Annotated in this window: 30 protein-coding genes; 14 read left to right on the top strand and 16 right to left on the bottom strand. The window is 42.3% G+C overall.

Annotated features, from left to right (window positions below; all coding sequences use genetic code 11):
• A partial coding sequence (locus tag J3U64_RS09345) for an autotransporter outer membrane beta-barrel domain-containing protein (protein ID WP_267409042.1) occupies positions 1-3,869 on the top strand: 3,869 nt, incomplete at its 5' end.
• Between the two features lie 168 nt (positions 3,870-4,037).
• Entirely contained in the window at positions 4,038-5,585 is a 1,548-nt protein-coding gene (gene cueO / locus J3U64_RS09340; protein ID WP_267409041.1) for a multicopper oxidase CueO, read from the top strand.
• Between the two features lie 258 nt (positions 5,586-5,843).
• Here cueO and ahpF read toward each other — a convergent pair whose 3' ends face one another.
• Positions 5,844-7,412, bottom strand: a complete 1,569-nt coding sequence (gene ahpF, locus J3U64_RS09335) for an alkyl hydroperoxide reductase subunit F (RefSeq protein ID WP_267409040.1) — start codon at positions 7,410-7,412, stop codon at positions 5,844-5,846.
• A gap of 150 nt (positions 7,413-7,562) precedes the next feature.
• Positions 7,563-8,129, bottom strand: coding sequence for an alkyl hydroperoxide reductase subunit C (gene ahpC / locus J3U64_RS09330; RefSeq protein WP_267409039.1), 567 nt, complete (start codon positions 8,127-8,129; stop codon positions 7,563-7,565).
• A 390-nt stretch (positions 8,130-8,519) separates the two neighbouring features.
• On the opposite strand from ahpC, the gene J3U64_RS09325 reads away from it, so the two are divergent.
• Positions 8,520-9,152 carry a DUF2238 domain-containing protein gene (locus tag J3U64_RS09325; protein ID WP_267409038.1) on the top strand — a complete coding sequence of 211 codons (633 nt, stop codon included), beginning with the start codon at positions 8,520-8,522 and terminating at the stop codon, positions 9,150-9,152.
• 81 nt (positions 9,153-9,233) lie between these two features.
• Here the strand turns inward: J3U64_RS09325 and J3U64_RS09320 are convergent, their stop codons facing one another.
• The 8 genes from J3U64_RS09320 to guaB form a co-directional block, all read right to left on the bottom strand.
• Entirely contained in the window at positions 9,234-9,521 is a 288-nt protein-coding gene (locus J3U64_RS09320) for a hypothetical protein (RefSeq protein WP_267409037.1), read from the bottom strand.
• A gap of 421 nt (positions 9,522-9,942) precedes the next feature.
• Positions 9,943-10,383 carry a ClpXP protease specificity-enhancing factor gene (locus tag J3U64_RS09315; RefSeq protein WP_100151947.1) on the bottom strand — a complete coding sequence of 147 codons (441 nt, stop codon included), beginning with the start codon at positions 10,381-10,383 and terminating at the stop codon, positions 9,943-9,945.
• A gap of 25 nt (positions 10,384-10,408) precedes the next feature.
• Positions 10,409-11,014, bottom strand: a complete 606-nt coding sequence (locus tag J3U64_RS09310) for a glutathione S-transferase N-terminal domain-containing protein (protein WP_100141216.1) — start codon at positions 11,012-11,014, stop codon at positions 10,409-10,411.
• 160 nt (positions 11,015-11,174) lie between these two features.
• Positions 11,175-11,927, bottom strand: coding sequence for a Nif3-like dinuclear metal center hexameric protein (locus tag J3U64_RS09305; RefSeq protein WP_267409036.1), 753 nt, complete (start codon positions 11,925-11,927; stop codon positions 11,175-11,177).
• A gap of 863 nt (positions 11,928-12,790) precedes the next feature.
• The gene (gene carB / locus J3U64_RS09300) at positions 12,791-15,997 is read right to left on the bottom strand and encodes a carbamoyl-phosphate synthase large subunit (RefSeq protein WP_267409034.1); all 3,207 of its coding nucleotides are present in this window, start codon (positions 15,995-15,997) and stop codon (positions 12,791-12,793) included.
• A gap of 70 nt (positions 15,998-16,067) precedes the next feature.
• Positions 16,068-16,745 carry a leucine efflux protein LeuE gene (gene leuE / locus J3U64_RS09295; protein WP_267409032.1) on the bottom strand — a complete coding sequence of 226 codons (678 nt, stop codon included), beginning with the start codon at positions 16,743-16,745 and terminating at the stop codon, positions 16,068-16,070.
• Between the two features lie 54 nt (positions 16,746-16,799).
• Positions 16,800-17,936 (bottom strand): glutamine-hydrolyzing carbamoyl-phosphate synthase small subunit, encoded by a 1,137-nt coding sequence (gene carA, locus J3U64_RS09290; protein WP_267409031.1) that lies wholly within the window; start codon positions 17,934-17,936, stop codon positions 16,800-16,802.
• A gap of 309 nt (positions 17,937-18,245) precedes the next feature.
• Positions 18,246-19,706 carry an IMP dehydrogenase gene (gene guaB, locus J3U64_RS09285; RefSeq protein WP_100141211.1) on the bottom strand — a complete coding sequence of 487 codons (1,461 nt, stop codon included), beginning with the start codon at positions 19,704-19,706 and terminating at the stop codon, positions 18,246-18,248.
• A 193-nt stretch (positions 19,707-19,899) separates the two neighbouring features.
• On the opposite strand from guaB, the gene J3U64_RS09280 reads away from it, so the two are divergent.
• Together J3U64_RS09280 and uvrC are read left to right on the top strand one after the other, a co-directional pair.
• Positions 19,900-20,346: a DUF4124 domain-containing protein gene (locus J3U64_RS09280; RefSeq protein WP_267409030.1), complete on the top strand. Its 447-nt coding sequence runs from the start codon at positions 19,900-19,902 to the stop codon at positions 20,344-20,346.
• Positions 20,347-20,448: 102 nt separating this feature from the next.
• Positions 20,449-22,311: an excinuclease ABC subunit UvrC gene (uvrC, locus tag J3U64_RS09275; protein WP_267409029.1), complete on the top strand. Its 1,863-nt coding sequence runs from the start codon at positions 20,449-20,451 to the stop codon at positions 22,309-22,311.
• Between the two features lie 437 nt (positions 22,312-22,748).
• On the opposite strand, the gene J3U64_RS09270 is transcribed toward uvrC, so the two are convergent.
• Positions 22,749-23,147, bottom strand: coding sequence for a carboxymuconolactone decarboxylase family protein (locus tag J3U64_RS09270; protein WP_100141208.1), 399 nt, complete (start codon positions 23,145-23,147; stop codon positions 22,749-22,751).
• Positions 23,148-23,287: 140 nt separating this feature from the next.
• On the opposite strand from J3U64_RS09270, the gene J3U64_RS09265 reads away from it, so the two are divergent.
• Together J3U64_RS09265 and J3U64_RS09260 are read left to right on the top strand one after the other, a co-directional pair.
• Positions 23,288-23,644, top strand: a complete 357-nt coding sequence (locus J3U64_RS09265) for a MerR family transcriptional regulator (protein WP_267409028.1) — start codon at positions 23,288-23,290, stop codon at positions 23,642-23,644.
• A 1,489-nt stretch (positions 23,645-25,133) separates the two neighbouring features.
• Complete coding sequence (locus J3U64_RS09260; RefSeq protein WP_267409027.1) at positions 25,134-25,910, top strand: N-acetylmuramoyl-L-alanine amidase; 777 nt, start codon at positions 25,134-25,136, stop codon at positions 25,908-25,910.
• A 115-nt stretch (positions 25,911-26,025) separates the two neighbouring features.
• On the opposite strand, the gene J3U64_RS09255 is transcribed toward J3U64_RS09260, so the two are convergent.
• Entirely contained in the window at positions 26,026-28,236 is a 2,211-nt protein-coding gene (locus J3U64_RS09255) for a RelA/SpoT family protein (RefSeq protein WP_267409026.1), read from the bottom strand.
• A 195-nt stretch (positions 28,237-28,431) separates the two neighbouring features.
• On the opposite strand from J3U64_RS09255, the gene J3U64_RS09250 reads away from it, so the two are divergent.
• Positions 28,432-28,998 carry an adenine phosphoribosyltransferase gene (locus tag J3U64_RS09250; protein ID WP_100141203.1) on the top strand — a complete coding sequence of 189 codons (567 nt, stop codon included), beginning with the start codon at positions 28,432-28,434 and terminating at the stop codon, positions 28,996-28,998.
• A gap of 75 nt (positions 28,999-29,073) precedes the next feature.
• Here J3U64_RS09250 and kdsA read toward each other — a convergent pair whose 3' ends face one another.
• On the bottom strand, positions 29,074-29,913 hold the full coding sequence (gene kdsA / locus J3U64_RS09245; RefSeq protein ID WP_267409043.1) for a 3-deoxy-8-phosphooctulonate synthase: 840 nt from the start codon (positions 29,911-29,913) through the stop codon (positions 29,074-29,076).
• Positions 29,914-30,294: 381 nt separating this feature from the next.
• On the opposite strand from kdsA, the gene J3U64_RS09240 reads away from it, so the two are divergent.
• The 3 genes from J3U64_RS09240 (at position 30,295) to J3U64_RS09230 (ending at position 36,548) form a co-directional block, all read left to right on the top strand.
• Complete coding sequence (locus tag J3U64_RS09240) at positions 30,295-32,109, top strand: autotransporter assembly complex protein TamA (protein WP_370389961.1); 1,815 nt, start codon at positions 30,295-30,297, stop codon at positions 32,107-32,109.
• Positions 32,109-36,002: a translocation/assembly module TamB domain-containing protein gene (locus J3U64_RS09235; protein ID WP_267409024.1), complete on the top strand. Its 3,894-nt coding sequence runs from the start codon at positions 32,109-32,111 to the stop codon at positions 36,000-36,002. The genes J3U64_RS09240 and J3U64_RS09235 overlap by 1 nt, the downstream gene beginning before the upstream one ends.
• A 111-nt stretch (positions 36,003-36,113) precedes the next feature.
• Positions 36,114-36,548, top strand: a complete 435-nt coding sequence (locus J3U64_RS09230) for a hypothetical protein (protein ID WP_267391952.1) — start codon at positions 36,114-36,116, stop codon at positions 36,546-36,548.
• Positions 36,549-36,852: 304 nt separating this feature from the next.
• Here J3U64_RS09230 and J3U64_RS09225 read toward each other — a convergent pair whose 3' ends face one another.
• The gene (locus J3U64_RS09225; protein WP_267409023.1) at positions 36,853-37,284 is read right to left on the bottom strand and encodes a DoxX family protein; all 432 of its coding nucleotides are present in this window, start codon (positions 37,282-37,284) and stop codon (positions 36,853-36,855) included.
• A gap of 107 nt (positions 37,285-37,391) precedes the next feature.
• Between J3U64_RS09225 and J3U64_RS09220 the strand changes: the two genes are divergently transcribed.
• The 3 genes from J3U64_RS09220 (at position 37,392) to J3U64_RS09210 (ending at position 40,075) form a co-directional block, all read left to right on the top strand.
• The gene (locus tag J3U64_RS09220; RefSeq protein WP_100141200.1) at positions 37,392-38,249 is read left to right on the top strand and encodes a LysR family transcriptional regulator; all 858 of its coding nucleotides are present in this window, start codon (positions 37,392-37,394) and stop codon (positions 38,247-38,249) included.
• Positions 38,250-38,274: 25 nt separating this feature from the next.
• Positions 38,275-39,537, top strand: a complete 1,263-nt coding sequence (locus tag J3U64_RS09215; protein WP_267409022.1) for a glycerate kinase type-2 family protein — start codon at positions 38,275-38,277, stop codon at positions 39,535-39,537.
• Positions 39,538-39,706: 169 nt separating this feature from the next.
• Positions 39,707-40,075, top strand: coding sequence for a nuclear transport factor 2 family protein (locus tag J3U64_RS09210; protein WP_267409020.1), 369 nt, complete (start codon positions 39,707-39,709; stop codon positions 40,073-40,075).
• Positions 40,076-40,332: 257 nt separating this feature from the next.
• Here J3U64_RS09210 and mgtA read toward each other — a convergent pair whose 3' ends face one another.
• Positions 40,333-43,041: a magnesium-translocating P-type ATPase gene (gene mgtA, locus J3U64_RS09205; protein ID WP_267409019.1), complete on the bottom strand. Its 2,709-nt coding sequence runs from the start codon at positions 43,039-43,041 to the stop codon at positions 40,333-40,335.
• Between the two features lie 411 nt (positions 43,042-43,452).
• A complete protein-coding gene (gene mutY / locus J3U64_RS09200; protein WP_267409018.1) occupies positions 43,453-44,523 on the bottom strand; it encodes an A/G-specific adenine glycosylase in 1,071 nt (356 codons plus the stop codon).
• Positions 44,524-44,786 lie beyond the last annotated feature (263 nt).

Genomic DNA, 44,786 nt, shown 5'->3' with positions numbered 1-44,786 from the left:
ATAAAGACACTGGTGTAATTGATAGTGCGATTAGTAACTCTTCCACCGGTGCTATTAAGATTGTTAATGATAATGTTCTGGGCGGTTCCATTACGAACACTGGTGATGCGAGCACTTCTGCTGCTAATAATATTGATATTACCAATAACAAAAATCTTACTGGTACGGTTATTAATAATGGCAAAGGTAGTATCCATGTTCAGAATACTAAAGGTACTGGCTCAATCACCGGTAATATCAATAATGGTGGTTCCGGTAGCATTACTTTAGATAATGAAGGTAATTCCAGCAGTAATCAGATTAACAATAACGGTACCGGTTCGATTACTATCAATAATAAAGACACTGGTGTAATTGATAGTAATATCAGCAACTCTGCCTCTGGTGCTATTAAGATTGTTAATGATAATGTTCTGGGCGGTACCATTACTAATACTGGTGATGCGAGCACTTCTGCTGCTAATAATATTGATATTACCAATAATAAAAATCTTACTGGTACGGTTACTAATAATGGCAAAGGTAGTATCCATGTTCAGAATACTAAAGGTACTGGCTCAATCACCGGTAATATCAATAATGGTGGTTCCGGTAGCATTACTTTAGATAATGAAGGTAATTCCAGCAGTAATAAGATTAACAATACCGATACCGGTTTGATTACTATCAATAATAAAGACACTGGTGTAATTGATAGTGCGATTAGTAACTCTTCCACCGGTGCTATTAAGATTGTTAATGATAATGTTCTGGGCGGTACCATTACGAACACTGGTGATGCGAGCACTTCTGCTGCTAATAATATTGATATTACCAATAATAAAAATCTTACTGGTACGGTTACTAATAATGGCAAAGGTAGTATCCATGTTCAGAATACTAAAGGTACTGGCTCAATCACCGGTAATATCAATAATGGTGGTTCCGGTAGCATTACTTTAGATAATGAAGGTAATTCCAGCAGTAATCAGATTAACAATAACGGTACCGGTTCGATTACTATCAATAATAAAGACACTGGTGTAATTGATAGTAATATCAGCAACTCTGCCTCTGGTGCTATTAAGATTGTTAATAATAATGTTCTGGGCGGTACCATTACTAATACTGGTGATGCGAGCACTTCTGCTGCTAATAATATTGATATTACCAATAATAAAAATCTTACTGGTACGGTTACTAATAATGGCAAAGGTAGTATCCATGTTCAGAATACTAAAGGTACTGGCTCAATCACCGGTAATATCAATAATGGTAATTCCGGTAGCATTACTTTAGATAATGAAGGTAATTCCAGCAGTAATCAGATTAACAATAACGGTACCGGTTCGATTACTATCAATAATAAAGACACTGGTGTAATTGATAGTGCGATTAGTAACTCTTCCACCGGTGCTATTAAGATTGTTAATAACAATATCTTAAGCGGATCCATTACGAATACTGGGGCTAAAGGGCTTTCTGATACTAATAATATTAATATTATTAATAACAGAAAAATTACCGGTAATATCACTAACCAAGGAACGGGTAGTATTGAGGTTACCAATAGTACTGATGGTGAGCTAGATGGTGATATCTCTAATGAAAGTTCCGGAATGATTTCTCTGATAAACAACGGAAATATTGATAACAATGCTACAGGAGTCAGCAGCAGTACCGGAAAAATTAACAATTTGAATAACGGCACTTTAAAGATTACCAATAACAATACTATGAGCAGAGCATTTGATAATAATGGTACCGGTACGCTTATAGTAGAAAATAATGGTCAAATGAATGGAAATAAGATTACTAACAATGATGAAGGTACTATAGAAATTCATAATAATCTGAAGGGTCATCTTGATAGCGAAATTACGAATAACAAAAAAGGTAATATCCAAATTACAAACGATGATGTTTTGGGTGGTTTAATAGCTAATTTGGGTGAACGCAAAGGATCAGATGAAAATAATATTGAGATTATCAATAGAAAGACACTAACAAGTACTGTCCGTAACGATGCTTCAGGGGCAATCAAAATCACCAATGAAAGCTCAGGTAATCTCAGCAGTAATATTATTAATAACCGCTCTGGTAAGATCAGTTTTATCAACCAGGGGGTAAGCTCTCCTGCACAGATTACCAATTCTGGAACTGGTGAAGTTTCGGTCATCAATAATCATATACTTCGAACAGATGTAACTAATGATGAAACTAGTTCCGGTTTGATATCATTTAGTAATACAGCTGATTTTGATGGTAATCTTGTCAATGCCAATACTGGTTCAATTATAGGCGTAAACACTGGAAACTTTACCGGTACCACCAGTAATTCAGGTTTCACCAAGAACGGAAAAATTGATCTTGATAACCAGGGTATTTGGACAAATACCGGCAATTCTGTGCTAACCAATCTGACAAACAGCAAAGGAACGATTAAATTTCCAGAGATTCCTTCAGTAGATGCTGCTGATAAAGATAAATACCATAGCATAACAGTAAAAGGTGACTATACGGGTGGTGGTCAGATGTACGTTAATACGTTCTGGAATAAGGATGGCACCACTTACAGTGACCGTGTAGACATTGCTGGAAATGTAATCGGGAATAAACCGACAACAGTACATACAGCCAATAAAAATGGAATCTATGGTGATGTAACGCAGAAAGAAATACCTATCCATTCTGCTGTCGTTGTACACGTAGACGGACAAACAACAGGAAGTGACTTTACAGGTAAAGCTCCAACTACAAATGCCGGTGAAGCACAGCTTGAAAAAATCAACACCACCCGTGCGGATGGCTCAGCAGGAACAGATTATGCATGGACTTTAAAAGCTAAGGGCAAAACTGGTCCAGACAAACCCAATCCACCTGAAGTACCCATTTATGCAGAACCGGTATCAGGCTATGTACAAATGCCTACAGCAGATATGGAACTAGGCTTTACAACGATCGGTACATTGCATGAACGTCGTAGTGAAAATCAAACTTACAATATCAACGGTACCAATAATACGGCTCTAGGTGAAGACCAACAGCAAACTTGGGCCAGAGTAGTTGTAAAACATCTGGATAAAGATGGTAAGAAACGTTTGGATACAGCCGGAAATCAGTCTGTTCTTCAAATTGGTCACGATTTTATATTGGATGAAAACGATAAAAATGGTACACGCCGACATGTAGGTGGCTATGTAGCTTATGGTCATAATGAAAATGACTTCCGAGATCAATATCGCGCAGAAAACGGTAGAGTTGTAGATGACCACTACAATGGTAAAGGCCGTACGGATGCAGTAAGTGTTGGTGGCTATGGTACATTCTACGGTATTAATGGTGGCTATGTAGATCTTGTAGGCCAGGTAACTTATCTACGTAATAAATATAGTGCACGCTCTAATGAGTCCGAGCATCAAAATGGCTGGGGTGCAGCATTATCCGCTGAAACTGGAAAATCCTTTATTGTTTATGGTAACAACTGGTTTATCGAACCACAGGCTCAGTTGGTTTATCAGTATTTGTCTCTGGATGATTTTAATGACCGTATTCGCCATGTTGATCAGCACGACCCATCTGCATTGCGCGGTCGTGTAGGTATGCGCTTTGGCTATAACGGTGATGTAACGGATAATTTACCACCTTCATCATTCTATGGCGTTGCGAATATCTGGCATGATTTTGTTAATCCAAAATCTGTTGATATTGGCCGCGATAGCTTGAAAGAAGAATATGCTAAAACCTGGGGAGAGCTCGGTTTGGGTATTCAACTGCCAATTACCAAACAGAGTGATTTTTACGGAGATGTACGTTACGAGAAAAACTTTGGTAGCGACAAACGTAAAGGTTTCAAGGGCACAATGGGTTATAAATATACTTGGTTATAAACCTGTAATTGCAAAATTGACAGTATGATGCAATAAGAGGTTCGCAACAGGACAAAACTGCAAAAGGTTTTGTCCTGTTTTTTTAATTTCAGAAAAAATTTTGGCAGAATAGCTTGACCTTACCTACACGTAAAGGTTTAAGCTATTTATTTTTATAGAGGAATTATCATGAACAGACGTGATTTTCTCAGATATTCCACATTATTAGGAGCAGCAGCCGGCCTGCCATGGCCGGCTTTTGCCAAGGGAAATGCAGCCTTACCGAAGCTGATAATCCCGCCTTTGCTGGACACTGCCAAACAAACTAAAATTCAACTTACGGTACAGCAAGGCCAAAGCCAGTTTGGCAAAAATCTGATTACCACATGGGGCTACAATGGTGCTTTACTCGGCCCTGTAATTCGCTTGTACCGAAACAAACCTGTGCAGATTACAGTACATAACCGTCTTAACGAAGCCACTACAGTACACTGGCATGGAATGGAAATATCAGGTATCGCTGATGGTGGGCCACAAGCAAGCATTGAAGCCGGACAAACACGGCAAATCAACCTTACTTCAATACAACAGGCTGCAACCTGCTGGTATCATCCGCATCCGCATATGCATTCTGGAAAACAAGTAGCCATGGGGCTGGCCGGTATGCTTTTGCTAGAAGATGCCAACAGCACCAGCTTGCCATTACCTAAAAACTGGGGAATAGATGATATTCCGCTGATAATTCAGGATAAAAAATTTGATGAGAATGGGCAGATTGATTATCAGCTTAATGTACTAAGTGCTGCTGTGGGCTGGTTTGGCGATACTCTGCTGTGTAATGGGCAGCTGTATCCTCAACATTATGCGCCACGTGGCTGGCTACGACTGCGTCTGCTCAACGGCTGTAACGCCAGAAGCCTGAATCTGGCATGCAGTGATAACCGGTCGATGTATGTTATTGCCAGTGATGGAGGCTTTCTGCCTGAACCGGTAGCAGTGCAGAATCTGTACATGTTGCCGGCTGAACGTTTTGAAGTACTGATTGATACAAGCAACGCACAGGCATTTGACCTACTGACATTGCCAGTAAAGCAAATGGGTATGAATCTTGCTCCCTTTGATCAACCCTACCCAATTATCCAAGTGGCCACCGTATCTACTCGAAACAACGCCAGTTTGCCGGAACAGCTTAACAATAAACTACCTGCCATCCCTTCTGTAGCTCTTCTAACTAATAGACAATTTAAATTGTCTATGGATTCACAGCTGGACACTCTGGGCATGCAGGCTTTACAGCAACTTTCCGGCGACTCATCCATGCATCACATGCCTGCAAATCACGGACATATGGCTGTGATGCATCATAATATGCAGGCAAACATGGCTGATTTAGATTTGATGCATGCAAATCGGATTAACGGACAGACTTTTGATATCCACAAACCAGCCTTTAAAGCTAATAAAGGACAGTATGAATGCTGGGAAATATCCGGTGTAGGCGATATGATGCTACACCCCTTCCATATACACGGTACTCAATTCAGGATCTTAAGTGAAAACGGTAAAATTCCGCCAGCTCATCGTGCAGGGTGGAAAGATATAGTCAGTGTAGAAGGTGCTGTAAGCAAAGTATTGGTCAAATTCAACCACCCTGCTCCATCTAGTTTTCCCTACATGGCACATTGTCATATACTCGAACATGAGGATACTGGCATGATGCTAAGTTTTAGAGTATGAATCAAATAATAAGTTCAAAAAATGGAACAATTTGTACTAAATTAGAAACGAAAGAACACAGCTGATAAATATTATTATCATATCTTCGCTACTCAGTTGCACATACGAGAATAGATTTATTACTGCTGCGATTTTTTTCAAACAAGGTTTGTTGAATACTCCCGGAAAGCTGCAGGCAATCCTAAACAATCTTTATTTGGCTAGAATAGAAATATCCCTCAAAACAGCAAATTTTGAGGGATAAATAATAAAAAACAGTTATTGTGGTGCACTGGTGCGAATTAGATAATCAAAAGCACTTAAAGCTGCTTTTGCCCCCTCACCGGCAGCAATAATAATTTGTTTATAAGGTACATTAGTGCAATCACCGGCAGCAAAGACACCGGGTACGCTCGTTTTACCATAGCGGTCAATTGCAATTTCATGCATTGGTTCAGTTAACTCAACGGTACCCTGCAAAAAGCTGGTATTGGGCAGCAGACCAATCTGAACAAAAATACCCTCTAAAGCAAGATGATGAGCTGTATTGGTAGTTCTGTCCTGATAATTCAAACCATTAACCTTACCTTCAGCACCGGTAACTTCAGTTGTCTGGGCATTTAAGATAACTTTTACATTGGGCAAACTGTTTAGTTTATGCTGCAAAACTTCATCTGCACGCATTTTATCGGAAAATTCGAGCAAGGTGACGCTCTTCACCACACCAGCCAGATCAATGGCAGCTTCTACTCCGGAATTACCACCGCCTATTACAGCTACATCTTTACCCTTAAATAACGGGCCATCGCAATGCGGACAATAGGTAACACCTTTAGTCCGGTACTCCTGTTCACCCGGTACATTCATCGAACGCCAGTGAGCACCTGTAGAAAGAATTACTGTACGAGATTTCAGTACAGCACCATTTTCGGTATGTACTTCAATCAGGCCACCTTCAGTTTTAGCCGGTACCAGTGCACTGACTTTTTGCAGATTCATAATATCGACATCATAACTGCGGACATGGCTTTCCAGATCACGAGCAAACCGCGGACCATCTGTTGTCAATACCGAAATATAATTTTCAATCTCAAGCGTATCCAGTACCTGCCCACCAAAACGTTCTGCCACTATTCCTGTACGGATACCCTTACGTGCAGCATATACTCCAGCTGCTGCACCCGCTGGTCCTCCACCAACAATCAACACATCAAAGGGTGCCTTGGCATTCAATTCATCTACAACATCACTGGCGGCATTGCTATCCAGTTTAGCTACTATTTCAGCAAGCTCCATCCGCCCCTGACCAAACGACTCGCCATTCAGAAAAACAGCCGGCACACCCATAATCTGTTTGGCTTCAATTTCATCCTGAAACAGAGCTCCGTCAATTGCTGTATGCGTGATATTCGGATTAAGAATAGTCATCAGATTCAGCGCCTGAATTACATCCGGACAATTATGACATGTAATTGAATAATAAGTTTCAAAGTGATAGTTGCCTTGCAGATTTTTAATCTGCTGCTGCAAAGATTCTGCTTCTTTAGAAGGATGTCCGCCTACCTGTAATAAGGCCAGCACCAGTGAACTAAACTCATGCCCCATCGGGTTACCGGCAAATATCAGTCCGGTATGTGTACCCAGATTGGTAATTTCAAAACTGGGCTTACGTTCAGACTCACCATCAGTGCGTAAGGTAACTTTATCACTAAGTGCTTCAACATCTTGTAACAGTGCCAGCATGTCGCGAGCACCTGCACTTTCATCCAGAGTTGCTATGATTTCAACCGGTCTGGTTACATATTCTAAATAAGCTTTTAATTGGCTTTTCAGGGTGTCGTCTAACATATTACTGCTCCATTACATTAAAAATAACAATCGATATTCTATTTTTGATAGCCTGTATATTTATTTTACTAAAAAGCCCAGATACCGCAGCCGGTATCCGGACTGAATGGCTGCTAATTAACAGCAGATAAGATGTGTGTGTTTAAGTGCTTAAATTTTACCAACCAGTTCCAAAGAAGGAGCCAGTGTTTTATCGCCTTCTTTCCATTTAGCCGGACATACTTCACCCGGATGAGATGCTACATATTGAGCAGCTTTAACTTTACGTACCAAATCAGATGCTTCACGTCCGATACCTTCAGCAGTTACTTCCACACTCTGAATGATACCTTGAGGGTCTACCAAGAAAGTAGCACGGTCAGCAGAACCTTGACCTTCGCGCATTACACCAAAATTGGTAGCCAGCGTACCATTACGGTCGCCCAGCATAAAATATTTGATTTTAGCAATAGTATCAGAAGTATCATGCCAAGCTTTATGAGTGAAATGTGTATCAGTAGATACAGAGTAAACTTCCACACCCATTTTCTGCAATTCATCATAATGATCGGCTAGATCACCTAATTCAGTAGGGCAAACAAAAGTAAAGTCAGCTGGGTAGAAAAAGAAAACAGACCATTTACCTTTCACATCAGCTTCACTGATATCAACAAATTTACCATTATGAAAAGCAGTGGTATTAAAAGGTTTAATTTCAGTATTTACATTAGCAACCATAAGTATCTCCTTAAAAAAGGTTGAATTAATTTATGAACGTATAGTACACAAAATTCTTCAATAAATATAATCAAATGATTTTATGTAAGTGATAGTTTTTTTTATTTATAAAAATCATATATTTGATTTTTTAACCCCTGACAATTATCAAAAAGCATTGAGAAAATGATTATTTAATCCATTCTACTGAGCAGATAATGGAAACTGAAACTAAGACGACTTTTGAACTCATTGTTTTTCTGAGTATTTCATTCACAATTAAAACCAGACTATAATAATTAATCAAGCCTATATATTTGATTACATATTGAAATATAGGTATTGGTTTAGATCAGTACGAGACAGACTTGACTGTACATCCTATCCAGTCATATGCCGGGGCTGAAACCTATGAAAAGTCATATTCTGCAATTAGCCTTATTCCTAGTAGTTTTAGTGTGGTCTGGCTATCAGCCACATGACTATCCCACTTGGGGGCTAGAAGTATTTCCGGCTTTGATAGGTGTTACAATACTTATATGTACCTATTCCCGTTTCCGCTTCAGTGAATTGATGTACTGGGTCGTACTGATTCATGCATTAATTTTATTGATCGGAGGTCATTACACCTATGCACAGGAACCAGTATTTAATTACCTGCGCAGCTTGCTTGGCTGGTCACGAAATAATTACGATAAATTAGGCCATTTTTTTCAGGGTTTCTCGCCAGCCATTATCGCCAGCGAATTACTCTGGGGCTTACACATCGTACGCCAACGTAGTTGGGTAGTCTTTCTAAGTGGCTGTGTATGTATGGCTATCAGTGCCATTTATGAGCTATTCGAATGGATGGTAGCAGAAATCAGTAATCAGGAAGCTGTCGCTTTTCTGGGTACACAAGGCGATGTATGGGATACTCAGAAAGATATGCTATGGTGTCTAATCGGCGCCAGCAGCATGCTGATTTATCTCTACTTCAGTAAACGTCATTTACAGCCAGAGAACGAAGAAAAAACCTTTCACTCCATGCATCAAAGTAAATAATGTTTATTTATCCTAAAATAGTTTATGCCCTATTTTGTTCAAATAAGAGTACAGAAGCAATATCCACTAATCAAAAAAGAGTCAAATATTAACTGATGCACTTTTTTCCAGCTTGATTTTGATTTCTTTGATATCTTCTTCAAAAATCATAATCACACCCAGATAAGCCATACCAAACATCATTGCTGTGATAAATGAACTGGCTATAGCCATAACATTCATCCACACCAAACCCAAAGCAAAAACGATAAAGCATAAAGTAAAAATAGCATTGAAATAAAATTTTACCCGTTTAAATTTTTGTTCTTTATGCGTCAGCTGTTCACTTAAATCCTTACCAACTGCAGCAGATTCAGTAGTTTGGTTCATAAGTTCAAACTCCAGTACATGTAAAGCAGAGGAAATTAATTGTAAAGTTTAATTACTTAATGGTATTTATTCTAACCTATATTACTTTTACAATGAAGTATCATTCATTTAAATATGATTTTAAAAACAGGAAATAATATAAATTTTAATTCCTCATACTGATAATTAAAATTTGTAGTGAAAACAACCTATAAAAAAACTAGTTGCTTGAAATCAAAATGTTTAGTATTAATTGATTTGATTGTGATTGTAAAAAATTTATTAAAAATAAATTTATTTCCGATTACTTAAATATTTTTGAGTAATTAGAGTGTAACACTTGCTGAAAAAAACATTTGAATATAAAAATCAAAAAAGGCTGAAATTAATCCATTTCAGCCTTTTGCATCTGATAGTCTCAAAAATTAGTAAATAAATTCATTTATTTGACAATTTTTAGCCCTTTTTTCCCGCCAGACTGATTACTTTCAGCAGCCGGATTTTTTTCGGAGCTATTTTCCGTATCAAAAGTCTCTTCGGATGTAGAAATCGATGCTTTTTCATCAGTAAGCGGCTCTAATTCGAAACCCATTCCCTCACCAGTTTCCCGAGCAAACAGACTAATAACATGTCCAACTGGAATCCAGATATCATGTGATATACCGTTGAAACGAGCTGCAAAGCTTACCCACTCATTATCAATATTCAGATTATGCGCTGCCACAGCACCAATATTGAGCACAATCTCATTATCTCGAACATACTGAAGAGGGACTTGGGTTTTATCATTTACCCATGCAACAATGTGCGGTGTATAACCACTGTCCAGCGCCCACTCATACAGAGCGCGTAGAATGTAAGGTTTAGTACTCAGTTTGCTCATTGTGTTCTCCCTTTATCAAGAATGCTTAACGACGCATGGCCTTTTCTGCCGGTGTTAATGCATCAATGAAGGCTTCACGTTGGAAAATACGTTCTGCATATTTCAGCAAAGGTGCTGCCGATTTTGGCAACTTAATGTCATAGTGATCCAAGCGCCATAACAACGGCGCCAGTGCCACATCAATCATGGAAAAATCATCACCAATAATGTATTTATTCTTGCTAAATGCCGGTGCCAGCATAGTTAGCCCCTGTGTAATGGCTTCGCGGGCTTTATTCATTTCTTTATTACTGGATTCTGGATTTTCCAATACCAGTACATGGCTGAACAGTTCCTTTTCTAGCCGATACAAAACCAGACGGCCGCGGCCACGCATAACCGGATCTGCCGGCATCAGCTGCGGATGAGGAAAGCGTTCATCAATGTATTCATTAATAATATTGGATTCATACAGAATCAGGTCACGCTCCACTAGCACGGGTACCTGATTATATGGGTTCATCACAGCCAAATCTTCAGGCTTATTGTAAACGTCTACATCTTTTATTTCAAAATCCATGCCCTTTTCATACAGGACAAAGCTGCAACGCTGACTAAACGGGCAGGTAATACCCGCATATAATGTCATCATGATTAATTTCCCAGAATTACCGTATAATATCAATACAGTGTGGTGTCAAAAAAATTATCTAATTATAGACAAATGACTCTATTTTTACCAGAAAAATAGCTTAAGTTTATGTTTATTAAAATTTTTTCTAAAAAAACTTACTTCTGTACAACCATAGCAACTATGCAGGATTGGGTTCATCAAAAAACTGTTGGTGGATGTTAAACTGTGCTGCCACAGCCTGCGCCAGAGCCTGAATACCATAGCGTTCAGTTGCATGATGCCCGGCAGCGATAAACACAACACCGCACTCCTGTGCCAGATGGTATTGGGGTTCGGATACTTCACCGGTGATAAAAGCATCTACTCCTGTATCAATGGCCTGCTGAAAAAAACTTTGACCCCCACCAGTGCACCAGCCCAGTTTACGAATCTGCTGTTGTGGCCTGGTACTTAACAGCAACGGTTTTCGACCAAGATTTTGTGCCAGCTGCTCAGCAAGCTCTACCGGAGTTTGTGGATGAGTCAGAGTGCCGAATTGCAGCAGGTTCTGTTCCCCACCACATCCGTCAAGCTGCCAACCCAAACGTAACCCCAACTGCACATTATTACCCCATCGTTGGTGTGCATCCAGTGGCAAATGATAGCCAGCAAGATTAATATCATGGCATAACAGCGTCTGAATGCGACGTTTTTTCCAGCCGGTAATAACCGCATTTTCGTTTTTCCAAAACATACCATGATGTACCAGTAGCATATCTGCTTGCTGAGCGACAGCAAAATCAATCGCAGCCTGACTGGCAGTGACTGCACAGACGATCCTATTCACCTCATTCTTGCCCTCTATCTGCAGTCCATTGGGGCAAAAATCACGAAACTGGTTTATATCAAGCTGCGTAGCACACCATTCTAAAATCTCATTTCGATTGGCCATGAATTACCTTATATCAATATGAATACGACTTTTTCTTAATTATATATACTAGATTAAACAATTGATTGAATTAAAACCTAATAGCGCTGGCTATATTGTTCATTTTATAAATTGTACAAACAAATTTCATGTATTAATTTTAAAATCATGTTTCGAATAACTATTAAATAAATTTCAATACATTGATCTACAAATACAATTTAAAAAATTATTGTTTAAAAGGAAATGTAATGGGGTGCATAAATTTTATTTACTTAATAAGCTAAATAATAGCAGTAGCACAGTGCGAAAAAAAATCCTACTGAATAAACTTACTATGACAGATACCACAACAATTACTATCTACACCTTTTAAAAAGTTACAAAAAACTTGCTCTTATTTTGCCTCAATGTTTTTAAGGAAAAACTATTGATTTTAATTTTTGAGTTTTTTATAAAACAAACATATTAGGAAAGTTCGGATTAAACTAGTATGTAAATACATCTAAAAGCGTATTTATAATTAAAAGAAAACACACTGAACACTGTAATCATTTCCTGCTGCAAATCTGGTAAAACAGTTGACCTGACAATAGTGTATAAGTCTACCGGTAATTTCGAAAATTCAAACTTGCATGTACAAGCCAATCTTATACATCATGCAGCATTGACAAAAGTATACATAAAAGCTTATTTCAATTAATACATACAAAGCTTTTTCTAGCATTTAAATGCTTTATATATTATGAAAGCTAATTTATTAATTGAACACAAAATAAATCAATATAAATTGGATATGTATAACTTATATTTAAAAAGCCATTAACTGTTATAAATACAGCTAATGGCCTTATTCTGTATAAAAAATTATCTGAAATTATGATTTATTTAACACGTTGATGCAGATTCTGAATACTGTACACTTGGGTATGAGACAACTGGCTGACACCTTCGCTCATGGCCAGTGCGCCTGCAATAGTAGTATACAGAGGCACGCGCATATTGAGTGCACTGCGGCGGATCGAGTGGCTGTCTTGGATGGATTGCATATCACTGCTAACAGTGTTTACTACCAGTGCAATTTCGCCATTTTTGATGGCATCGACTATATGCGGTCTGCCTTCAGTAACTTTATTAACTACCTGTACATTAATCCCATGTTGTGCCAGAAAAGCTGCAGTACCGCGCGTGGCACAAAGGCCATAGCCGAGTGACTGAAAATTAGTGGCTACCTGCACCACAGAGGGCTTGTCTTCATCCCGTACAGCTAAGAAAACTTTGCCGATGGCCGGCATACGTTCACCAGCACCAAGCTGTGCTTTTAGATAAGCTTCGGCAAAAGTTTCACCTACGCCCATCACTTCACCAGTTGAACGCATTTCTGGCCCCAGAATGGTATCGACACCGGGGAATTTAATGAATGGGAACACAGCTTCTTTAACTGCATAGAATTCTGGAATAATTTCCTGCGTGAAGCCCTGCTCTGCAAGTGATATGCCTGCCATAACCCGTGCACCGATTTTAGCCAGTGGTACGCTGGTGGCTTTGGATACAAAGGGTACGGTACGTGAAGCACGCGGGTTGACTTCTAGAACGTAGACAACATCATCCTGTACCGCAAATTGCACGTTCATCAGCCCAACAACTTTTAATTCTTTAGCCATAGCTGCTGTTTGGCGACGAATTTCATCCTGAATGGCAGGCGACAAAGAATATGGCGGAATGGAGCAGGCAGAATCACCACTATGTACGCCAGCCTGTTCTACGTGCTGCATAATGCCGCCAATTACCACCTGCTTCCCATCGCAGACACAATCTACGTCTACTTCGATGGCATGACTGAGGAAATAATCGAGTAATACCGGACTGTCGTTGGATACCTGCACAGCTTCGCGCATATAGGTTTGTAGTTCGTTAGCTGAATGTACCACCTGCATGGCACGGCCACCAAGTACGTAAGAAGGACGTACCACCAACGGATAACCAACTTCTTCTGCTAGCTGCAATGCTTCGCCTTCAGTACGTGCGGTACGGTTTTCCGGCTGACGCAATTTCAAAGTATACAAAATCTTCTGGAAACGTTCTCTGTCTTCTGCTGCATCAATGGCATCTGCCGAAGTTCCGATAATGTTTACACCATTGGCTACTAGTTCATTCGCCAGTTTAAGGGGCGTTTGACCACCATAATGTACAATCAGGCCGTCTGGTTGCTCAGTATGGCAAATTTCGAGCACATCTTCGAGTGTGAGTGGTTCGAAATACAGACGATCGGAAGTATCGTAATCTGTAGACACAGTTTCAGGATTACAGTTAACCATGATGGTTTCAAAACCAGATTCACGCAAAGCCAAAGCGGCATGCACACAGCAATAATCAAATTCGATACCCTGCCCAATACGGTTTGGTCCACCACCCAGAATCATGATTTTTTTTCGCTGACTCGGCTCAGCCTCACACTCTTCTTCATAAGTGGAATACAGATAGGCAGTGTCGGTAGCAAATTCAGCTGCACAGGTATCAACACGTTTGTATACTGGATGGAGCTTCAGCTGATGCCGATGCTGTCGCACACTAGTTTCATCAGAACCCAACAACTGAGCCAGACGTTTATCTGAAAAACCTTTGCGCTTCAGCCTACGCAAGCCGGCGTAATCAATGTTATCAAGCTTCTGTCCAGATAGTTGCTGCTCTTCTGTAATTAAATCAGCAATTTGAGCCAGAAACCATGGATCAATAGCGCATATCTGCTGGATTTCGGTAAGAGAAAAACCGGCTCGGAAGGCGTCGGCGACATACAGAATACGTTCTGGCCCAGGATTAGCCAATTCACGCTGAATCACTGCCCTATCACTACTGCGGCTGGTAAAACCGCTCAAACCTACTTCTAGACCGCGTAAAGCTTTATGAATAGATTCCTGAAAAGTACGGCCGATGGCCATAACTTCACCTACTGATTTCATCTGAGTAGTCAGACGATCATCTGCTGTTGGAAATTTTTCAAAAGCAAAACGCGGCACTTTGGTCACAACATAATCAATTGCTGGCTCAAAGGAAGCAGGAGTTCGGCCGCCGGTGATGTCGTTCTGTAATTCATGCAGGGTATAGCCAACAGCTAATTTGGCAGCAATTTTGGCAATTGGGAAACCCGTGGCTTTAGAAGCGAGCGCTGATGAACGGCTAACACGCGGATTCATTTCAATCACTATCATCTCGCCATTATTCGGATTAATGGCAAACTGGACGTTAGAACCCCCTGTATCGACCCCTATTTCGCGTAATACAGCCAACGATGCATCACGCATAAGCTGATATTCTTTGTCGGTAAGAGTCTGTGCCGGCGCCACAGTAATAGAATCTCCGGTATGGACTCCGCATGGATCAAAGTTTTCAATCGAGCAAATGATGATGCAATTGTCGGCACGGTCGCGCACGACTTCCATCTCATACTCTTTCCACCCCAGTACGGACTGTTCGACCAACAGTTCATGTGTAGGTGAAGCATCGAAACCGCGTTCACAGATGCTGATAAATTCATCTTTGTTATAAGCGATACCGCCGCCGCTGCCACCCATAGTGAAAGATGGCCGAATGAGTGCTGGAAATCCCACTTGTGTTTGCGCGTCCAGTGCCTGCTCCATACTGTGGCAGATAAAGGATTTCGGTGTATTCAAACCGATTTTATTCATAGCCTCTTTGAAACGGCCACGGTCTTCTGCTTTATCGATCGCATCCTCTGAAGCACCAATCAACTCTACCTGATATTGTTTCAGGATTCCTTGGTGCGCTAAGTCTAGCGCACAGTTGAGTGCTGTTTGCCCACCCATGGTTGGCAAGATGGCATCCGGACGTTCTTTTTCGATAATTTTTGCGACCGTTTGCCACATAATGGGCTCTATATAAGTAACATCGGCCATGTCCGGATCGGTCATGATAGTGGCTGGATTGGAGTTCACAAGGATGACTTTATAGCCTTCTTCGCGTAATGCTTTGCATGCTTGTGCACCGGAATAGTCAAACTCACATGCCTGACCGATTACAATGGGGCCGGCACCAATAATAAGAATAGATTTTAGGTCTGTGCGCTTGGGCATATTGATACCTTTATCAATGATTATCTGTTTAATTTAGCAGTACGGCAGCATTTTTTACTGATAGAGTGCTTCAGTCTATGCTGGCCATCCATAATTTCAGTGCAAACGCCATAAATAACAGTCCGATGCTGGCTACTGCACCCGCAGCCAGTCGCTGATAATGACGAAACCATTTAACCAACGACAATCCGCTGAAAATAAGCATGCTCAGATAAGTCATACTGCATAGCTGCAGAATGATTGCCAGCAGCAGAAAGCTGATTGCAGGATAAGCGTAATGCGGGTCAACAAACTGGACAAAGAAAGCCAAAAAAAACAGTATGGCTTTCGGATTTAACAAGCTCAATAAAAGTGCATGCTGAAATACATAGCGTGCTGATGGCGAGGGTTCCGTACTGGTTGATTCATACAATGATTCTCTGAAAGCCGTGGCAGCCTGCCGACGGTAGTGCCATTGTCTGAGTGCCGAACGTAAAAGCTGACACCCCAAATAAAACAAATACACACCACCAACCAGCTTCAGCAACATAAACAAGACAGGAATGGTTTTAATGATGGACGCTGCACCGGTAGCTGAAAGCAGCATAAGCACGCTGTCGCCTAAAAATATACCGGCGACGGCACAATATGCTGTTCTCACGCCATATTTTCCAGCCATGGCCAAACAATACATTGAATTAGGACCAGGAAGCAAAATGATGGCAACAGCACCAACTATGTACGTTCCCAGCTCAGTAATACCAAACACGGGTGTTCCTGTCTATTTATACTAATTATCAATTTTGTAGCGAATAAAATTAAATTATTTGCTCTGTCTGGCTGTCTGCATGTGTTCGATAAAACGGTCAAATAAGTAGGAAACATCATGCGGTCCGGGGCTTGCTTCAGGATGCCCCTGAAAAGAAAACGCCGGCTGGTTAATCAGGCTGATGCCCTGTAGGGAACCATCAAACAATGATTTATGGGTGATGCGAACATTGTCCGGTAAGGTAGCAGCATCTACTTCGAAGCCATGGTTCTGGCTAGTAATCACTACACGCCCTGTATCCATATCCTGTACAGGATGGTTGGCACCATGATGACCAAAAGGCATTTTACGCGTCTGAGCACCCAGTGCCAGGCCAAGAAGCTGATGTCCCAAACAAATACCAAATAGCGGCAGTTTATGAACCAATATCTCTTGCACGGCATTGATAGCATAATCACAGGGCTCTGGGTCGCCGGGGCCATTAGAGAGAAATACACCATCCGGATTCAACGCCAGCACCTCTGCTGCCGGTGTGGTTGCAGGTACAACAGTTAATCGGCATCCACGTTCACTCAACATGCGCAGGATATTAGTTTTAACCCCAAAATCATAAGCAACTACATGAAACTTAGCTGCCGGCGGCTGTGTAAAACCCTGTCCAAGCTGCCATTCTCCCTGTGTAAATTCATACTGAGTAGTGCAGCTTACTTGTTGCGCTAAATCTTTACCTGCCATGCTGCCGAAAGTTCGTGCTAGCTCCAGTGCTTGGTCAATGCTGGTATCATTACCAGTTATAATACAGCCGGCTTGAGTACCTTGATCACGCAGCATACGAGTAAGACGACGTGTATCAATATCGGCAATTGCCACAGTGTTATGAAGTTTTAAATAATCAGCCAAACTTTCTTCAGCACGGAAATTACTGTGCAGAAGAGGTAAATCACGAACAATCAAACCAGCAGCATAAATTTGTTTGCTTTCTGTATCTTCACTGTTCACACCGGTATTACCAATATGCGGATAAGTAAGCGTTACCATCTGCTGAGTATAAGACGGGTCAGTGAGAATTTCCTGATAGCCAGTCATGCTGGTGTTGAAGACAACTTCACCAACTGCCTGCCCTGCTGCACCAATGCTGACACCATGAAATACGGAACCATCAGCCAACACCAAAATTGCGTTTGTAGTCATGGATGAGTCCTTTGGTTTAATCAGACTGTTGCCATAGCGACAGTCAGTTTTTATGGGTAATGAATTGTGCTTTCCTTTACCATTTGCAGGCAAAAAAAAACACGCCACTTCACGCAAAAATACGTGAGCTACGTGCTTGAATATGACAGCAGAATCTGCTTCTTACACTGCCATGAAAGCAATGCATTTTAGCTAATCCTTCCTGCTTTGGCAATGCAGGTATCAATAATAAAAGAGAAAATATTTATTAAGTTACCGGACAGCCCGAAAGCTGTCCTTTACACGAGTATCAAATCTTACAACAATTTGTCAGCGAACATGGTAATTCGGAGCTTCTTTGGTAATCTGTACATCATGTACATGCGATTCGCTCATACCAGCGGCGGTAATTTCCACAAATTCCGCTTTCTCATGCATATCATGAATAGTTTTACATCCTAGATAACCCATGCTTGAACGTAATCCACCTACCAATTGATGGATAATCTGGCTGATAGGCCCTTTATAAGGAACTCGCCCTTCTATACCTTCCGGCACATATTTGTCTGCACTGGATACATTATCTTGAAAATAGCGGTCAGAAGAACCCTGACTCATAGCACCCATTGAACCCATACCGCGGTAAGATTTATAAGAGCGTCCTTGATACAGCTCTATCTCACCAGGGGCTTCTTCAGTACCGGCAAACATACCACCAAGCATCACAGACGATGCTCCAGCAGCTAGAGCTTTGGCCAAATCACCAGAAAAACGGATACCACCATCAGCAATTAGCGGCACGCCCGTTCCGGCCAGCGCAGTGGCCACATTATGAATAGCAGTCAATTGCGGCACACCCACACCGGCTACAATGCGTGTGGTACAGATAGAACCGGGGCCGATACCTACTTTTACTGCATCCGCTCCTGCTGCCACGAGATCGCGTGCAGCGGCAGCGGTGGCAATATTACCACCGATAACATCTACTTCTGGATAATGCTCTTTTACCCAGCGTACACGCTCAATCACACCTTGGCTGTGTCCATGGGCAGTATCTACAACCAGTACATCAACACCAGCCTGTACCAGAGCTGCTACGCGCTCTTCTGTATCATGACCTACGCCTACAGCCGCACCGACACGCAAACGGCCTTCACTGTCTTTATTGGCATTAGGAAAAGCAGTATTTTTCAGAATATCTTTAACAGTAATCAGACCTTTTAATTCCCAGTCAGCATTAACCACCAGTACACGTTCGATTTTATGCGTATGCATTAGTTCACGTGCATCATTGATGCTGGTGGTTTCACTGACTGTAACCAGACGCTCACGCGGTGTCATGATGCTGGCTACTTTTTGTTGTAGATTGCGTTCAAAGCGCAAATCACGGTTGGTGACCAGTCCGACTACTTTACCGTTTTCCAATACCGGTAAACTAGATACTTTATATTTGCGACCAGGACCGATTAAATCTCCTATCAACGTGTCTGGACTGATAGTAACAGGGTCTTTAACCACGCCACTTTCATAACGTTTTACATTAGCAACAGCACGTGCCTGCCGTTCCGGGCTCATGTTTTTATGAATAATGCCAATTCCGCCTTCCTGTGCCATAGAAATAGCCAGTTTAGCTTCTGTTACCGTATCCATTGCCGCAGAAACAAGTGGCAGATTCAGGCTAATATGACGGGTAAGAGGGGTTTTAAGTATAACGTCGCGCGGCAGTACTTCAGAATGAGCAGGTACGAGTAGCACGTCGTCAAAAGTGTAAGCTTTTTCGACTATACGCATTTTAGGGCTTCTTTATTTGAAGAAAGAGGAAGATTCAGATGGAAGAACTGGCGTGCAATTCTAACAAATCCGCGACATACTGGCAAAATATACTTTTACACATTCTGTACAATCCGGTGTATTGGTAATCAAAAAGTTTTTTTATCGTATAATAGTCAAAACATATATTTTCAAACGCGAAGGAAAAGTAAACATGCGTCACAAAATACTGAAAATGTCACTGGCAGTAGCACTGATGGGCAGCACGATTATGGCAGGAGCGGTAGAAGTTTACACCTGGCGTGATAAGAAAGGCGTAAATGAATATTCAGACGCACCAGTACAACTGACTCCGTCCAAAACCCAGCGTTTTAATGTACGCACACAAGTTGCCACCCCGCTGGCTGCACCGCAGCCCAGCGCTCAGGCTGGTTCGGACACCCTAACTGAGCAACAAGCACAACTGAACCGCAAAATTGAAGAACAAAATAAAAAGACCGATGAACAGAATAAGAGAATTGAAGCACAAAATAAGAAAAACCGTGAATCTGCATGTAAAACAGCACAGATGAATCGCAAAATGGCCGACAGCCTACGTACCAATAACCGCGATGCGCTGATTCAGCGATATGATGAAGATGTGCGGCTGAATTGTAATTAATTTTTTACTCTTGACTATTTCACTCATCATCCATAAGTTGTGTATGCAGCTTATGGACTTTTTTTATGGCTGCACAGTTGCTAACCTGAATGAATCACCACCATGACCGATATTGCTGACACTTCATCCAGCTCTGAAGATAAAAATAAATTTGATATAGCCCTGTTTCTAAAAAACCTGCCATTGGTGCCGGGGGTATATCGCATGTTGGATATTCATGACAAAGTATTATATGTTGGTAAAGCAGTAAATTTGAAACGCCGCGTGAGCAGTTATTTTCAAAAAACCGACCTGTCACCGCGAATTCAGCTAATGGTAAAACAGGTAGCACGAATAGAGGTCACGGCTACTCATTCGGAAACCGAAGCATTGATACTGGAAAATAATTTTATCAAGGCTTTGTCTCCCAAATATAATATTTTATTCCGCGATGATAAAAGCTACCCCTACCTGATGCTTACCGGTCACCGTTTTCCGCAGATGGCTTATTATCGCGGTAATCTGAAAAAACCAAACCAATACTTTGGTCCCTATCCGAATGGCTACGCGGTCAGAAACAGTATCCAAACTTTGCAAAAGGTTTTCCGGCTGCGCACCTGCGAAGATAGCGTATTTGAACATCGTGACCGTGCTTGTCTTCTGTATCAAATCAAACGATGCTCCGGCCCCTGTGTCGGCCATATCAGTGCAGAAGACTACCAGAGTAGCGTTAAAGCTGCTGTTAGTTTTTTACAAGGCAAGACCCGAGAATTAACAGCCACACTACATGAAAAAATGCAGCAGGCTGCTCAGCAACTGGATTTTGAAACAGCGGCGCAAGTACGAGATCAAATTCAAGCATTAGGGCTGATGCAATCCCAGCAATTTATTGACAGCAAGCAAGCTAATCAGAATGATATTGATATACTTGCCCTATCTGAAGAAAACGATATTGTTTGTATCCATTGGGTAAGTATCCGCGGTGGCCGTCATGTTGGGGATAAAAATTTTTTCCCAGATACACGCTTCCGTGTCACTGAAAAGCTCAATCATTACGGTGAAGCTTTTGTGGCTCAACATTATTTAGGTAAAAACAAACCAGATATTATAATCAGTAACTTTCAATTACCTAAAAGTTTATGTGATGCACTGAATGCAGAAAACAGCCGGCAAATTCAGTTTATACATAATACTGTCGGAGAAAGACGTGTTTGGTTACAGATGGCAGAACGTAATGCACAAATGGCCATTGAACAATATCGGTTGCAACAACATAGCCAACAACACCGTATTGAAGCACTGGCACAATTACTGGATATGGATGCAGAAAGTCTGAATCGCATTGAATGTTTTGATATCAGCCATACACAGGGGGAAGCTACAATTGCATCTTGTGTAGTATATGAGGATGAGGCTATGCAGCCAGCTAAGTACCGCCGCTATAATATTACTACAGCAAAAGCCGGTGATGATTATGCAGCTATGCGAGAAGTATTAACCCGTCGCTATGGACGGCTGGCTGATAATGATGACAGCATTGGCGCTTGGCCAGATTTAGTATTGATTGATGGCGGTAAAGGTCAGGTACATATGGCTCTAGATGTGTGGCAGGAACTGGGTATTCATATTCCGATTGTTGGTATCGCCAAAGGTCCGGAACGCAAAGCCGGTCTGGAAGAACTTATCATTCCACATCAACAGCGCAATATCCGTGTGGAACCACATAATCCAGCACTTCATTTATTGCAGACAGTACGTGACGAGTCACATCGGTTTGCCATCACAGGCCATCGCCAGAAACGAGCCAAAGCCAGAGTTACTTCTTCACTAAACAATATTCCTGGTATCGGCAGCAAACGCAGACAAGCCCTTTTAACAAGGTTTGGTGGGTTGCGTGGCGTAGTAGCTGCAAGTGTGCATGACTTAAGCCAAACAGAAGGAATCAGTCAGGCACTGGCTGAAAAAATATATGCTGCCCTACATTAATATAAACATATAATTAGTATAGATTTAAATTACATAAATAATTAAGTACTTTTTAATTAACAGCCTAATATAAAATATTGCCAAACACAGAAATCATTACAGGTCAGCAATTTAAATTTATTATTTCATCCGTTATCCATATTGCTTGGTTAGATATGAATAAATTAGTTTCTGTGTCTTTCTGCACCATGTGATTAATTGCTTATTTATCTTTAATTATTGCTGATATACAGTCGAGAATATTTGCAAATTAGCCAATTTTCAAAAATTATAATAATGCATATAAATCCTGAATCAATACCAGCATTTATCCTAAAATATTATAAAATAAATGCTTATAATCAATTAAAGTGATTGCTAGCTCAAACAAAAAATCACTTCGTTGTATGGAAGTGATTTGTGTGAACTAAATGTATAGATTCAAAAGAAAAGACATTTTAAATACCTACTTTGCCTTCTTCATCTCTTTTCTTAAATACTTCTTTAGCTACATTAACTGCATTCAGTACTCTTGGAAAACCCACATATGGTAAAGCCTGAATGAAAGTTTCAATGATTTCTTCTCGAGTCAGGCCCACATTCAAAGAACTATTGATGTGAAAGTGTAATTGCGGTACTGTATCGCCTTGCGTAAGCAAGCTAGTGATAGTAATCATTTCTCTTTGTTTTAAATCCAGAACCCCACGTTCATAGATGTCACCAAAAGCAAATTCAATGATATATTTACCTACATCTTCATACAGACCTGCTAATGAATCAATTACAGCCTGACCACCCACTTCGTCCACTTTTGCCAGATTTTTTAAACCTGTTTCAAAACGATTTAATTCAGCCATTTTGTTTCCCTTTTAAGTTTTGATTACAGATTTAGGATAAATGCTGGAGTTCACTCCACGTCAACACCATTTTTTAGTAATTTGAAAATTTCAAAATATAATAGCAATTACATAAAGTAATTAAAATATAGATAGCTAATATGCAATATTCAATTGGTCAATTTTCAAAAATGTGTGGTCTATCCATTGATACACTTCGCTTTTACGAAAAACAAGGATTAATATTTTCAACTAGAGATCAAAATAATCGCCGTGTATATACGGAAAAAGATATTGATTGGGTGAAGTTTATCCTCAGACTGAAAAAAACTGATATGAGTATAAAAAAAATGCAGGAATATGCCAGGTTGCGCTATCAGGGAAATAAAACTATACCACAAAGAATAGTTCTACTTTTTGAGCAATTGGATTCTTTACATCAGGAACAGGATAAGCTTAATGAAAACATTAAATTTATCGAACATAAAATTAAAAGTTATCTCGAGGTAACCAAATAAATAAAACTAAGACTGTAAATTCATAATTTTAAAACATTGATTATTCAGTAAATAAAACAGCTATTACAAATGGAAGTTAAACAAATGCGTTAACTTCCCAACTAAGTAGGATACTTTATTAAAAATGATACTGTATATCCAGAATAACAGATAATTATATGCACATATCGTAAAATACTGAGCCATTATTTTGGTTGCCTGACTGGAAATGTTAAAAGCTTATACAAATAGTCGGAAGCGGATTGATGGCCGTAATGGTCAGGTACTTAATGCCACTGGATGAGGGGCAGAAACTCAGTATTTGAATACTAATTGTCAGCATTTTTATAAAGTACCCAAAAGTAAAACCATTTTGCCACGATATTCACGCATCAACAGTACAATATCCACGATGAATCGCTCTATACGACTCTACAAGTATATTACAGATAATGCATAAAAATTTTATCGAATATTCGCCATCGCCTAAACGAGCTAAACTCAAGTCGCTTTTCCAAAACAATATTCCCATTTTGGCAACAAGACTAGCAAGTAAAGTTGCTATATTTCGGCGGTTTATTTAGAGTATGTATCCAGTGTACAAGATTGAAGCTAAACAGAGATGGCAACAGGCATTAGCTGATCATTTTATATATCTTTACATTAAAATATATTTGTAAATATAATTATTTTTTCTAGTTATATTTTTAATAGATAATTATGCCCAAAAATATATTGGCCTTTTTTAACAAAGGAAAACTAGCTAAACAATTACTGATTTTAGTTGCTAGTTATACTGTTTTTATTATTGGTATATTGGGATGGTATTTTTTCAATACTTGTGATCAGGCCGGCTCTTGTGCATTTATTGCTATATGCGCACTAATATGTTTTTTTGTCTACCTCATTATTATTAATGTCAGTACTTTCAAAGCTATTTTTTTTCATTCAGAAATGAATCCATCGCCCTCTTTAAAAACATTATCGGTGGGTCTGATTCTGTCTGTCATCCTGCTTTTCTCGTCTTGGTATGGTGGAAAATATCTAATAATCTGGTCAGGCTTTGAAATCAGCCCAGATTCAATAGCAATATTTGTTTTTACAGCTATCCTTTTCTTTTTCTTATGCACTAGTATCTGTTTTTTTATGCTATTTCTGGCTAAACTTGCTAATAATATTTATCTGCACATTACACATAAATGTCTGCCTCACTAAACTAAAACATACAGCCTTCCTAATTTTATTTGTTACCAACAACCCTATTGTTAATCAACAATAAACACACTATATAAATCCTATAATAGATTGTATTAAGACAATATACTGAATATAAACCTTTAATGCATAATATTAAAAATTTAATGCTAAATAATTTGAAATTATAATATTTTATATTAGATATTGCTTAATATAATTTTAGTTATATAATGTATTACCTTTTCTTAAAAACATAACTTCAGACTTGTTTGAATTCAGAGAAGGGAAAACAAATTACAAAGGAGAAAATAGAATGTATTCTATTGATTACAATAGTTACCGCTCTGTTGGCGGTTTTAACCAGCGCGTACGCTTTCTAGTATTACACTATACGGCAGAAAATTTTGCAGATTCTGTGAAATCTTTGAGTGGCTCAGCTACCAGTATTCATTATCTCATACCTGATGATACTGAACTCAGCTATCAAGCAGCAGGTTTTAATGAAATGCGGATTTTTAATCTAGTCTCAGAAACAGACCGTGCATGGCATGCTGGAGTTAGTAGCTGGCAAGGACGTAATAATCTTAACGATACATCAATTGGGATCGAAATAGTTAATTTAGCTACTGATAATAACGGCATTTTTACTTTTCCACCTTATAAGCTCAATCAGTTTAAAGCGATTAAAGAGCTTTGTTTGAACATTCTGCAGCGTTATCCGGATATCAGTCCAACGAATGTTGTTGGTCACTCCGATATTGCACCTCAGCGTAAAAGCGACCCCGGGGCAGCTTTCCCATGGAAAGAACTGTACGAAGCCGGTATAGGCGCATGGTACGAGACAAAAACAAAATTACATTTCGAAACTCGGTTCAGAAAACAAGGTATTCCAGACAATTCAGAAGTATTAAAACAGTTAAGCCGCTATGGCTATGATATTACCGGAGCAGATACCAATGCAGAACAGTTCATTAAGTTAATCCGAGCTTTCCAGCTTCACTTTCGCCCCAAAAAATATGACGGAAAACTAGATTGTGAAACAGCAGCTATTTTATATGCACTGGTGAATAAGTATTTACCTGCACAATAAATCATTGCCATATAGAAAAAGACGTTAAAAACAATTATTTTTCTTCCACGAACCACTTGGTATGGTTCGTGGTTTTTCAATAATCCTGCAACTTTTCTAAATTCTAATCTTTACTTTACAAGCGTGTTACCGATAATACGCCTTTGACATCACTTAAACTGCTCAACACGCGCGGTAAATCATTTACCTGATGTACTTCAACAGTAAAACGCAACTGAGCTTCAAGATCACGTGAAAGGGTTTGTACAGCGGTAACATTAAGACGGTTCCGTGCCAGTGTTTCTGAAATATCACGCAGTAGCCCACTGCGATCACGTGCACGAATTTCAATATCGATAGCAAAGACCTGATTAGCTGAATCATTGGCCCAAGAAGCAGGTAATACCTTATCAGGTGAAATTTGCGCCAGATACTGAAATGAAGAGCAGTTACTGCGATGAATGGAGATACCTCGTTCACGAGTCACGAAACCAATAATGTCATCTCCAAAGGCTGGTTTGCAGCATTTGGCGAGCGTGGTATAGAGACCAGCCTCACCATCCACCAGCACACCACCGAAATTGTTTTTAATTTTACTGCGTTTGACCAGATGGTTTTCTGTAACCGGTGTTTCCGGTTTTTCCATCATGGTATCAACCGCTTTCTGAATCATGCGGCCGGATACCTCTCCATGCCCCATAGCCAGATATAAATCATCTACACTGCTAAATCCAAGCGCTTCCGCCAATTTATGCGTGTTAGGCTGTACCTGTAGTTTAACCAGCTGCTTTTCCAGTGCTGTACGACCGGATTCTCGTATCGATTCTCCATTCTGCTGACGGATAAACGCCCTGATTTTGCTAATAGCTTTATTGCTCTTCACCCATCCGTCATGCAACCAGTTTACAGAGGGCTTACCTTCACGTGCAGTGATGATTTCCACGCGTTGGCCATTTTCAAGCGGTGTGGATAAAGGCACAATCTGTCCGTCCACTTTTGCGCCTCGGCAGCGGTTACCGATGTCGGTATGCAAAGCATAGGCAAAATCAATCGGGGTAGCACCGGCTGGTAAAGAAAATACTTTGCCATGCGGCGACAGCACATAAATGGTATCGTTAAAGAGTTCTGTCTGAAATGCACGAGACAAGTCTTCACGATCGTTGCCGTTTTCGGCTAAATTTTCACGCCAATCAAGTAGCTGACGCAGCCAGGCAATTTTGTGCTCGTAAGCCTCATTGCCTTTACCACCCTCTTTATACCGCCAGTGTGCAGCCACGCCGAATTCGGCATAGCGGTGCATATCAAAAGTACGTATCTGGATTTCCACCCCTTTGTCTTCCGGCCCCACCACAACAGTATGCAGGCTCTGATAATCATTGGGTTTGGGATGGGCAATATAATCGTCAAACTCGCCCGGAATAGGCTGCCACAGGCTGTGTACGATACCCAGCGTTGCATAACAGTCGGCTACAGTATCGACTAAAATACGCACAGCACGAATATCATACAATCCGTCAAAACTTAGTTTCTTCTTTACCATTTTGCGGTAAATAGAATAGATATGTTTCGGCCGACCCGCTACTTCAAAATGCATATTCAGGCGACTAAGCTGTTGTTTAAGGGTATCTACAAAGTGCTCAATATAATCCAGCCGCTCAGTGCGCTTTTCATCTAGCAAACGTGCAATTTTTTTGTATTCGTCTGGATTCTGATAACGGAAACTTAAATCCTCAAGCTGCCATTTCAGTTGCCATACACCAAGCCGATTGGCCAGTGGAGCAAATACGGTCATGGTCTCCTTGGCCACAGCCTTTTTCAACGCTTCATCGGTTACCTTGCTCAGATAATTCATGGTCTGCGCACGCATTGCCAGCTTAATCAGCACCACGCGAATATCAGATACCATTGCAAGCAGCATCTGGCGCATGGCTTCTGCCTGCTGCTGGCGCTCTTCCGTTGTAGCCAGCGGGCTGATACTGACAAAATAGGTTAGCTTCTGCACCTGATACAAACCAGCCACCAGTTGCATTACACTCTCACCACACTGCTCTTTTACGATGGTTTTCCAGTCAGTCACGTAGTTGGGCAGGCAACTCAGTAAAGTAGCGACCACTGCATCGGCCATTAAATCCATATCCGCTACGCTTTTGGCGGCTATCATCAGATTGCTGCACAAGTTTTCGCCACAAAAGGTAACTGCATTCTGCGGATACCCACTATCCATCAAAGCCTGAGCATGCCGTAGCATTGTCGCCATAGCTGGAGGCAAAGTGGCAATATATTCATCCAACCAAACACATGGCGCATGGGCGGGTGTGGCGAGAAGAGTATCAGGCGTGCTAACCATGTTATCAACCTGTTGATTTGTGTAAATTATGCTGGCAATTGTACCAAAAGCCACAAGTTTCTGCTTCAGTATGGGCTGTAGAAAAACTCGAATAGTGATATTATGCGCACCTTTCGCATACACTATATGCAGATAACCTCGCTCGTCCTGCGTTTATAGCTTTCGCATATAGTCTTTATTTTTAAAGGATTTATAATGCAGACTCACCCTGAAGTCATAGGTGTTGAAGCGCTGGCTGCAAAAATTCGCAAAATTCCAAACTGGCCGCAGGAAGGAATTTTATTTCATGACATTACACCGGTATTGCAAAGTCCGCAGTATTTCCGCCTACTGGTTGATTTAATGGTCTATCGTTATATGGATCAGAAAATTGATGTAGTAGCCGGTCTGGATGCACGAGGATTTATTATCGGTGCAGCATTAGCTTACCAGCTTAATGTTGGGTTTGTTCCCATCAGAAAAAAAGGCAAATTACCTTTCACAACGATTGCTGAAAGTTATGAGCTGGAATACGGTCATGCTACTATCGAAATGCATACAGATGCTGTAAAACCCGGTACTCGAGTACTGCTGGTTGATGATCTGGTAGCTACCGGCGGCACCATGACTGCAGGTGCCAAACTCATTCGCAAACTAGGTGCAGAAGTTGTTGAGGCTGCAGCCATAATCGAATTCACTGATTTACCTGGTGGAAAGAGAATCCGCAATGAGGGTGTTCCTCTATTTACCCTGTATCAGAATTCAGGTTCTGTGGAGCAATAAATTTTTAAGCCAGTTTTACTGAGATGCAAAAAAGCAGAGATAAATATCTCTGCTTTTTTATTGATATATGATCAATCAGTTAATCTCAAGTACAGGCATAGTTTTTACTAATTCATCCACCGCTTTAACCTGAGCCAAAAATGGTTCCAGCATGTCTAGCGGCAAGGCACTCGGACCATCACAACGTGCTTTATCTGGATCAGGATGAGCTTCAAGAAATAATCCAGCCAGCCGTGTGGCCATACCGGCCAGAGCCAAATCCAGCACTTGACTGCGACGACCACCAGAAGCAGCTGCATCTGCCTGCCGTTGCTGCAACGCATGGGTAACATCAAATATAATCGGCAAATCGGCACAGATTTTTTTCATCACCCCAAAGCCAAGCATATCTACCACCAGATTGTCATAACCGAAGTTGCTGCCTCGTTCACACAGGATCAGCTGCTGATTGCCCGCTTCGTAGAATTTATCAACAATATTCTTCATCTGGTGCGGACTCAAAAACTGCGGCTTTTTGATATTCACCACTTTACCCGTCTGCGCCAGTGCCACCACCAAATCAGTCTGGCGAGCAAGAAATGCCGGCAACTGCAAAACATCTGCCACTTCTGCTACCGGTGCAGCCTGATACGGTTCATGTACATCCGTAATTACTGGTACACCAAATTCTTGTTTTACCGCGGTAAAAATTTTCATACCTTCATCCAAACCCACACCACGGTAGGAATGAATCGAAGAACGATTGGCTTTATCAAATGATGCCTTGAACACCAGCGGAATGCCCAGTTTCCGAGTTACTTCAACATAATGCGCACAAGTACGTAAAGTCAGATCCAGATTTTCTAGTACATTCAGGCCACCAAACAGCACCAGTGGCAAATCATTGGCTACTGAAATATTACCAACATGAACAATCTTGGTCACAATCAATCCTCACTCAGGTTCCGGTACGTGGACATCAGTGCCCAGACCAACATAAACCCGCATTCTACAAAATAGTTTGCTCAGCGTCCAAATCTCATTAACCGCGATAATCATTAACTGAATTCAAAATTAAAATACAAAAATAATGTTAATTTTACGTTTTCATAACATCACCACCGTTTTCAGTATAGGTTTGACTACTATTTTCGCGCTACAATAGCTAAAATAACCGGCCAGTAATCACCCGACATACCTTTTATCTTTAGAAAACGCCGCACTAAACATAACCCTACAGGATTAATCTTGATATATATCTCGCAGAAACGCCTGCACGGGCTGCTACAGAGTATATTGCTCACCACCCTTACCTCAATGGTATGGGCGGCCAGTCTGCCAGCAGACAGCGATGATATAGAAGACGACATTCCACCACCGAAAACCGGCTTACTGCACCGATTACTGCATCCACACCAGTATCGCGAAGAACACAAGCATCAACCGCCGAAAACTCCGCGGGTACCTGTCACTATTGATGTCAATAATTCTGCGCTGCAAAAATTAATTACAGACCATCTGCCACTGATTACTCAGCAATTGATCGAAGACCTTGATGATGAGCAGCTTGGATTCTTGGCGGAGGAAGCACCTCAGCAAACGCAGACCATGCTTGAAACAGAGGGATATTTCAATGCAAAAGTCAATCTCGAAAAACAAAGAGATGGCTATCTGATACATATCGACTCTGGCCCCCGTACTCAAATTGAAAATGTCAATATTTCGTTGAGCGGCAACGTTACAGCAGATGACGACCTGACCAATTACTACAAAAGCGCCGTTGACAACTGGGTACTACCAGTTGGTGACCCTTTTACTCAGAGCAACTGGTCAGCCAGCAAATCTTCGGTACTCTCCGCCATCGTGCGTAAAAAATATCCATTGGCCACCATCAGTGCCAGCCGCGCCGCTATTGATCCGCAAAAAAATTTGGCTGACCTTTCACTTACTGTAGACAGCAAACAGCCTATCTATTTCGGCGATATACAGGTAAGCGGCAACGAGCGCTATCCGGTGTCTATTGTTACCGGAATGGCCGGTTTCGGCCCCGGATCACCTTATGATCTGGACAAACTGCTTGATTATCAACAAGCGTTGGAACAAGACAGCCATTATGGCAATGCCGTCGTCAGTGCCGATTTCGACCACATGGTAAATGACCATGTACCTGTACTGGTAAAAGTAAGCGAAATGCGTCGTCAGAAACTGACCTTTGGTTTACGTTACGACACCAAAAATGGTCCCGGATTCCGCGGTGGCTATGACCATTACAATGTGTTCCATAAAGGCTTTGTCGGCTCCACCTTGCTAGATACCGACCGCTACGAAACCACCTTTGGTTTTGGCCTGAGCCAGCCGCGCAACAGCCGTGGCCATTACTGGACCAGTAATCTCAACTATACTTATTCTACCGTACAGCATCTGGAAAGCCGTGCCCTGTCTAGCGGCATCTGGAAAGTACGAGACCGCAACGGCATTGACTCCCGTATTGGCGTTGAATATATTACTGAAAGCAGCAAAATCGAAGATGGTCCTGAGCTTGGTCATAGCTATGCCACTATGCTGACCGCTTCTTGGAAACGTCAGAATATTCAGACCCAGCTAAGGCCAGCCAATGGCTATTATCTGGAAGGAAAAATCGGCACAACACTGGGAAAACTATTGGCATCCGCTTCCATGCAGCGGGTAACGGCCAGCGGTGGCTATTACTACACACCGGAAAACAAAAAATACGGCACCTGGGTGCTACGCAGTCAAATTGGCTATGTGCATACCGGTGATGCAGTCAATGTCCCTTCCATTCTCATGTTTCGTGCCGGTGGTGCCGGCAGCGTTAGAGGCTATGAGCTCGATAGCATTGGTATCAAAAGCTCACATAATTCCGTATTACCCAACCGTACACTGGCCGTAGCCAGCGTGGAATACCAAATTCCGGTGTACAAAGATTTTGCTCTGGCTCTATTTCACGATGCCGGTTCAGTGTCCAAAAATTTCAGCGACATGCAATGGCGTCATGGCTCTGGTTTAGGCGTACGCTGGTTTAGCCCCGTCGCCCCCTTTGCCTTCGATATCGCCTACGGCCATCATGATAAAAAATGGCGCTGGTCTATCAGTTTGGGAACAAAATTCTAATGGCTGAAACAATACTTCACTCAGGCGAAACTTCAGCCAAACCCGCAACCACTCCACAGCCACCGCGGAGACCACGTTGGAAAAGCTGGCTAAAAGCCAGCCTATTCACCCTGCTTGGCCTCATAATCATCATCATCGCCTTAATGTGCTGGCTGGCCGGCACCGAATCCGGTCTTCGCTTCAGTGTTCATACCGTACCTAAATGGTTTGGTGTACACATCAGCACCCAAAAACTGAACGGCACAATTTGGCAAGGCTTTGCCGGTTCAGACATCCATGTCAGCCATCGCGATTTTGATTTAACTATTGATAAACTCCAGCTAAACTGGAACAACCGCGAATTATGGCAACGACGATTTCATGTGCAGCTGCTGGATATTGGCAAAATCAACTACACCGACCACAGCGTCCCCACACCGAAACCAGTTCCCACACTGCCTAATAGCATCAATCTGCCTTTACAAATTCAAATTGATAGCATCCAGCTTGGCAGCTTCACCCTCGGCAAAAAACAGACTCCGGTTTTGCTCAATAGTCAGGCCAGCTATACATATGATTATCGCAAGCATCAGCTTGTCCTCAATCAACTGAATACTCCATGGCAGAACCTTCAAGGCAATATTGCCATTGCCACTCAAACACCGTTTGCACTGAACGGTCAACTAAATGGCAACGGCACGCTTGATAAAACCGCTGTAGAAAGTGCCGCCTTGATTAAAGGCAGCCTAGCACAGCCCGACCTATTTGCCCGTCTGGATGGCGGAGATATCCATTTTCGCACTCATGCCATTCTCAGACCTTACGCCTTACAGCTCAACCGCAAAATAGTCAGCTTCAACCTACAAAGCCGCCATATCAATCCTGCTGCCTTTAGCAGCAGCCTTCCTTTTGCTGATCTTAATCTCAACTTAGACCTCACTCCCGTTAAAAACAGCCAGAACCAACTGGCCGGCCACATCAAACTAGGTAACGAACAGCCACGTGCCTTTAATGATGCTAAAAGCTCCGGTTTACCTATCCGCAGTATTGAAGGCGATATCAACATCGACAGTAATGGCAAGCTTCAGTTACCTGCCCTGACCACACGCCTGCTTCGGCAAGGGCAAATCATCACCCGCGGCAGCATAGACAGCGCTGCTAAACAGCTGGACATCAATAGCCAGTTGTTACGAATCTATGCAGATGACGCCTTGACTACACCATTGCCTGGTTCGCTCAATGGACACATCCGCGTATCTGGCAGCTTCAACGGCTTAAACACCCAATGGCTGCTGTCCAGCGAAAAAGGCAGCAGCGATGGTTCCATTCAAATCATTACCGATGAACAAAAACATCAACAGACCTTGATACTCGACAAACTGAACCTCACCCCGAATAAAGGTGGTAGCTTTAGTGCCAAAGGCAGCCTAGCACTGTATCAAAATCAAGCCCTGCAACTGGCTATAAACAGCAATAATTTCAACCCGTCCAAAGTCAACTCCAGCTTTCCTGCCGGCAGCATCAACGGCCATATCAACGTCAGCGGTCAGCTGGCACAACAACCGGCCATTAAAGCAGACATGCTGTGGCACAACAGCATACTCTCCGGTGCAGCACTTTCCGGCAAAGCCATAATCCGCTATCGCAACCAGCATCTGGAACAAGCCAACATCAATCTCAACGCTGGCCGCAACCGTATACTCACCAATGGCAGCTTCGGCAAAACCGGCGATAAACTCAATCTCGATATCAACGCTCCTGATATCGGTCTTTTTGGATTCGGCCTCAAAGGACTACTCAACACCAAAGGCTTTATTGCCGGTGAACCGAAAAAAATTACCGCCAACCTTAGCGGTGCAGCCCGTAACCTACAAATCGCAAAACTGCTTAACATCAGCCAGCTGGATTTCAAAATTATTGGTTCTCCCGATATTACCCAGCCATTACAGCTAAACATGGCTGCAGACCACATATACATAGCCGGTGGCAACGGCAGCAAACCAACTATAATCAACAACACCGACATCAAAATTAACGGCCGCGGCAACCAGCATCAGCTACTAGGCAACAGCAGTCTGTCACTCGATGGCAAATCCTATCATTTGAGCATTAATGCCCATGGCGGAATGGATAAGAATTATCAGTGGCGAGGCCGTGTCAACACACTAGATATCAACGGTGCCCTCAATCTCAAACTGCTCAGCCCCATTCAACTTGAAGCCGGAGCTGAACGCGTCAATATGCAGAACGCACGTTGGGCAGCACTGGGTGGCAGCCTCAGCCTCAGCAACCTCAATTGGGACAAAAACAAAGGGCTGATTACCCGCGGCACAGCCAGCAATCTCGCTTTGCGCGAGTTACATAGCATCGTCGAATTGCCCGTCGAACAAAACCTGATAATTGGTGGCGACTGGAATTTCAGCTATAGCCGTAACATGCAGGGCTATCTGAAACTGTATCAGCAGGGCGGCGATATCATTCTACCGCAGCACCAGCAGAAACTGGGTCTGCAAAATGTCCGACTCGATACCCGTTTCCAGAATGGTCACATCGATAACCACCTCAGCGGCCTCACCCGCTATGGCACCACCGATGCCCTACTCATCATTACCCCTGCCGCCAACGGACAAATTAGTAATGCGCCCATCAGCGGCCATATTAAAATAGACAGTCCTGATCTCAGCAGCGTACGCAATCTACTGCCCATTGGCATGCAACTCAATGGTAGCATGCACACCAACGCAACCATCAGCGGCCATCTGAACGAACCATTACTAAACGGCACACTCATCGGCAACAACCTTTATTATCGTGATCAGTCTAATGGCACTATTCTCGAAAATGGCAGTCTTAGAAGTCATTTTCAGGGTCGTCGCTGGCTTATAGACAGCCTCACCTTCGCCCGCCGCGACGGTACTATCAAACTCAGTGGTGTCGTTGACATGACCAAACTTACTCCAGACATTAACGTCACCGCCCATTTTGACCACTACAACATCTTTGACCAGATAAACCGCCGTCTTACCCTCAGCGGCAATACGCAGCTGCTGTATACCATCGCCCATGGCATCGTCCTGAATGGCAAACTCAAAGTAGACAAAGGTTTATTCGGCATGCAGAAATCCGGCATGCCACAACTAGATGACGACGTAGTTGTTCTAGGCCGTGAAAAAACCACCGAACAGCAGCGCGCCACACCCATCCGTCTCAATCTGGATTTAGATATGAACAATGCCTTCAGATTCAGCGGCGAAGGATTAGATGTTTTATTAGGTGGTCAGCTCAACGCCAGCGCCAATCCCGGAAGCACCATCCAGATTGTCGGCACTGTGAATGTCGTGCGCGGACAGTATAAAGCCTACGGACAAGATCTGGTCATTCAGCATGGCAGTACCATTTCCTTCGTCGGTCCGATGGACAACCCCAACCTGAAAATCCGTGCCAAACGCCGATATTCTCAGGTGGGAGCAGGAGTTGAAGCACTGGGTCGCCTCGACAGCCCACGTATCAACCTTATCGCCAACGAAGCCATGAGCGAAAAAGACAAACTGTCATGGCTGATACTCAACCGTCCCAGCAGCGGCAGCGCCGGCGATGAAGCGGCCATTGCCGCAGCTGCCAGCGCATGGCTGGCCGGCGGTCTCAACGATAAACTTGGCCTGCTGGATGAAATTGGCCTAACCAGCCAGCAAACCCGCAATAGCCAAACAGGCGAAATGAATCCGGCCGAACAAGCCATTACCATTGGCAAACATCTTTCCAACAACCTGTATATTAGTTACCTTTACGGAATCGAAAGTGCTACGCAAACAGTTAGCATTACCTATCAGATCAGCCGAGCTCTGCAAAGCATCATACGTGTAGGAACAGGCTCTGCAGGTGGCGAAATCCGATATACACGACGTTTTGATTAATTATTAACTTAAATTAAAGTTAAATTTATGTCGAAAATTAATCTGCTTATTTAGCATCGAACTGCTGTATCCATCAAAAATTATAGTATATTATTAATATAACCTTTAAATATGTTAAAGAAACTAGATTTACATAATCAAGATAAAAATTTTTGGATTGGGACCTTAATAAGCGCTATGTTGAGTATACTAGCCATATATTATGCTACTTATTATTACAGAGTTCATATACATGGCATAGAAACCTCAGCCACTGTAGAAACCGTTTATAAATATCAAAAAAAGGGGACAGATTATTATGAATTAACAGCCAAATATCTCGATAAAAACAATAACGTTGTTATTAGCAAAGATATTACAACCGGGATAAATGTTCACGAAGGAGAGAAAATCAAAATTCTTTATAATAGATATTCTCCTGAAATTGCAGATATTAAAGACAACAATCTAACTAAAATAAATTTTTGGGTGTATTTTGTTAGCGCAATTTTATTGAGTTGCTGCACTGCATCTGTATACAGGGAAAACAAACAAAAACATAATTAGTTTCTACAAACATTCAAATATAGACACTAAGCCTCAGTAAACACCAGTATGAAAAAACTTTAATCCCAGATCACTAAAATATTAAATTTTTAAAAGCCACTCTATAAGCAAGAGCAAGATTAAATAAAATATCCTATTGAAATATAAAATTATCTCAAATATTTACAAAAATCACCATAGTTCATAATTACGTATTTATATACTAGTTAAATATTCTGTCTAATTAAATATTCTGTCTAAGCCAAACCTACTAGCCAAACAGAATATTTATGAACCAATCATAGCCAGATAGTCAAAAAGCCGCCTACTTTAAAATTGATTTAACCCGGTTATCTAGCGCCAGTCGCCCGCCACCAGCCATAAAGAGAAACAAAAAAATAAAACAATATAATACTGCCTGCTCCCCATTATTTAACTGAGGAGTAAGTAAAGTATGCAAACCAGCAGACCGCGTATGAAAAAACAAATAAGCTACCGCCATCTGTCCACTCAGAACAAAAGCAGCTGGCCTCACAAACAAACCCAATAGCAACAAAACACTGCCCGTTAATTCCAGAACACCGGCCGCTCCCATCAGCGAAAACAGTGCCACAGACCCATGACCGTCAGTCATGGATAACGGCCACTGCCAAAATTTTGCTGTAGCATGCTGAATATATAAAAAAGCCGTAACCAGACGCAACACAGTCAAAGCATAACCATTGAAATCAGTATCAATTGTTTTCGTATTAATCATGGCCACTCCATTACTCATTTATTGAAAAGATAACGACAGTGTATTGAATTTACCATTGAGAAACGATATCATTTTTATAGAATAATTATTTCCTGTAAAGAAACTAAATGGACACCTTACAAAGCATGTGGGTATTTCGCTATGTCGTCGAACTCGGCAGCTTTACCAAAGCGGCTGAATTCATGGATATTTCCACAGCCATGGCGAGTAAGCACTTACATCATCTTGAAAAAAGCATCCAGGCCAAACTGCTCAACCGCACCAGCCGCCGTATCAGCCTCACCGAAGCCGGTCAAGAATACTATCATCGTTGTGTAGAAGCACTAGATACCCTTTCCGAAGCAAAACACATCGCACAGGCTGGCACCATCAAACCTCAGGGGCTACTTAAAATCACCGCTCCGAACTGGTGTGCCTCTCGCCATTTCGGAGAACTGCTAGCAGAATATCGGCGCCAATATCCCGAAGTCAGCCTGTCTATTAATCTCGACAGCCGCCGCGCTGATTTAGTAGCCGAAGGAATAGACCTTGCACTGCGAGTAACCAATAATCCTGAACCTAATCTAATCGTCAAACCTATCACCAAAATCGATTTCCTATGGGTTGCCAGCCCGCAATACCTGAAAAAATATGGTACGCCACATACCATGGCCGACCTCAAACAGCACTATGGGCTACTTCCCCAATACGTACATCTCGATCTCCCTCTGATACCGGCTTGTACAAGCAACAGTGCCCTGCTCATCCATCAAATGGCACTCAATCATATGGGACTAGCCTATTTACCTGAGTGGATGGTTAAAGAAGACATCGAAAATCAGCGCCTTCAAACCATTGATCACATTGCCTGCCCTGAAAGCCACACCCTGTATGCCGCCTACATGAATCGCGAATTTCTCAGTGCCAAAGTACGCAGCTTTATCGATTTTCTGGCACAGAAATTTGCAAATGAAAAAAACCACTGACATTTACATACAAAGGGGAAACAATATGATTAAAAACGACCAGGCCATCAGCTTTCTACAGCAGCTATTTCAGTACACCATCCAAGAAGCCAGCCCAATAAATAAAATGAAAGCATGGCTACCAGCACAAAAACCTACAGGCAAAGTAATAGTAGTCGGTGCCGGCAAAGCTGCCGCCGCCATGGCTGCCGAATGGGAAAGAATATGGCCAGAAAACTATCCACCCCTATCCGGAGTGGTTGTAACCCGTTATGGCCATAGTGTACCTACCAAACACATTCGAGTACTGGAAGCCAGCCACCCTCTACCGGATTCCGCTGGGCAAGCGGCTGCCGAAGCATTACTGCAAGCTGTAAGCGGACTAAACGCAAAAGATCAGGTCTATTATTTAGTATCAGGTGGTGCTTCCGCGTTGACCACATTACCGATTGCCGGTATCTCACTGAAAGACAAACAAAACATTAACCACCAACTGCTTACTCACGGCGTTCCTATCGAAGCCATGAATACCCTGCGCAAACATCTGTCACGCATAAAGGGCGGGCGCCTTGCAGAAGCTGCCGCACCAGCTCACATCACCACACTGGCTATTTCCGATGTGGTTGGCGACGACATCAGCACCATCGGCTCTGGTGCCGCCGTAGCCGATCCCACCACAGTTGCCGACATAAAACAAATCGTCACCCAATATCAGCTCGAACTGCCGCCAAGCGTAGCCACCTATCTAAATTCACCCACAGCAGAAACCCCCAAAAAGCTGGACAACAGTAGCGCTCATATCATCATCACCCCGCATCAGGCATTTAGCGCAGCACAAAAACAGGCACAGAATCAGGGTATCGACGTACTCTATCTGGGCGACCGCATAGGCGGTGAAGCACGCGAAGTAGCTCAGGTAATGGCCGGCATTGCCCAGTATCATCACCAGCAGCCACATAGAAAACCGCTGTTAATTCTCAGTGGCGGAGAAACCACTGTAACCCTCAAACATCAAGGACGCGGCGGACGCAACAGCGAATTCCTGCTTGCACTGGCTATTGCACTGAATGGCGCCTCCGGTATCTACGCATTGGCCGCTGATACCGATGGAATTGATGGCAGCGAGGACAATGCCGGCGCATGGTTCACTCCTGAGAGTCTGCACCATGCGCGAAAAATCGGCCTCAATCCCAATGAATTGTTGCAACAGCACCGAGCTTATGATTTTTTTGCCGCCACCAAACAATTACTGATTACTACCCCTACCCGCACCAACATCAACGACTTCCGCGCCATACTCATACTCTAAAAAATAAATCCAGACAAAATTTAGCCCGCTCCAGCATCGATTTAATAATAATTAATTAATAATCAATCTAGCAATACAAAAAGTTAATTATTATAAATCAGTTATTTATATAAAAAATTACTCGCTACAATGAATTATCGGTATATGCCGAATTTTTCTGGAGTAAATGATGCAAACCAATAAAGAAATTGTCACAGCGTTTCACCAACAGGTATTCGTAAATGGTGATTTATCCGACATAAATAAATTTGTCAAAGAAGACTACATTCAGCACAACCCGGAAGTAGCAAATGGCCGTGAAGGCTTCGTCAAATTTCTACATACCTTGTTGCAGCAAAAACTGCAATATGACACCAAAAACATCAGCGCCGATGGCGAAATGGTATATGTATTCTATAAAACCACTGATGAACAAGGTCATCAAAGCAAAACCTGTGATATTTACCGGTTAGAAAACGGCCAGATAGCCGAACACTGGGACGTAATAGAAGAAAATATCGAAAAAATAAAATCGGTCAACGGCAACAGTGTTTTTTAATTATTAACACCTGCCGCTAATCCATCAGGCCATACTGTATGAAATAGTATGGCCTAAAAAGTTAGATAAATACTAAAAGCAAAAACCACATACCTGTGTATACACTAAATTCTCCAGACCTTAGCAATCTAATTTTTTCTGAATTCACTTTTATGCACACTGCATCGCCAAATGGATGGCAAACTTAGCCAGCGATTTTTCCAATAGCAACTAAATAAAAGAGCGAGTTATTCACTCGCTCTTATTCACACCGATAGTTAGAACCATTGCCCGAAACGGCGAATATACCAGCGCTTCACCGTCTGCGTCACTACACAGTAACACCCCAGAGTCAACACCAGCCATGGGAAATATTGCCATGGCAATGGCGTCAAACCAATCCAGCCACTAATTGGTGAAAATGGGATATAAATACCTACAGCCATAATCAGCACTGTCATCAACAATACCGGTAAAGCAGCGGTACTTTGCACAAACGGTATTTTACGCGTACGCAGCATATGCACCACCAGCGTCTGTGAGAGCAGACCTTCCACAAACCAGCCAGAATGAAACAAATTCTGAACTTCCGGTGCATTGGCATGAAACACAAACCACATCAACGCAAACGTACTGATATCAAAAATAGAGGAAATTGGGCCAATAAACAGCATAAAACGGCTGATATTAGAAACATCCCATTTGCGCGGTTTGCGTAAAAATTCCTCATCCATTTTGTCCCATGGCAGGGAAAGCTGAGAAAAATCATACAGCAGATTCTGTATCAGCAATTGAATCGCCAGCATCGGCAGAAACGGTAAGAAAGCACTGGCAAACAATACTGAAAATACATTACCGAAATTGGAGCTCGCCGTCATATTCAAGTATTTAATAATATTGCCGAAGGTCTCGCGCCCTTTAATAACCCCTTCTTCCAGCACCATCAAACTTTTTTCCAGCAGAATAATATCCGCAGATTCCTTAGCAATATCAGTAGCCGTATCCACAGAAATACCCACATCGGCATCACGCAAAGCCGGCGCATCATTAATACCATCGCCCAGAAAACCAACCGTATGCCCATTTTCCTGCAACAAACGAATAATACGCGACTTCTGCAACGGCGTTAGCTTAGCAAACACAGTATGCCGTTCCAGCAGCGGTTTCAGAGCCTCATCACTCAAAGCTTCTATTTCATTACCCAGTAGTGGCTGGCCAGCTTCAATACCCACCTCATGACAGATTTTGCGCGTCACAATAGCATTGTCACCCGTCAGCACTTTCACCGCTACGCCATTTTCACTTAAAGCAGCAATCGCCTGTGCCGCACTGTCTTTTGGTGGATCAAGGAAAGTCAGAAAGCCGTATAAAGTTAGTTCAGTTTCATCTGCCACCGCATACTGTGCCTTCTGTTCCCCTTCTGGAATATACTTTTTACCAATAGCCAGTACGCGAAAACCTTCCTTATTGTAGCTTTCAGCCAGTGCCAGCAACTGTTCACGTCGTGCAGCATTCAATGTCAGATGTTTGCCCTGTTCATACACACAGCTGGAAATAGACAACATCTCTTCCACTGCACCCTTGCAAATCAGCACATGACGCTGCTTATCATCACGTAGCACAACAGACAGACGCCGGCGTACAAAATCAAACGGCAACTCATCAATCTTACGATAACCACCATCGTTAATCACTGCGCTGTTTTCCGGTTCCTGCGCAAAGCGCACAATGGCCTTATCCATCAGATTTTTCATACCACTCTGATAGGAGCTGTTCAACCATGCCAACTGCAATACTTCATTATCATTATTACCGTTAATATCAGTGTAATGTTCGAGGATGATTTTATCTTGAGTCAACGTACCGGTTTTATCAGTACATAATACGTCCATAGAGCCAAAATTCTGAATGGCACTCAGACGCTTCACCACCACTTTACGCCGTGCCATTGCCATCGCCCCCTTGGCCAGATTGGCGCTGACAATCATCGGTAACATTTCCGGTGTCAGCCCCACAGCCACAGCCAGAGCAAACAAAGCAGCATCACCCCAGTCACCTTTGGTAAAACCATTAATCAACAGCACCACCGGTACTAGAATCAGCATAAAACGAATCAGCAAATGGCTGACACTGTTTACACCGCGGTCAAAAGCAGTCTGGCTGCGTGTACCCACAATCGATTTAGCCAGTGAGCCAAAATAAGTATCACTGCCCGTGGCAACCACCACAGCTTTAGCGTTACCACTGACAATATTGGTTCCCATAAAGCAGATATTTTCTGCATCCAGCGGATTAGCAGAGACAGGCTTGTCGGCTGCCACCGTGCCATGCATATTCACCGTATCGGATTTTTCTACCGGAATAGATTCACCTGTCAGCACAGCTTGACTAATAAACAAATCGCGAGACTCAATTAAGCGCACATCGGCAGGTACCATATCACCAGCAGAAAGCAAGATAATATCCCCTGGCACCACTTCCTTAATCGGTACTTCTAGCTGCTCAGTACTGATATCACGGTGGCTACGGCGCAATACCGTGGCAGTAGTACTGATCATGGATTTCAGCGCCTGCGCAGCCTTATTAGAACGATATTCTTGCCAAAAGCTCAGCAAACCACTCAGCAGCACCATCACCACAATAATAAAAAGGCCACTTAAACTGGTTTCTTCACCATGACGCAAAGGAATCAGATAATCAGTAAAAAAGCTTACACCAGCCAGCGCCAGCAAGACGAAGATAAAAGGATTTTTAAATGCCAGCAACAATTGCAGAAACGCAGACGGAGCTTTATCGTGCACCACATCATTGCGACCAAAATTGGCCAGCCGTTCCTTAACGTCATGCTCGGTCAAACCACTCAGACTGGTCTGTAAATTAGACAGCGTACCATCAAGACTGTTGCGCGACTCCAGCACAGCCTTAATATCCACTGGTTGAGAAATGATTTTTTTTAATTTTTTCATAAACAGTACCTCACCGGCCATGCAGTTTCCCGGTCGGTAGATACTGTAGACTAACCCGGAAACCTCAACGGCCTAGTTGCAGTTGTGGTATCAATAAAATAAACGGTCGACTCGAATCTTCTTCCATTGTTTTATTCCCGGTTAAATAATCAGAAACTCAATGCATCGCATTAAGCTCAGCAAATACTAAAACATCCATCTCTTAAGCATTATGCCTTTTGCGTATAATTACTTAAAAGACAGAAATATTTCAGCAAGATAGCGTTTATACGGATTTGCAATGATAGCGTCAACAAAATTTACGCTATTCAAAACAAAAAACAATATTATTCACACTACACAAAATTCATTACAGTATATTCACCCAATCCAAACATACATAAAAATAAGTATGACCACCCTTTATTACAGAGAAAACCTGAAACCATCAGATTAAAACAGACTGTTTTGCACTGCATTCAGATAGCTGTGCAATGGTTTAGGAATACCATAAACAGCCAGATTTTCTGGTGCCACCCACTCACCTGCTATCCTTGCCGATACCGGCGCTTGCTCACCAGCCACAGCTGTTAACGGCAGAATCATCAACTGCCGGTGCGTCAGACGATGTTTAATTTCTGTGCCTTCAGTCAAATCTTCCGCCTGTATACCGAAATCACAGGCAAGTGCATACAAATCATCCAGACTCTCGCTACAGGGTACACACCATAAACCACCCCAGATCCCTTTAGCCGGCCGCTTAGTTAAAAACACCGCTCCAGCACGATTACGCAATACTAGCCAGTAAAGCGCCACATCCTTAACTGCTACTGCCGCTTTCCTACGTGGCAACTCAGCCGTGCGGCCTTGCAGATGGGCCAGACAAATATCATTCATCGGGCAAACAGCACATACCGGCTTCAATCGTTTACATACCGTAGCACCTAAATCCATCAACCCTTGAGTATAAGCCGGCATATCTGCATCATTCTGTGGCAGCAGAGCTTCAGCCGTTGTCCACAGTTTTGCCTCAAAAGCTTTATTGGCCGGATCACCATCCAACGCAAACAAACGGCACAACACCCGCTTCACATTGCCATCTAAAATAGTTTCCCGTGCATTAAAACAGAACGCAGCAATTGCTGCTGCAGTACTGCGCCCCACTCCACAAAGCCTTTGCAGCTCTTTTCGCTCAGACGGAAACACACCACCAAACTCATTTACCACCTGTTGCGCAGCTTTGTGCAAATTGCGGGCACGGCTGTAATAGCCAAGTCCCTGCCATAGACCCAGCACCGCATCTTCTTCCGCAGCTGCTAGTGCCTGCACATCGGGAAAAGTAGCCACAAACCGCGGGTAATAATCCAGCACCGTCGCCACCTGAGTCTGTTGCAACATAATTTCCGAGAGCCATACCCGATACGGCTCCCGCGTCTGCCACGGTAATCCATGCCGGCCATGTTGCCGCTGCCATTGCACCAACCGCGGAGCAAATTCAGACTTCAAAACTTCCTCATTTCGCATACAACCAAATCTTAAAATTTATCTATTAATTAATGAAATATCAATCTCAGACCTTAGACCACCAATACTGGTAACCATAACCCTAAAACAAGCAGCCATACCTGAAAAAGTAAATTGTTTACCTTCACCACCACAACATCACAAATAAAGAAAAAACAACATAAGAACAGCAAACCAGCCATATACCAACACCATTCTTATTTATACACAATATCAAACATGATAAAATGTAATTAAACGTTAATTTAACAATGCATTTTACA

Source organism: Snodgrassella sp. B3800 (genome assembly GCF_026535865.1).
GTDB lineage: Bacteria > Pseudomonadota > Gammaproteobacteria > Burkholderiales > Neisseriaceae > Snodgrassella > Snodgrassella alvi_E.
The sequence above is the reverse complement of the archived record's forward strand: the minus strand, read 5'-3'. Positions and strand labels throughout refer to the sequence as shown.

Bases quoted from the DNA above. Each gene is read 5' to 3' on its own strand.
- J3U64_RS09270 (WP_100141208.1), bottom strand. From the start codon at position 23,147: ATGGCTGAATTAAATCGTTTTGAAACAGGTTTAAAAAATCTGGCAAAA.
- J3U64_RS09305 (WP_267409036.1), bottom strand. From the start codon at position 11,927: ATGGCCAATCGAAATGAGATTTTAGAATGGTGTGCTACGCAGCTTGAT.
- J3U64_RS09220 (WP_100141200.1), top strand. From the start codon at position 37,392: ATGGACACCTTACAAAGCATGTGGGTATTTCGCTATGTCGTCGAACTC.
- J3U64_RS09310 (WP_100141216.1), bottom strand. From the start codon at position 11,014: ATGATGACATTATATGCGGGTATTACCTGCCCGTTTAGTCAGCGTTGC.
- J3U64_RS09265 (WP_267409028.1), top strand. From the start codon at position 23,288: ATGCAATATTCAATTGGTCAATTTTCAAAAATGTGTGGTCTATCCATT.
- J3U64_RS09235 (WP_267409024.1), top strand. From the start codon at position 32,109: ATGGCTGAAACAATACTTCACTCAGGCGAAACTTCAGCCAAACCCGCA.
- cueO (WP_267409041.1), top strand. From the start codon at position 4,038: ATGAACAGACGTGATTTTCTCAGATATTCCACATTATTAGGAGCAGCA.
- J3U64_RS09280 (WP_267409030.1), top strand. From the start codon at position 19,900: ATGCGTCACAAAATACTGAAAATGTCACTGGCAGTAGCACTGATGGGC.
- guaB (WP_100141211.1), bottom strand. From the start codon at position 19,706: ATGCGTATAGTCGAAAAAGCTTACACTTTTGACGACGTGCTACTCGTA.
- ahpF (WP_267409040.1), bottom strand. From the start codon at position 7,412: ATGTTAGACGACACCCTGAAAAGCCAATTAAAAGCTTATTTAGAATAT.
- J3U64_RS09320 (WP_267409037.1), bottom strand. From the start codon at position 9,521: ATGAACCAAACTACTGAATCTGCTGCAGTTGGTAAGGATTTAAGTGAA.
- mutY (WP_267409018.1), bottom strand. From the start codon at position 44,523: ATGCGAAATGAGGAAGTTTTGAAGTCTGAATTTGCTCCGCGGTTGGTG.
- uvrC (WP_267409029.1), top strand. From the start codon at position 20,449: ATGACCGATATTGCTGACACTTCATCCAGCTCTGAAGATAAAAATAAA.
- J3U64_RS09260 (WP_267409027.1), top strand. From the start codon at position 25,134: ATGTATTCTATTGATTACAATAGTTACCGCTCTGTTGGCGGTTTTAAC.
- carA (WP_267409031.1), bottom strand. From the start codon at position 17,936: ATGACTACAAACGCAATTTTGGTGTTGGCTGATGGTTCCGTATTTCAT.
- J3U64_RS09250 (WP_100141203.1), top strand. From the start codon at position 28,432: ATGCAGACTCACCCTGAAGTCATAGGTGTTGAAGCGCTGGCTGCAAAA.
- J3U64_RS09215 (WP_267409022.1), top strand. From the start codon at position 38,275: ATGATTAAAAACGACCAGGCCATCAGCTTTCTACAGCAGCTATTTCAG.
- J3U64_RS09315 (WP_100151947.1), bottom strand. From the start codon at position 10,383: ATGAGCAAACTGAGTACTAAACCTTACATTCTACGCGCTCTGTATGAG.
- ahpC (WP_267409039.1), bottom strand. From the start codon at position 8,129: ATGGTTGCTAATGTAAATACTGAAATTAAACCTTTTAATACCACTGCT.
- carB (WP_267409034.1), bottom strand. From the start codon at position 15,997: ATGCCCAAGCGCACAGACCTAAAATCTATTCTTATTATTGGTGCCGGC.
- J3U64_RS09255 (WP_267409026.1), bottom strand. From the start codon at position 28,236: ATGGTTAGCACGCCTGATACTCTTCTCGCCACACCCGCCCATGCGCCA.
- J3U64_RS09230 (WP_267391952.1), top strand. From the start codon at position 36,114: ATGTTAAAGAAACTAGATTTACATAATCAAGATAAAAATTTTTGGATT.
- J3U64_RS09325 (WP_267409038.1), top strand. From the start codon at position 8,520: ATGAAAAGTCATATTCTGCAATTAGCCTTATTCCTAGTAGTTTTAGTG.
- J3U64_RS09210 (WP_267409020.1), top strand. From the start codon at position 39,707: ATGCAAACCAATAAAGAAATTGTCACAGCGTTTCACCAACAGGTATTC.
- J3U64_RS09240 (WP_370389961.1), top strand. From the start codon at position 30,295: ATGGTATGGGCGGCCAGTCTGCCAGCAGACAGCGATGATATAGAAGAC.
- J3U64_RS09225 (WP_267409023.1), bottom strand. From the start codon at position 37,284: ATGATTAATACGAAAACAATTGATACTGATTTCAATGGTTATGCTTTG.
- mgtA (WP_267409019.1), bottom strand. From the start codon at position 43,041: ATGGCCGGTGAGGTACTGTTTATGAAAAAATTAAAAAAAATCATTTCT.